The organism is Pseudovibrio sp. SCP20, from assembly GCF_057774105.1.
On sequence record NZ_JBYMDH010000001.1, the window covers coordinates 57,526 to 113,563 of the forward strand.

Consider the following 56,038-nt stretch of genomic DNA (forward strand, 5'->3'; position numbering starts at 1 on the left):
CATGTCTATCAGGGGTGGTACACCAACTTTCTGGTCCGCTTGCTGGGAGGAGGGCTGGGAGCACAAGGCTCTGATGGCCTCCAGATGGACCCACGCGTCACAGCAAAGCCGGATCTGGATATTGAAAAGTCCAAGAGCGATGCCTTTGGCGAGCCGGAACTCTCAGTATTTCTGAAGGCCCATCAGGTTGATCATTTGATCCTCACCGGTCTGGACGGCAACGCCTGCGTGAAGAACACAAGCATTGGCGCACTCAACAGAGGTTACCGTGTAGAACTCTGCGATCCAGCAATCCTCGCCTACAATCAGAAAGCCTGGGAGCTGCAGAAAGAAGCACTGCAGGAAATGGGTGCAGCTGTCTCCCACGACATCGCTGAAAACGCCGCAGATGCTGGAGCTGAGAAAGATCCAGCCTAGTCGATCAGATTACCGTTCTTGTCAAAGAACGGGTGTCGCCCACCAAAGTCACCGATAAAGCTCAGGTGATTGATCAGCTCGCCTCCGGTCCAGCGGAAGATCCGTACCGCTGGCGGGTCCATCACAAAGCTTGGTTCTCCATCTGGCTCCAGATCAAGCGTCACCTGATGACCTGAGGCAGGGCAAATGCTCACCGGTATGCCGTTTTTGAACACCTCAATTGCCCGATGAACGTGCCCACAAGCAATCTGCAGGATTTGTGATTGTCCGGTGACAACAGGCCAGAAGTCTTCCTCAGCACGCATCAGCATGATGTCATCCATGTGTTCAATGCCGGTTCTGAAGGGAGGATGATGCATGAACACGAGTGTAGGCTGATCTTTGTGCGCTGCTAGCTCTGCGCGCAGCCAGGCCTGCTTATCTGCATCAAAATGCCCGTCATGTTTGCCCGGAATGGTCGTGTCCAATCCGATGATCCGCAGACCATCCTTCTCAATAGAGAACTGCAGTGCGCCTTCATTGGTCAGGTAGTCATGATCTGCAAAAGCTTCGCGCATCGCATCCCGATGATCATGGTTGCCGGGGATCACATAAAACGGCATCTCCAGCTGATCGATCTCCTGCCGAAACAGCTCATACTCATCTGCATTGCCCAGATCCACGAGATCGCCACTGATCACCACAAAGTCCAGCCGGGGTCGAAACGCGTTCAGATGTGCCACGGCTTCGCAAAGATGAGAGAGCGTATCAACGCAGTTGTAGGCGAACTTTCCGCCAGCTTTGATGTGAATGTCGGTGAGCTGCGCGAAAATCATAGATGCTACTCCAAAGAGATAATCGGAATGATCGGTAAAACCAAAACAACGGCAAGGCCGCCTTCAAGAAATTGGGCTGCTGACTAATCTTTATTGCCTCAAACAACAAGTGAACTTTTCATGACAGGCGGAAGGTTGCAAGGCGTCAATAAGAACAATTAGGAGGAGAGGTTGATCTGTTCCTCTGTCAGGACGAGGCGTTGCACGTATATGAGCATCTGCTTGATTTGCTCATTTTCGCCGGTTTTGAGCAATAAAATCGCCTAACTGCGGGTTTTGACGCATTGAAAGGATTTTTAAAACATATCACAGTACACCCCTGAAATATGAGAGGCGAATTTTCGGGAGATGTTCGACTCCAGATAGTTTCGAGCCGTAGCGGAGGAGGAACCGCGAGCGGTTCATTGGGAGAAGGGCGTGCTATGGGGATAGCACGCCCTTATTTTTTAAAAAGTGCCTCTCAAAAAGCCTAAATGATTAGGCTTCTCAAGGCATAAGAGACCACCGTCACGGAAGCGACGCCTGCAATCCAAAGGGCTGCAAACCATAGCAAACGCTTCCAGAGGGGGAGCTCGACTTCACCAGTCTTGTCAGAGGTCATCAGTGGTAACCCTCCGTTGATTTAATCTTGCCGCGGAACACGTAGTACGCATAAGCCGTATAAGCGAGGATCATCGGAATTAGGATGACCGCCCCCACAAGCAGGAACTTCAGACTGCTGTCAGGTGCAGCTGCTTCCCAAAGCGTGTAAACGTGTGGCACCACATAGGGGAAGATGTTGATCCCCAATCCCACATATGTGAGCAGGAACAGCACCAGTGAGGCGAGGAACGGCGTGTAATCCGCATCGCTCATCAGTGCACGCCATAAGATCAGCGTAGTGATCGCAACAAGAAGCGGAACAGGGAATGTGTAAAGCAGATATGGGAAGCTGAACCACTTCTCCATAATGCTCTCATTGATGAACGGCATCCAGATGCTCACCAGTAAAAGGAAAGCGATCAGTAGCAGAGCTGCGTACTTTGACACGCGGCGGAAATGCGCTTGCGGCACACCTTCCAGCTTCATAACCAGCCAGGTTGATCCCAGTAGGGCGTAACCGGAAACAACCGCAAAACCAGTCATGACGGAAAATGGCGTCAGCCAATCCCACCAGCCACCGGCATAGGTGCGGTCTACCACTTCAATGCCTTGCACCAAGGTACCAAGCACCAGACCCTGACAGAACGCCGCCACGATGGACCCTGCAAAGAAAGACAGATCCCAGAACGGCCTGCGTTCAACAGAGGATTTGAAGCGAAACTCAAAGGCCACACCACGGAAGATCAAGCCGATCAACATGCCGATAATCGGTGCATACACCGCAGGCATGATGACCGAGTAGGCCAGCGGAAACACCGCAAACAGGCCGCCTCCACCAAGGATGAGCCAGGTCTCGTTACCATCCCATACAGGGGCAACACTGTTCATCATCAAAGTGCGTTCATCTGCATCTTTGGTGGTTGGATACAAAATCCCGATACCAAGATCGAAGCCATCCAGCACAACATAAGCGAAGATCGCAACGGCTATGAGAAAACCCCAGATAAGCGGATAATCAAGCATCATGAGAACGATCTCCCTCATTTGGTTGAAGGGCTTGGGCAGGTGTAATGCCCGCAGTTCTGACTGGAACGCCTTCTTCGACGCCCAGGCTTGCGTCCGGTGACTTCGCCATGGCTCGGAAGATGTAGAAGATGCCTACACCAAAGACGATGAAGTACACCGCGACAAACACCACAAGCGAGGCCCAAACAGCGGGCGCTTCAACAGGCGAGACCGAGTCCGCCGTTCGGAGCAGTCCGTAGACCGTATAAGGCTGACGTCCAACCTCCGTTGTTGTCCAGCCCGCTATCACCGCGATGAAGCCCGCAGGACCCATCACCATGGATGCGCGCTGTAACCACTCACTCTCGTAAAGCCGACCACGCACGCGGGACCATAGACCCCACAAGCCGACCAGCAACATCAGAACACCAATGCCAACCATGATACGGAAAGACACAAACACGATCGCTGCAGGTGGCCAGTCTTCCCGAGGAAACTCATTCAGACCCGGCACAACACCATCAAGGCTGTGGGTCAGAATGATGCTGGAAAGATACGGAATTTCCACCTTGAACTTGGTCTCGCCAGCTCCCTCATCCGGCCAACCAAACAGGATCAGCGGAGCAGGGCCTTGCGAGTCAAAGTGGCCTTCCATGGCAGCCACCTTGGCAGGCTGATGCTCCAGAGTGTTCAGGCCATGATAATCACCGGCAATCATCTGGATTGGGGTCACCACCACGATCATCCACATGGCCATGGAAAACATCACCTGTGCGGACTCATTAAAGCGATTGCGCAATAGGTGATAGGCGCCCACCGCACCAACCACAAAGGCAGTGGTCAGATAAGCAGCCAGTACCATATGCACGAGCCGGTATGGGAAGGAGGGGTTGAAGATAATTTCCCACCAATCCGCAGGTACAAACTGGCCAACGTCATTCATGGCGTAGCCAGCAGGTGTCTGCATCCAGCTGTTCACGGAAAGGATCCAGAAAGCGGAAAGGGCAGTACCGATGGCAACAACCACGGTGGCGAAGAAGTGGAGCTTCTTGCCAACCCGGTTCATACCAAACAGCATGATGCCGAGGAAACCGGCTTCTAGGAAGAACGCCGTGAGCACCTCATAACCCATGAGCGGCCCGATGACCGATCCGGTTTTGTCTGCAAAAGCAGACCAGTTGGTGCCGAATTGATACGCCATGACGATGCCGGAAACGACACCCATAGCGAAAGAAAGGGCGAAGATTACGATCCAGAACTTGAAGACCCGTAAGTATACATCACGTCCTGTCCATAGCCATAAGCCTTCAAGCACAGCAAGAAAACTTGCCAGACCTATAGTAAAGGCAGGGAAAATGATATGGAACGCGATTGTAAAAGCAAATTGGAATCGAGCTAGATCAACTGCTAAACTGTCCATGTGACCACCTGTCGATGGGATGTGCTGATTTCAAATCATGGAATTCCGTAGCGGAACACTGTTAATAATTATGTTTTTTCCGCGATCCATGACCAGTGCACCCCAAAAGATAGGGCACTTGTCTTTGCTGTAGTAACTGTTTCCTTGAAAAAGTGAGTTGCATTCCGACCTATGCGCTATGCAAAGTGTCGCATAATTTTTGCTTATGCCCGATCCAACGCGGCACTATCCAGTTTTTATTAATTCTAATTCTAATATCTGGTTTTGCCTTGGTATGAAGGCTGCACAAACCAATAAAGCAGCAGCAACTCTCCGAGAATCGGTATGAAAGCGATCAGTAACCAGAACCCGGATCGGTTGCTGTCATGCAGTCGCCGCACAGCCACCGCCAATGAGGGCAGGAAGAATGCGATCGTCAGAATGGAGCTGAGCGGAGCACCATCCTGAACGCTACCAGCGGGCAACCCCAGCGTGGGAGCAATGACGAAATTATCGATCAGATGGGCTGCGATCATCACAATGAGAACGAACAGGACCCACCACCAATACTCTGAGCGAGGCGCCCGCCCAGTGAACTGCACATACTTCTTGAAACAGGTTCTGATGGCGCGTTCAAAAGTCATCCTGTCCTCACACCGTTATTTGTCTGTTTGCGTGACTCAGCATCTGGGTGCCTAAAAGCAGGTTCAGCAACAATCACTGAGATGCTGCACGGCTACTGATATTTGACCTGCACAGTTTGTCGGGATGGTAAGACGTGCAGATAAAACAAAAACGCCCAACCAATAATTGGCAAGAACCAGAGAAACAGCCAGAAGCCTGAATAGTTCACGTCATGAAGGCGGCGAACGCCCACAGCCAGACCGGGAAGTAGAAGAGCTGCTGAAACAATCATGCCAATCGGGCCGGATGAATGTTTATTATCTGGTGGGATCTGCTCAAAAACGGACTCCAGTATTAAGGCATCAAAGCCGGCGGCAAGAAGGCTCATCACAACACTGAAGAGAACCCACCACCAGAACTCTGCACGTGTAGCCCGGCCATAGAAGTGAGCGTATTTTTTGAAACAGGTTTTGATGGCGTCTTGAAAGCTAACCACAACACCCTCCTTTTTGCAGGAAAGGCTAGAGCGGGCTTTCTCACCAGAAAGTTGAAGGCATAGGCCAAATGCAAAACAGGAGAGCAAAGAACGTGTCCTTACTCTCCTGTTTGTGATTGTTTGCTTAAGCAGAGCTTATTGCTTTAGTTGGTACTGAACCGTTGGCGCAAAGCTGCACCCCCCGCAGGAGCTGCCACAGCTGCTGGAGGAAGCACTGGAAGAACAGCCCACTTCCTCGATCCGCCCGAGGGCCTTCAACTGAGAGACCATAGCCATGGCAAAGTCACTTGGGATATTCATATCCTGAGCGATCTCGCCAACAGTGGCACCGCCTCGTTTTGCCAAAACACCTTCGATCCGCTGCAACATTTTATTCTGCTGCCTCCAGTGCCGCGCGCTGTGCAACAGTGCTTCCTGCCTTTTGGCGCATGAAAACAAGGACACCTACGACGGCAGCTAACACTACGACAATCCAAATTGCAGAGGATGTTGGATGACGCGCAAAAGTACCGATCTGGTAAGCCAGAGAAGCGCCGGAGTAGGCGAGCAGGGTGGTCCAACCGGCTGCAAACAGCGCCCAGTTACGGCCAACTTCACGCCAGATGGTTGCCAAAGCTGCAGTACAAGGAATGTAAAGCAGAACTGCAATCATATAGGCAAACGCGCCAACCTTGCCATCAAAGTGCGCAGCAAGTGCGGTGAACAAGCCAACTTCAACTTCCTGCTCTTCAGCAGCAATAGAGTAGCTGGAGGTATCACCAATATCGATCCCGAGCGGATCAAGCATCTGAGAAGTCAGATCTACAATGCTGGTGGCGAAGGTGTTGATCGCGTCCTGAGCGGTCTCCAATGGTGCGGGAGTGCCGCCTTCCTCATCTGTGGTGACATAAAGCGTCTGCAAGGTGCCAACCACGGCTTCTTTTGCAAAGATGCCAGTCACCAGACCAACAGTTGCTGGCCAGTCATCTTCACTCAGCCCCATTGGTGAGAAGATCGGCGTGACCTGTTTGGAAACAACAGCAAGCACAGAGTTGCCATTGGCTTCATTGCCAACGTTTCCTTTGAAGTCCACGGAGTTCAGGATCGTCAGCACAGCCACCACAGTCACAATGATCTTACCAGCACCAAACAGGAAGATCTTCAGGCGTGTCCAGACCAGCTTCATCACCTGCACAAACTGCGGCATCTGATAGGTTGGCAGCTCAATAGCAAGGCTGGTGGACTGGCCTTTATAGAAGGAGTTGGACAGCGCCCAGCCTGTAAAGATCGCAACGCCCACACCCAGCAGATACAGCGCAAATACGATGTTCTGACCGTTGACCGGGAAGAAAGCAGCCGCAAACAGAGCATAAACCGGCAAGCGAGCGCCACAGGACATGAACGGCGCCATCATGGAGGTCACAACACGCTCACGTTCTGTTTCCAGCGTACGGGTCGCCACAACCGCTGGCACGGTACAGCCAAAGCCCAGAATAAGCGGCAGGAAGGCGCGGCCAGGCAAACCAATCCGGCGCATCAGCCCATCGGCAACCACTGCTGCACGAGCCATATAGCCGCTTTGCTCAAGGAAAATCTGGCAGAGGAATAGTATACCGACGATAGGGGCGAACGTACCGACGGTTTGTAAACCTCCGCCAATTGCTGTGATCAGCATTTCCAGCGCACCACCTTCAAGCCCAACTGCGTAAAGCAGGCTCAGTGGTGTCTGGATAAACAAGGCGTCTCCCAATCCATCAAACAGGTCAATGAAGTAGGAGGAAACATTAATCGCGATGAAGAACATCGCATACATCGCACCAAGGAACACAAATGGGCCAGCCCATTTAGAAAGCACAAAACGGTCAATCTTGTCCGAGAAGCCGCGTACATCCTGCGGCTCAGGCAGTTCCATCAGCTGTGAAAGCGAGTAGGCGCGGTTGAAGTAGCTCGTCGCCATCACCAGTTCGGTTGGGTCTTGCAGACGGAGCTCACACTTTCTGGAAACATCCAGTGCCTTTTCCAGAACTGCTTCCGGAACCATCTGACGGGCCAGCTTGTCACCTTCCATCAGGCGATGAGCCAAAGGCATGGACTGGGATGACAGCTCAGGAGCCAGCTTCACGATCTCTTCCGCAAGCTCTTTGACAGGCTTGATCAGATCAAACGGATCCGTCAGCAGGCGAGAAGGAGCCTCAGGGGAGCGAACCGCCGTAGACAGCTCATCACGCAGACCTGCCAGAGAATGCTCGTCATGAACTGAAGTTGCGATAACAGGCATGGCCAGCGCAGCAGAAAGGCGATCCGCAGCGGCCTGTAAAACACCAGCAGGCCACAAATCTGCTTTGGTCAGCACTGCAACAATTGGCACATCAAATGCTAGTGCCTGAAGCAGAATGGCAAGAGAGCGTTCCAGCGCAATTGGATCAAGCACAACAGCCAGAGCGGCTGGGCGATCAGACAAAAGCGCCTGACGGGTAATACGCTCGTCAATGCGGTCATCTTCAGGAGAGGAAAGGGTGGCCACACCTGGCAAGTCCAAAAGGGCCAGATCGATACTCTGTGTTTCACAAATGCCGGTTTTACGATCAACCGTAACACCCGGCCAGTTGCCGATGACCTGACTACGGCCTGTCAGCTTATTGAACAGGCTGGATTTACCGGAGTTGGCTGTGCCGAGCAGATGGACTTGAGGCTTGTCATCGCAGCGACAAGAGGCGGTATCGTGACAGCTCATTGGCTGACCTCTTCCACCAAAATGGTGTCAGCCAGATCAACACCAACAGCAACGCGCTGCGAACCAATGGAAAGGATACGAGCCCGTGAGCCGCTGCCTTCAAAAATGGTAAGCGAACGATCACTGGTCAGACCAAGCGAGCGCAGTTTTAGGGCATCCGCCCGATCTCTTCCAAGGCGAACGACTTTCAGCTCAACACCAGCACGCGCTTCGGTCAGCGGCTTAGCCTGCACAGGTGGAACGAACGTTTCGCGGTAGGGTGCGAAGACTTCTTTGTGGGGTGCTTGCTCGAATGTTTCTCTGGCTAGCAAAGACATCTACGTCTCCAAAAATCTTAGTTCTTGAAGACATGGAACTGCAATTGCGAATGACTTGCATTGACAGCAATCAATTTTGCAAGCGTCGTCGTTAACTGAAAAGCTCAGCTATCACTTTGTAATTCCTGTAAAAAATGGAATATCAGAGAGCCGGTTCCAGTCCGGTCACGCTACACGCTTGTTCTAAAACAGCTTCTTTGGATTTGCTGCTGTCCAGCTTGGCCCAGTGAATCTCGCCTAAGTCGTAGGTCTGCTGCAAGCGCACCACCTCTGCATCCGCGTCCGATGCGTCGCCGTGTCGCGCATCAACGCGGTTGATAAGCGTCTCAACGTCAGCTTCCAGCCAGATCCCGATAAACTCAGCATTGGTTTTCTTGGCAAGTTGCTCAATTGAGTCTCTCTCAGCGGGCTTGCCATAAACCCCATCAATGATCACCGAGTGCCCGGCGGCCAAAACCATCTCGGCCCGTCGCAGCAGTTCAGCATAAACCTTCGCGGAAAACTCTGGTGTGTAGGTCTCCTTGCTGGCCTTATCCGCTTCACCAATCTCCAGCATCTCTTTTCGGATAACATCTGTCCGCAAATGCACCGCACCGGGCATACGCCCCAGCTTAGGCGCCAGTCCCTGCGCAAGTGTCGTCTTACCTGTTCCAGACAATCCACCAATCACGCAAAGAACCGGAGGTGTAGGTGCCAGGGCTCTCTGGCAGATCCTGAAGTACTCCTGCGCCTGCCCCTCAGTCTTCAGGCGCGTTGCACCTTCCTGGTGCAACGAAGCAGCCGCACCGATTTTGGCGCGGATAGCAGCACGCATCATCAGATAGAACCGCAATACGCGTATGTCTTCCAGATGTTTGAGTTCGTGTGTCTGCTGTAGGTAAGCATTGAGCACCACATTCGCCGCTTCAGGCTCTTTCCGCTCACAAAGATCCAGCAGCAGAAACGCCAGATCGTACAGCACATCGCCAGTCGCGATCGCATCATCAAACTCAACAGCATCAAACAGCAGCGGCTTTCCATCATGCATTACGATGTTGGCCAGATGTGCATCCCCATGGTTGAGCCGCACAAGCCCATGTTCGCCGCGCTTCAGTATAATGCTCTCAATGAACGTGTGTTCTTCTCGCGCTGCTTTATCGAGCGCGATCACCTGATCTGCTGGAAAGAACTGAGGGAACTCCTGAAACGCATCAAGGTTCTGATTTGTATACGCCAACAGATCATCAATCCACGGCTGCGCTTCCCGCTGTGTTGTCCGGCTGTGGGCATCTACCATCAACTTGGCAAGATCAAGAGCCAACTCCCGGCTGATCCCCTTTTCCTCAGCAACTCGGTCTAGCCCAAGGTGCTCGTTGAAGCGGTTCATGTGAACCACCCACTCCACAACGTCCCCATGACCGGCAAGTTCCAGAGAACCATCCCGCTCCAATGTAATGGGCAGGGTGCTGCGGTAGATCTGTGGTGCGTACTGGCTGTTGAGTCGGATCTCCGCTTCACACGCGCTTTTGCGTTTTTCAAGACTGGAGTAATCGAGGAACGGGAACTTCACATCCCGCTTCATCTTGTAGGCGTCATTCCCAACAAGAAAAGCAATGTTTGCATGCGTATCGATGCGTTTGACCTCTTGCCCCCTGTGCGCATCGGGGGAAGTGAAGAAGCCAATGATATCGCTTTGGGTCAGGGTATCCACGTCAAAACTATCAGCGGTCATGGGTCCATCCATCGAAACTGCGCAAATCTATAGGTGTTGTGCACCTTCAGGCTGCAATTGCCAATCTATCAATCGGGCTTAGGAGGTATTCTAGGGCTATGGATCTTTTGTGAAAGTGAAAAGCAAGGGTAACTCAATAAACTACTCAATCTGTCATGCAGGCTTCATCATTCTCACTGGGATTTGCCCAGTTCATTCCGTCTCGGAATAATAAAGAGAAATACTGCAGATTTTCACGAGCGCATATTCCGCGTATCTTCGCCCCCAATCAAATTACGACTGGAGTGAGGGATGAGCCAGACAAAGCGGACCGGTGGTCAGTTAATCGTAGATGCGCTGGAAGATCAGGGCGCAGAGCGTGTCTTCTGTGTGCCGGGTGAGAGTTATCTTGCAGTTCTGGATGCGCTGTACGATGCCTCCATTCCAGTAACCCTGTGCCGTCAGGAAGGCGGCGCGGCCATGATGGCTGAGGCTTGGGGCAAAATGACCGGTAAGCCGGGTATCTGCATGGTGACCCGTGGTCCGGGTGCTACCAACGCCTCTGCGGGTGTCCACGTGGCACAGCAAGACTCCACACCGATGATCCTATTTGTGGGGCAGATCGCACGTGATATGAGAGAGCGTGATGCCTTTCAGGAGGTCAACTACCGCCAGATGTTTGGCAGTATAGCCAAATGGGTTGCCGAGATTGATCAGCCAGACCGTATTCCGGAAATGATCTCTCGTGCCTACCACGTCGCCACGTCTGGCCGTCCGGGCCCTGTGGTCCTGGCTTTGCCGGAAGATATGCTGATAGAACTGGCTGAAGCGCAAAGCGTTCCAGCTATGGGCCCAATCGAAACTCACCCATCGCAACATCAGATGGAAGAGTTCCGCGAGCTGCTGGAAGGTGCCGAACGCCCATTCTTCATTCTCGGTGGCTCCCGCTGGTCAGAAGAAACCTGCGATACTTTCAGAGCCTTTGCTGAGAAGAACAGCCTGCCTGTCGGCGCATCCTTCCGCCGTCAGATGCTGTTTGATAATGGACACGCATGTTATGCGGGTGATGTTGGCATTGGCATCAACCCAAAGCTCAAAGCTCGCATCGAAAACTCTGACCTTATCGTGTTGCTCGGAGACATCCTCTCCGAAATGCCAAGCCAGTCCTACTCCATGCTGAACATTCCTGTTCCTGCTCAAAAGGTGGTGCACATCCATCCGGGTGCAGAAGAACTTGGCCGCATGTACCTGCCAACGCTAGGCATCAATGCAAGTCCGGCTGGCTTCTGTGAAGCTCTGTCTAAGATGGATATGAAACAGCAGGCGGGCTGGCAAGCACAGGTTGAAGAGGCTCATGCAGATTATCTTGCATGGTCAGGTGCTCGCCCGAAAGTGACCGGTGATCTGCAGATGGCTGAAGTTATGGAGTGGATTGAGAACAACCTCGACGACACCACCATCTTCGCCAACGGTGCAGGCAACTACGCCACATGGGTGCACCGCTTCCATCGCTTCCGCAAATACAACACCCAGCTCGCACCAACTTGCGGTTCCATGGGCTATGGTTTGCCAGCCGCTGTCGCAGCTAAGCTGAAGTTCCCCGAGCGTGATGTTGTTTGCTTCGCAGGTGATGGCTGTTTGCAGATGACCATTCAGGAGCTGGCAACCGCAGCGCAGGAAGGGGCCAACATCATAGTTGTTGTCGTTGATAACGGCATCTACGGCACCATCCGCATGCATCAGGAACGTGAATACCCGGGCCGCATCAGCGCAACTACTCTGCAAAATCCAAACTTCGCTGATGTGGCAAAGGCCTATGGCTACCACTCTAGCACAGTGAAAACAGCAGATGAGTTCGGCCCTGCATTCGAAGCTGCAAAAGCAAGCGGCAAGCCAGCCCTGCTGCACCTGCATCTGGATCCGGAAGCAATCACGCCAATCCGCTCGCTGACAGAAATCCGCGAAGCTTCAATGGCGACGAGTTAAGCCGAATATTGCGGAGGCGATGGTTTACTGCGCATCTCCGAAAAGTGGGAACCGGTTTTCGGATAAAGATACGCAATTTTAAAAGCGAAAGCTGTTCACATTTCAGCTTTAGCTCATCGTCTCCCGATCAAGGGCGGTCACATCCAGAATAACGTCTGAAAGTGCATCATCATCCAGAGAACGCTTCACGCGAAAGCCGAGGCTGCGGCACATATCTAGCATGGTGGTGTTCTCGCGCAGCACTTCCCCTTTCACTGTCTGGATACCATCCACCTTCGCATAGCGAATAATCAGCTTCATCAGTACCCAGCCGAGGCCCATACCTTTCAGGTTGGACTGAACCATCACCGCATACTCACCTTCGGTGTGGTCTGGGTTGGCATGCAATCGAACCACGCCCAAAATATTGCCAGTCTCCGGATCAATCGCCGCAAACGCCATCGCGCGCGCATAGTCCAGCTGAACAAGGCGGGCGAGGAATGTATGTGAGAACTCCTTAACTGGAGCAAAGAAGCGCAAACGCAGATCTTCTACGGAAACCTTCTCAAAGAAGCTCTTCAGCTTGCCCTGATCTTCAGGCCGGATTGGTCGGATAAGAACAGTCTTGCCATCTTTAAGCTTGTGCGTGTGCTCCCACTCAACAGGGTAGGGCACAATGGAAAGGCGGGAAGCCCCCTGCCGTCCCGGGCGTTTTGCCGGAGAGCTGATTGCCACGCGGGCATCCAGAACCACGATGCCGTTCTCATCAACAACAACTGGATTGAGATCCAGCTCACGAACCTCTGGGAAATCAACTGCGATCTGAGAGAGCTTCACCAAAAGGTGCTCCACTTCAGACACATTGGCTGACGGCCTGTTGCGGAAACCTTTCAGCAGTTTGGAGGTGCTGGTGCGAGAAACCATCGCCTTGGCAAGGTTGAGATCAATCGGCACCAGATCAATGGCACGGTCGCCCACCACTTCAACGGAAGTTCCACCCTTACCAAAAACAACCACAGGCCCAAATACCGGATCATCTGCAAGGCCAGCATAGGTCTCCAGACCAAACCGACGGGTCACCATCGGCTGGATTTCGACACCTGTGATCTCGGCCTCAGGATAAGAGTGCTTCACATTGCCAAGGATCTTCTCAAAGGTTGCTTTTACCCCTTCAACACTATCTACGCCAAGATGAACTCCACCCACATCGGATTTGAAGGTCAGATCAGGGCTGCTGACTTTCAGCACAAGCTGGTTGTGCTTATCAAACAGAACCTCAGCCACCTTGGCGGCTTCCTCTACGGTCTTGACCAGATGCAGTTCTACCTGATTGACGGAGTAGGCCCGCAGCAACTCGCGCGTTTGCAGCGGGGTAAGCCACTTCTGGCCATTCTCCAGCGCCACGCGGATCGTCTCTTTCGCAAGCCTTAAGTTCGGCTTGTAGTCGCTGGGCAGACTGTCCGGCACGGCTGAAAGGTGATCTTTCGCCTCTTTGTAGCGAACAAGGTGCATGAAGGACCGGATTGCGCCGGATGGGCTCGGATAACACGGCACCCGTGCTTCATCCAGAACCTGACGCGGAATGTTCGCACCGCCAGCCAGCGTCGTCACAAAGGCCTGGTGTTTACCAAGCCTCTTGCGATCTTCCTTGCCTGCTTCTGCCAGTGCTTTCGCGATTTCAGTAAAGTCTTCAAACGCAGTCGGTGCAGCAATGGCAAGAACACCATCGGAGTTCGGGTCTTTCAGCAAAGCACTGATGCCCTCTTTAAACTCTTCAGGACTTGCAGCCTCTTGCAAAACCATCGGGTTGTCCGCGCGCGCATCTGTACGGGTAAGCGAGACCAGCTTCTCTTTGGTCTCTTCGCTGATCGGCGCCAGCTTACCACCCACTTTGGCAAGACGGTCAGCGGCCAGCGTTGCCAGACTTCGGCCATTCGCGATGATGGAAAGACGTCGTCCAGCAGACGGAGCGACACGGGTAATTGTCTCCGCAGCCTCAAACATCTCATCAAGATCATAAACACGCAGCACGCCTGCACGCTGCAATGCTGCATCATAAACGGAATCGCGCGTTGCCAAGCGGCTGGAATGTGCTGTGCCGGAGATATGCTGGTCACGGCTCGCACCACTACGGATCACAATCACAGGCTTGGAACGAGCCGCTGCGCGAGCTGCAGACATGAACTTGCGCGGGTTCGCAATCGTCTCCAAATGCACAAGGATTGCCTTGGTCCGATAATCCTGAGCATACCAATCCAGCAGATCCGAGACGTCGACATCCAAACGGCGCCCAAGAGAAACCACACCGGAAAACCCGATGGAGTTGGCCTTGGCCCAGGCAAGCGTTGTGTTGAAGATGGTGCCGGAACGGGAAATCAGCGCCAGCTCCCCCTTCAGGGCCTGTTCGCTGGTCAACAATGTTGAGAGCTTGGAGTGCGGGGAGGCAATCCCAAGGCTACCCGGCCCAAGAATGCGAATATTGAATGGGTGTGCCGCTTTCAAAAGCGCATCAAGATGTTCATCCCGCCAGCTGTCAAACCCACTTGCCGGAATAACAACTGCTCGCGTGCCTTGCTCTCCAAGCTGCTTGATGTCCTCTGCCGCTGTTGTGTGATCGCCAAGTAAAATTGCCAGATCAGCTTTGTTCTCGACCTCTGCAATTGAAGCAACGTTTTTGAAGCCGTCTGCTGATGCATCTGGCAGTCCCACAAACGTTTTGGGTCCACTAAAACCACTGCTCACTATGCTGTCGATAAGACGTTGCAGGATCACCTCCTGCTTGCTGTTCGGGCCAACAATGGCAATGGAGCGTGGAGAGGTCAGGCCCTCAAGATTGCAGATCGTCATAGCGCACTTCCCGTCAAACTCACTCGAGTTTTAAAGCGTACTCCCGAAAAGTGGGCACCGGTTTTCGGGTAGAATACGCGGCAAAAACAAAAGCCAAAGCAGTCTGAGCGATCCAGACATTTACAAACTGCTTAGGGTGCTGTTTCCGTTGGTTTCATTGAGGCTGATTCCCGTTCACAGTTAGTGAACTGAAAGCATCATCCCCAAAATAGAAGAGAGGTGCGACAGCAAGGCGACACCTCTCTCCGTTTCATAAGGCAAGGATCAGGAGGCGTAATGGGAACATAGCCTCCCAATAAAATTAGTGAGCCATCAGAACTGGAATGGTCATGGAATGGAGAATGTCGCGGGTTGCTCCACCTACGAGATACTCACGCATACGGCTGTGGCCGTAACCACCCATCACCAGCAGATCAACAGCGTTTTCAGAGACGTAGTTGAGAAGCGCATCACCAACACCGATTGGTGGGTTGTTGATCACATCAACATTGATCTCCAGATCATGGCGTGCAAGGTACGTTGCAATGTCAGAACCTGGCTCACCTTCAAGTGGCAAACCTTTGTTCACGATCACGATTGTCACCTGCTCAGCCATTTCCAGAATTGGAAGCGCTGCATGCACTGCGCGTGCTGCTGTTGCACTACCATCCCATGCAACGACGACTTTCTTAGGAGTGAAGTCACCTTTGGAGATGAATGGCACGATCAGCGTAGGCACGCCGGATTCGAACAGCAGACCTTCGATCAGCATTTCGCGCATTGGTTCTGGTGCTTCAGGATTGTCCTGACCAATCACAACCATGTCGCTCAAGCGGCAATGACCCATAATGGATTCGAGGCTGCCACCGGTCACGATCTCTTCCACGCGGGTTTCAGTAGAGATACCAGCGAGTTCTGCGTAACCTTTGAACTTCTCAGTAGAAGTCTTAGCAGCATCGATGGCCTGGTTTTTAGCAACCTGCAAATAGTCGGTTGGCATTGGTGCAGCCAAGAAGCCCGGTACGATTGGCTCAAATGCCAGCGCAAGCCCCGTCGCATGTGCGCCAGCCTGACGTGCGAACTCTACAGCAACCTTAGAAGCTGTTTGATCGCCGTTCAGATCAGTAATGGTAAGAATGTCCTTGATTGCCATAAGCCTGTCTCCTTGCCCTCTATTTCTTAGCGGTACGGGAGGTTGTCCCTCGCCTGAAATATTAGGTCAGCATTGCAGTCTCTGCTTTGATCCTTGTCAACCTTAAACATTGGGATAAGGTTTTGAAAAATAATGCAGTTTCACTATTATTGAAAGTAAGGGAGTGTAAGGTAGCGCAGTTTCGACCCTAATAGGTATACTTAAAGTCTTTATACTTTAGGCAAAGAAGAACTGACAGGCTGCATAAAAAGCAGATATTTTATACACTTGCGCCCTGCAAAGATAAATTGAAGAACCGAACCTAGGGGCATGTGAATATTCACTAAACCTTCGAACTACTAAGGTTTATTACTGAGAAAATTGTGATATTTCTATATCCGACGGAATTTAGGGAGGGGCTGAAATTGCGTGTTTTGCAAGGACGGCCGAAAATAATTTTCGGGAGTTGATAAATGAAAAATCTTAAGGTTGCGACCGCTGCACTCGCCGCAACAATGGGCTCCGCATTCGTGGGCGAAGCTCTGGCTGCTGATGTGACTTGGAATGTATCTTTGTGGGGCAAGCGCCGCGCATTCACCGAGCACGTCGAGAAGCTGTCTGAAGAAGTAGCTGCACGCACAAACGGCAAGTTCGAAATCAAACTGCACTACGGTGGTGCACTGTCAAAGTCTCGCGAAAACCTCGACGGTATCTCCATCGGTGCGTTTGAGATGGCTCAGTTCTGCGCATCCTACCATGCAGACAAAAACCCAACTCTGACCACCACTGACCTGCCATTCCTTGGTGTGCCTGATCTGGAAACTCAGGTGAAGGTAGACTTCGCGCTCTACAATCACCCAGCAGTTCAGAAAGACCTGGGTCGCTGGAACGCAAAGCTGCTGATGCCATCTCCAATGCCGCAGTACAACCTGCTGGGTAAGGGCGATGCACCTGCAAAGCTGGCTGACTTCGAAGGCATGCGTGTGCGTGCTCTTGGTGGTGTTGGCAACGCGATGAAGACCATCGGCGCTGTTCCAACAACTGTGACAGCTTCTGAAGCGTATCAGGCAATCGATTCTGGCACTGTTCAGGCCGTTGCTTTTGCTCCACACGCGCACTTGGCATTCAAAACCATTGAAGCTGGCAGCTGGTGGACCAATAACCTCAACCCAGGCACTGTGAGCTGCCCGGTTGTTGTCAGCACCGACGCCTATGACATGCTCTCACCAGAGTTCCAGAAGGCACTTGACGAAAGTGTTGCACCAGCTGTTCAGCATTACCTGGACACCTACGCAAAGGTCTACGACAAGTTCTACCCAGCTCTGGAAGCAAATGGCGTAAAGCAGATCTCTTTCTCTGAGGAAGAGCTTGAAGGCTTCAAGGCTGTTGCTGGTAAGCCAATCTGGGACAAGTGGGTTGAAGACATGTCTGCAAAGGGTCTACCAGCTGCAGAACTGCTCGCACTTGTACAGAACACAATCGCTGGCAAGTAATTGCTTTTGCAAAGGCGCATCTCATTCAGATGCGCCTTTCTTTATTCCGATAGGCATCGCTTGTCGGAGGTTTGCTTAAGAGCCTGCTCAAACGTACCGCTTCAGAGCAGGGCGCAACATTTCTCTTAAAGTCGGGCTGATAACATGTCCAAACCAAACGGCCCCACATATCCAGCATCGGATATGGCCTATCTCCGCTTTAATGGTGCGCTGGGAAAAATCGAGAACCTGTTCAACCTCATTGCAGCTACATCTATCCTCATCTTGATGTTGCTGGCAGTTGTTCAGGTCGTTGGACGTAACCTGTTCAACCAGCCCGTGCCCGGTTTTATTGATATTACTGAACAAGCCATGGCCGTGTTCGCGTTCATGGGCATCGCATACTGCCAACGCGTTGGTGGCCATATCCGTATGGAGCTGGTAATCGGCGTGTTCAAAGGCCGTGCCCAATGGATCGCTGAGTTCCTAGGTGTCTTTGCCATCCTTCTTGTGATTTCCGTGCTGATTTATGGCTCATATCTGCACTTCGATCGTGCTTGGACCTTCGGCGACAGCACCATGGATATCTCCATTCCAACGTGGCCATCCAAACTTGCGGTGCCTGTTGCACTCTCATTGCTTTGGCTGCGCCTCGTTCTGCAGCTCTTCGGGTATAGCCGCCTGATCATCAATCCAACTGCGTCCGTGCTGGATCTGCCGCATGTGATGGATGCCGCTGCTCATGCGCAGGCTGAAATTGAAGAAACCTTCCACTCCGCAGAAAATGGGGAAGAAGCGCCTGAAATGCGAACGCCTGCTCCGGGAGGTGCGTCATGACCCCATTTGATATCGGCCTCATCATGACCGGGGTGCTTCTACTCCTCGTCATCATCGGCGTTCGTGTTGCCTTCGCAGCGGCCTTCGTCGGCATCGTTGGCATGATTGCGATTTTCTCTATGCGTTTGGGCTTTGAACGTGGTGTGATGACCGCCGCCAAAATGGCCGGCACAATCCCACATTCCAAATCAGTCACCTACGCCTTGTCCGTGCTGCCAACCTTCATCCTGATCGGCTTCCTTGCATATTATGCGGGCCTGACGAAACACCTGTTCGAGGCATCCAAACGCTGGCTTGGCTGGCTTCCTGGTGGCATGGCGATCGGCACAGTTTTCGCAACAGCAGGTTTCGCAGCTGTATCTGGTGCCTCAACAGCGACTTCCGCAGTGTTTGCCCGCGTAGCAATTCCGGAAATGCTGGCCGCAGGTTACTCCAAACGCCTCTCAGCCGCTGTTGTTGCGGCGGGTGGCACGTTGGCTTCTCTTATTCCACCGAGCGCAATCCTTGTGATCTACGCCATTTTGGTGGAAGAGAGCGTCGGCAAGCTTCTTATGGCTGGCTTCTTGCCGGGTGTTGTTTCCGTTCTTATCTACGCCGCGATCATCTACGTCATCGCAGCTTGGCAGGGCGGTGCTCCAGCCATTGGTGGTTACAGCTGGAAAGAGCGTTTTGAATCCGTACCGGGAACTTTCCCGATCATCGGCGTGATCCTCATTATCTTCTGCAGCCTCTACTTCGGATTTGCCACGCCAACAGAAGCTGGTGCTTGTGGTGCGTTTGTTGTGCTGCTGACAGCCTTCTACAAAGGCATGCGAACCAAGCAGCTTTTCCTGGCTCTTCATGAAACAGCCAAGCTGACAGTGATGATCTTCACTCTCATCTGGGGTGTGCTGGTCTACGTGCGTTTCCTTGGTTTCGCGGGCCTGCCAGATGCGTTCCGTGAGTTTATTGTCTCGCTGGATTACCCACCAATGATGATCATCGTCTGCATTCTGCTTGGGTATGCAGTGCTCGGCATGTTCATGGATGCGATTGGTATGCTGGTGTTGACCCTGCCAGTGGTCTTCCCAGCGATTATGGCACTCAATGGTGGGCTCGATGTCAGCGCCGCAGAAAGTACGCTCGGCATGTCCGGTGCAGCATGTGCGATCTGGTTCGGCATCATTGTAGTGAAAATGGCGGAGCTTTGTCTGATCACACCGCCCATTGGCTTGAACTGCTTCGTGGTCTCCGGTGTTCGTCCGGACATCCCAGTTCAGGAAGTTTTCCGCGGAGCAACTCCTTTCTTTGTAGCTGATGTCCTGACTGTGGCCGTGCTGGTCGCCTTCCCAGCAATCATCACGTTCCTGCCATCCTTGATGTAAAACCTATGATCAGTTGAGATAATGGAAAACCCCGGTCAGTGGACTGGGGTTTTTTACTGCGCCATACTTCGTGGTTTCCAACAAAGAGCATTGCCATGAAAATCGAAAAATTATCCAACGAACACAAAGAGGCTATCTGGCAGTTCCTTATGAACCACGCCTACAGCTCCATGTTTCTGCTCAACAACATCGATAAGACAGGCTTGAACTATTCAGGTGAACTTTTCTCGGGAGAGTATTTGGCTGCTTTCGATGATAAGGGTGAAGTCAAAGGCGTTATTGCACATTTCTGGAACGGAAATCTGATGGTGCAGGCGCCTGAACAGGATGCGCTGGCTGCGCTTACAACGTATTTCCTGAAAAATGCCAATCGCCCAATTGCTGGAATGGTGGGAGATGGCGAGCAGACACTCTATGTATTGGGCGAGCTTGGCCTTCCAAACGAAGCCTTTAATACCAATCGCAGCGAAGGCCTCTATCAGCTGGCTTTGGAAGACCTTCAGCTGCCAGAAAAAGCACTCGCTGAGCAACTTAAGCTCATCCCAACATCAGCAGCGGACACTCAGCTCCTGTTCGATTGGCTCAAAGCCTACGAGCTTGAGGCATTCGGCGGTGAGCCGAGTGCGGAACATGATGAGCATATCCGAAATCGTGTCAGCCAAATGCAGGAAGGCGACTTTGCATGGATACTGTTGAATGATGGCGATCCAGTCTCTCTCAGCGGTTTCAACGCAACATTGCCTGAAATCGTTCAGGTCGGTCCGGTTTGGACACCGCCAGAACACCGCAACAACGGCTACGCCCGCATCACAGTTGCCCTCACACTTAACGCTGCCAGAGCTCGTGGAGCGCAAAAGTCGGTCTTGTTCACGGATCACCCGGCAGCCGCAAAAGCATATGAAGCTATTGGTTTCAAGGAAAACGGCAGTTTCCATATCGCCTTGCTGAAAGACGCGGTTGAGATGCGCAAGGAGCCTACCTCTGCTTAGAAACTTAGACCCCAAGTCTCTCGGATAGAGATTTCTGCCACGGATCGATAGCATCCATAAACCCACCTTCCTTGCAAAGCAGCAGCGTGAGCCAGTCCACGCAATCGGAGAAGTTAGGCACTCCGATCGTAGCAATGCCTGGTGAAGGAGGTGGTAGATGGATGAAGCTTGAACTCAGGTTCAAAATAGAAAAAGCACGGAACAGACTGGTCCTCTGGTTCCGTGCAATCTTGAAATAATCCATCGAGAAAGGGAGCAATAGCTCCCTTTCTCTCCTCAGTAATATAATCTTGATCTCTTAACTGCGCAATAATGAGGATTGGCTTAGGTAGAACATCCCATCTAAGTAAGACAATGCCTTAAAAAATATCGCTTTTTTCACTTTGATTTCATTGATAAATTTCTGGCAAGTTATTTGATTTCATACTATTGGAAAATACTTTTCTATTTCTTTATTTACTTGATATTGTGCAACTACACGGTAGTGATATGACTACAAAATTATCAAAGTCATACTTTTATGTGCCAGAAGGAAGAGCAATTTCTGAAGGCATTCCTGACGATGAGTACGGGTTTGTTTTAGCTCCGCCAAAATGTGATCCAGCATTGAGTCAAGACGATATTATTCTTTATTTTGCAAATACATATGATGCAAAGGCGAGGATAAAGGATACCTTTGATGAAGCTGATCTAGCACCTGTGGAACTGTATTTCCTTGATGATGATTTTGTTTCTTATTTGGGAAATGAAATTAGGAATGTCTGGGGTGTTTCAGTGCAGGGAAACGGTAGCTTTGAGGTGATTGGCGGGTTGCCGGTTTCTAGACTAAAAGAAGTTGTAGACAGTTTCATTGAAGCATTTTCATTCTCGCGACTTGAGCTCCTACATTACTCAGAAAATCATGAATTTACCCACCTGTATGATACAAGTACTTCGGTCGATAGATTGAAAAAAGCGCTTGATACTGGTTTTGTTTTCAGTAGTGGCGCGATTGAGGAAATGCCTCCAGAAATCGCAGCACAATACAAGCTGGAAGATGCAATGCCTGCTTGACCCAAGTGGTATAAGCATTGCTTCGAGTAGGTTGTTGGACGAGATAACAGGCGACCGTTTCTAGCCAAAGATATCTAAAACAAGCTGCCCTGCGCATCTGGATCGATTAGATTTTTCTTCTTGCGTGCTGGTTTCTTGGCCTGCTTCGCTTTTGTCTGAGCCATATGCTCCTCTAAACTCTTTGGAGGTGAGGTCGGCGCTGAAGGCTCAGCAGCTTCTGTTGGTGTAGGGACTGCTACTCGCGGAGGTGTTGGCGTAACGCCGCCACCATCAGCAACGGCACCCACTGTTCCACCTTTCATCTCCAGCTTTAAAGCTTGACCCGCTTGCACAGCTTGTGCACTTGCCAGCGGAACACCGTTTTCATCACGAACCACCGCATAGCCGCGCTCAATCACGCGCTCATAACTCAAAGAACCGAGCAGCCCAGCTGAGTTGCTGAGACGAAGACGTTGCCGCTGAACCTGGTTGGAGAAGGCAGTCGCTGCACGAGCTTTCAACACTTGCAACCGTTCACGGCCCTGAGCAACCTGACGTTCCAGCGTAATCGGACGCAAACCGGAAGAAACAGCCGTCAGAGAGTTACGATGGATCTGCGTGTTCATCTTCAGCCCGTGCTCAAGACGGCCAGCCACCATATCAAAGCGTTGACGAGGCAGTGCAAGTAGATCGCGTGGAGCTGGCAACGCAGCACTGGCGGCCCGCAGCTCTGTCCGGCGCGACTGTACCAATCTCAGCAGGCCAGTTGAAAGGCGGCGCGAAAGGTCATCCACCTGAGCCGTCATCTCAGCCTTCACTGGTACTGCAAATTCAGCAGCACCCGTCGGAGTTGGCGCACGCACATCGGCAGCCAGATCAATCAGTGTCCAGTCAGTTTCGTGGCCTACAGCTGAGATCAATGGGATCTGCGAGTCTGCCGCTGCCCGAACCACAGCTTCGTCATTGAAGCCCCAAAGGTCTTCAATCGAACCACCACCGCGGGCAACGATCAAAACATCAGGGCGTGGGATAGCGCCACCAGCTTCCAGCGCATTAAATCCGCGAATGCCAGCAGCTACTTCAGCACCGCAGGTCTCGCCCTGAACACGTACCGGCCATACCAGCACATGCAGTGGGAAACGGTCGCTGATACGGTGTAGAATATCGCGAATGACGGCGCCGGTTGGTGAAGTAACAACGCCAATCACACGCGGCATACGTGGCAGTGCCACTTTGCGTTCTTCTGCAAATAAGCCTTCTGCAGCCAGCTTGCGCTTACGTTCCTCAAGCAAAGCCATCAGTGCACCGGCACCAGCAGGCTCAAGGCTATCAATTACCATCTGATACTTGGACTGACCGGGAAAGGTGGTGATCTTACCAGTTGCAATTACCTCAAGGCCTTGCTCGGGCTGCACCTTGAGACGTGAAGCATTGCCACGCCAGATAATGCCAGAAAGGACAGCCTTGTCGTCTTTCACATCCAGATAGATATGTCCGGAAGCCGGCCTGCTCACACGGCCCAGCTCGCCTCGCACACGGATATAACCAAACTTGTCCTCAAGCTCGCGTTTGATATTACCGGAAATCTCGGAGACGGTATACTCAGCAATGTTGGAGCGTTCAGACAAGGTCAGGCTTCTTTCATATGCGGAAAAATTAATCCATTCCCTCTTAGTGTAGACCGCGACAATTGCAAAGGGGAACCGTGAGAACCGCTTCCATCTGTTGAGACATTAAGTTCTCACCAGCAAATCTTTAAGCGCAACGTGGTATCTATGGTGAGCTTGGCATATGGTGCCCCCATGTCACGCTATGAGTTTCGCATGCAACGCTTATTTGTCGATCAAGAACTTCGCGCGGGCCTTCATTTGGAGGCAGATCGCGCACAGGCTAACTATCTCCTAAATGTTCTGCGCATGAAGGAGGGCGGTGAGGTGCTCGTCTTCAACGGCAAGCATGGTGAGTGGCGTGCTCAGATCCTGCCAACCGGCCGTAAGTCATGCGAACTGATCGTCACGGAGCAACTACGCGAGCAAACGCCGACACCCGATCTCGACTACTTGTTTGCACCGCTGAAGTTGGCGCGGCTGGACTACATGGTTCAGAAAGCAGTTGAAATGGGGGTAGGGCGCTTGCGTCCAGTGATCACCCAGTTCACCCAAAACCCAAAGATCAAACTGGAGCGTATGGAGTCCAACGCGCTCGAAGCTTGCGAACAGTGTGGTGTGCTTTCTGTGCCATCCGTGATGGAACCAGTTCAGATCAAGAGACTGCTCTCTACATGGGAACAAGAAGAAGGCGATCGCCAGATCATCTTCTGCGATGAAGGGCACGGCACTCATAATCCTCTGGAAGCTCTGAAGGATGTCCCGAAAGCACCTCTGGCTGTGCTGATTGGGCCGGAAGGCGGGTTCTCAGAGGAAGAGCGGGCGTTGCTCCATAGCAAACCCTTCGTGCATGCTATTCCACTCGGCCCCCGAATTTTGAGGGCAGATACAGCTGCCGTCGCGGCTTTGGCCGTTGTTCAGGCAAAATTGGGAGATTGGTTCTAAGCTACCTCCAAACGGAGGCCTGCATGGACCTGAACAACAAGACTGCTGACGCTCAAAAGCAGCCCCAAACAGAACGCTCTACAAAAAAGAGCAAGAAAAGATGGCGCCTGTCTATCTCCGCTGTTTTCAGCATAGGTGCAGCCATGCTGCTGGCATTAATCGGCGGCTCCATGCTCTTGTATGTATCGGATGCAACCAACAAGCAGACGACCGCGATTATGCGTGAAACTGGCGCGCTGATTGTGGAGCGTGGTCTTGAGGTGGTGGAAGATTTTTTCCGCAACGAAGAGCGTATGGGGTTACTGGCAGCGGAAGTCTTGTCTGATCCGTTGATTTATGACGCACCAATGGCCTTGCGGGAACAGTTGATCTCCATCCTATCTCGCCAGACCAACATCAAGCGGATTTCCTATACCTTCCCAACAGGTCGCCGGATTACGGTACAACTGGATCATGCGAACCAACCTGTTCGTGAGAAAATGGTCATACCTCCCAGTGAGCAGGATATGGAAGTCGGCCATCATCGGTGGGCCCCTCCATATTATGATGAGAGCCTTGGTGAAACTTTCATGCAGTTCGCCATCTACATTCGAAACCCGGTAGATAACACGATCTCCAAGCTCACACTGGACTACCCGACGGCATTACTCGGGCAACTGATGGCGCGCATAAAGTGGCGAGCATCTCAGGTCCCTTTTATTCTCTATGGACGAGATCAGGTTCTGGCGAGCTCAGAAGAAGCGTTTTTGGAGTTCAAACCAAGCGTGGCCAAGCCCATACCGCTGATATCAGATCTGCGTAACACGCCGCTCAGCGATATTTGGGGGCACAATGCAAAGCGCAGGTCCCTCAATACGACCTATGAAGCGCACATCGACACCAATATGCATGGCACTTACCTTTATCTCTATGACGACCTTAGAAATGGGAACCGCTTTCCAATCATCATCGGCAGTTACGTGTTGGCCTCTGAGTTCAGCGTACCCTTCGATAACTTGCATAAGATCTTTGTAGCTGCCACGGCTTTCCTGGCTGTCGGGGTCTTGTTGATGTTCTTAATTGGCCGCAAGCTTGCAAGCCCGTTTGTAGCCCTCGGTGCGCAAGCAAACGCCATTCGTAAACTGCATATGGAAGGTCTCAGTGCCTTGCCGCGATCTCGCTTGAAGGAGGTTGACCAAGCCAACCAAGCCTTCAACTCTGCTGGTGTTGCGCTCAGTGCGTTCTCTCGATATGTGCCGAAAGATCTTGTGCGAGTATTACTGGAACGAGAGTTTGAAGGCCTCAACAGTACTGAACTGCGTGAGATGACCATACTCTTCTCTGACATTGCTGGCTTTACAGGTGTTGCATCCAAGTTGACAGCGGAAGAGACTACCTCCCTGCTCAATACGCATTTTCAGGAGTTGGCAGACTGCATCAGTCACACTCACGGGACGATTGACAAGTACATTGGCGATGGCTGTATGGCCTTCTGGGGCGCCCCGGAAACAATGGAGAACCATGCTCAGGCAGCAATCGATGCAGTGCGCCTCATTGCTCAGAGGCTTGAAAAAGAGCTTGAGAATGAAGAAGGAGCCACCGAGAAGCCGAGACTTCGCATTGGCGTTCATACCGGCACGGTTGTCGTAGGTAACATTGGAGCTATCGAACGGATGAACTACACAGTGGTTGGGGATGCAGTGAACGTGGCAGCTCGCCTCCAGGAGCTAGGTAAACAGGTAGATCCGGAAGCCCGTGTGATTGCGCTGGCCAGCAATGCCACTGTGGAGCATCTCACAGACAAATTTCATACCGTGCACTTAGGAGATTATCAGCTACGCGGTCGCGAAGCTGCGGTTGATGTCTACCGGATTGTTTAGGGCAGGCATCACTATTGAACCCAATTCAATCAAATTTCGTCTCTTAGACATAATATTTGCAGAATACTACATCCAAAATTAGGGAACTGACGTTACGTCTGTTGGGTGATTAAATAGCCTTGAGAAGCTTGCGAGGGGAAAACCTCATGTTACAACAGTCCAATAACAATATGTTTTCCCTTATGGAAATGCTCAGTCAGAACTACGCAAAGTCTTATAAAGACTATTGCGAAACAAGCCACGGCTTCATGCCTTTTATGCAGCCAGAGAGGAAGACCTCCGAAAAGTCGGGAGCCAAATCATCTGGTGAAGCTGAACTTCCATTCATGAATTGGGCTGATCCGAGTAAATGGCAGGGGATGACTGCCATGCCGCAGCAGGCGATGCTCTCAGAGTTCATGAGCATGTTCGCAAGTGATAAGAACATGGCCTCGGCCATGCAGCGTCACTTTAAGCGTAAAGATGCCATGAACATGGAGAGTTGGATGGAGCTGATGCCCATCCTGATGATGCTCTCTCAAGGAAATATGCTGAAGAACTATCTTGTTGGCCCGCAACGCACCATGATGGAAGCATTCCTGCAAGGCTTTGCAAAGGGGTGCCCGGAACTACATCAGGATACCGAAGCAGCTCGCAATCCAATTCTGGATGCCCGCGAAGCCTTCTGGTCTCAAATGATGCCCTTTGAAAATCCGATGATGGATCTATGGAGCAAAGCTCTTCAGGGCACCGTTCCTGAACCGCCAAAGCCGAGTATTGATCCCGAAAAAACTACTCCCAAAAAAGCACAGGCAAAGAAAACAGCAGAGCCTTCGTCACGGGCAAATGGAGCTCGCCAGCAGACTCCACGCCAGTCGATGAAGAAGGAATCGCATATGCCAACCCTATCAGAGGGATTGGCCAAGATGCAGCAGGCTCAGGGAGAGGCATGGCAGCAATATTGCAGTGTTTTCTGGCCGACACTGTCTCATAGGTAACAATATCTCACAGATATCTGAGGATAACTTTTTGTGATGAAAATCACGAATTGAGGAAGTTGTTTGCTGCAATTATCTCCGTTTCCGTTCCGACCAAGAGTTCAGAGTTAGCCTAATCGTCCACCTGATCATCACTTTGCATGAATAGATCTAGCATAACCCTCCATTTTTATGAGAATTACTAGCCGAATTATATGGCAGGACTCTATTCGCGCTTTTCTTCCTAGTTTTTTATTTGAACTGTTGGATTCTTTCGAGAGTCTAATCCAATATAAGTGCCAATTTCATTATATTAGTTATTGTGATGAATTGCTAAGAATACCAGAAAAGCGCGAAAAGACTGCGAAAATAAAGTATTATATTCCTGTTCTAGGTTTTCTTTCCTCCATAATTCTGTATATTCATATCAAATTGTTATGGATTGGGGACATGACAGCACTACTAGACTTAGATTCTCTGCGAACTCTGGTTATGATTGCGGATACTGGGAGTTTCACAAGAGCAGCAGAAGAACTCGATAAAACGCAATCAGCAATTTCCATGCAGATGCGCCGCATGGAAGACAAGCTTGAACGCACCATCTTCCGACGGGAAGGGCGGCATTCAAAACTGACTGAGGATGGCGAGCTGTTGCTGCGCCACGCACGTCAGATGCTTCGCTTGAATGACGAGACACTAGCGATGTTCTCGGAACGGGAAGTGACCGGTAAAGTTCGTCTCGGCCTTGCGGAAGGCATTGACGAAACCAGAACCGCGAAAATCATCTTTGAGTTTTCGAAAAACAACCCGAAAGCGGAAGCATCCATCGTCTGTGCACCGGCAGCAGATCTGCGCAAAGCTCTCGAAGCTGGCGAATTGGATCTCGCAATCATTGGCAGTCTTGCCGATGAAGCCGAAAACGGTGAGGGAAGTGTTCTTTCCAGTGAACGTCTTGTTTGGGCTGCTGGCAGCAACTTCAAACTGGCCAGCGAAAAGGAACTGCCTCTGGCAGTGGGACTGGAGCAGTGCCGGATTCGCAAAGCAGCTGTAGAGGCGCTTGAAGATGACGATCGCGCATTCCGTATTCAGTACAGCTCAAGCAATCCCGGTCTTGTTGAGATGACAGCAGCAAGTGGCATGGCAATCACCATCCAGCCGCGCTCATCTCTGGTCAGCTCCGATGCTGGTTTGCTGGAACTGGAAGGTCTGCCGAAACTGCCAAACTATGTTGTGAAGCTGGTGCGCGGCAAGGAAAGCCATTTCAAAGCGGCAAATGCACTGAGCGATCATCTGGCAAAGTCATTTGAAAAGACTGCAGCATCTGCCTGACGCAGTTTTCTGAACTCACATGCTGAAGAATAAAAAAGAGGGCCTGCGCAATGCAGGCCCTTTTGATATGTGGGTGATGATTTTTTAGCGGTTCAAATAGGGGTAGAACCGCCAATAGAGGCTCCCACAATTTCAAAGCATGTTCCCGAAGGTAGTCGCGGGTTATCGGAAAAGAACATGCTCAGAAGAAACAAAGGCAGTTGGAGATGTCCTGCTTAAGGACAAACTGCCTTATGCGCGTTGGCGGCGCTTTTCAATTTCAGCGCAGCGGCGTTCACTTGCACGGATGCGCAGGTGAAAACTAGGATCTTTGCCATCGCCAGCAGCAAGCGCGCTGTAAACGTCGTCCCGAGTGATGCCGATATCATCCAGCATACGATCTTCAAGACGTGTCAGCTCAATCATGGCACGGCGGTCTTGGTAGTGCTTCCATAGCTTCATAGGAAGGGCTGCCAGCACATGCAGAGTGTGCGCAAGCGTTAGCGGTTCAAAGGTGCCTGCATTAGCGCGATTTGGGTTGCGATATTCAGAAGGGGTAGGGAATGCAAGCGTCATGATACTACTCTCCCGTTTGGATAAGCTGCTCTGGCTATCCATTGGAATTGGTATAGGGGGTTATAAACTCAGGGAACTGTGTCGTTCGATGCGTCAAATATCACCGAAAAGTTGTAACTCGACAAGAGAATGTTTTCGATTGAAATCCATTCAAGATCGTGATTGATTGATCGGGATCAAGTGGGAGGGAGCCCATGCCTTATTCGATCGATGTCGATCAGCTAAGAACATTTCTCGCCGTTGCAGAGTTGGGAAGCTTTACCAAAGCCGGTGATGCTGTTCACAAAACCCAGTCCGCTGTTTCCATGCAAATGAAGAAGCTTGAGGAACGTATTGGACAACCAATATTTGTGAAAGACGGACGTAACTCTAGGATAACTGAACACGGAAGACGTCTCGTCGAATATGCAAGGCGCATGGTTGCTTTGAATGACGAAACGCTCTCTGCGTTCCATGAACCGGAGATCGCCGGACGCATTCGACTCGGACTGCCCGATGACTACGCAGAAAGACTGTTGCCACAAGTACTTGCTGCATTTAACCGGTTGAACCCTTGTATCAATCTTGATGTGGAATGTTCAAGTTCCAATGAGATTGGCCGACGAATCCAAAAGGGTGAACTGGACGTGGGAATCGTCACCAGTGGCGACTGCACCAGCGTGCCGGGACAGATCGTGCGCCGAGAGCCCCTGCAATGGGTCGGATCACGCGAACACATCGTTTATGATCAGCGCCCGCTGCGCCTTGCCGTCGGCCCGACGACCTGTTCATGGAGACAGGCTGGTGTCGCCGCGTTGGATCACCTGAACATCCAGCATCAGGTCGTTTACACCAGTGCCAGCGCCGCAGCTCTGGCAGGCGCGGTGAATGCTGGACTGGCAATTGCAATCTTGCCAGCCAGTGCTTTGCGTCAAGGGCAGCGTATTTTGGGAGAGAAAGAAGGGCTTCCGCCACTTCCTCCTTGTGACATCACCATCATCAGATCGCAAATGGCCATTGAGCCGGTACACGATGCTCTGTGTCACCACATCGTTGCGTCTATCGGCAATGTTACGATGGAATACAATGGGATGGATGCAGAAGCCGCCGAATAAGCGGCTTCGAGCGAAACAGCTTCCGGCCCGGTGCGTCGTGCACTGGGCTTATTTTTTGGTGGAACGGCTCAACACGATCCAGTTGCCACCCAGAGCAAACAGCAGGCCGAGAATGGATGTGATCGTCCAAGTGTAACCTTCCATTGCAGTGGAGACACCAAGAGCCACAATCGGGAACATCACAGTGGCGTAGCCTGCGCGGGCAGAACCAATACGGCCCAGTAGCGTCAGGTAAGCACCAAACGCCACGATTGAGCCGATGACCACCATATAAAGGAAGCTCCAGATAAACTCTGGCGTAAAGGGAACGTCAAAGCTGGCACCCTGCATCAGTCCATTCGCACCCAGCAAAATGGTACCGTAGACCATCCCCCAGGCACTTGCTGAGATGACAGAGATCTTCTGTGCGGTGGCGCGGGCTGAAACGATGTTACCAAAACAGAAACTCAGTGTTCCTAGGGCACAAAGCCCAAGCCCGCCAAGAGCTGCTAGGTTCCAGGTGCTTCCAGCAATCTCTTGATAGAACATCAGGCAGATACCGGAGAAACCAAGAACAGCCCCGACAACAAGGGCCCGGCTGACTTTCTGCCTGAACAGGACAAACCCGAGCACAATGTTGAACACGGAGGCGAGTGAGAATACCACAGAGAGCAATCCGGACGGCAGCTCACGAGAGCCGTGGTAAAACAGCAGGAAGTTGGTTGAGAACAACAGCAAGCCAAGCGCTGCAAAGCTGAGGTGAGCGCGAAGCGGGAACATCAGCTTATGTCCACCCAGCTTGGCCCAGCCCCACATCAAGAACGTTGCAAACAGAAATCGCCAGAACAATGCAATTTCTGGAGTGATCACAGCCTGCAACTTCAGGGCGTACCAACTAAATCCCCACGCAAACACGGTTGTTCCGTATAGGAAGAAATCAAACATGCTAAGTGATTGAGGCTGTTGTGAAATTACAGTGCCTACATCGATATCGCTCGCACTCGTCATGAAATATTCCTGCTCATCTAAAGTATTCCAAGCAACTTCCTGCATGAAATGACGAAATGAAACAAATGAATAAACGTCATCAAATCATTTGAAAAACGAATGGGTACTACGCCTATCTGTCAGGATTACGTATTAAACGCACCCCACTTCGGTGCGTATCCATCCTTCAGGATCTTGATGATCTGAGGCGGTGTCACCAGCGTTACTTGATCAGGCAATGGACTAGCGACAGGCGTGTAACCTTCAAAGCTCCAACTCCACCATGTGCCTTCTTTCAGTGCCAGAAACGCATCTTCCACCTGAACCACTGTTCCGTCGGACCAGCTCTCATGAGGATTGATAACTGGCAGTGAAGCGGGAGACTTTTTGTGTCCGCAGCGTTGCGCGTGCAGAACCTTGTCCATCTCATCTGAGCTGGGTAGTTTTTCTAGCCCTTCACAGCGCATCCAATGATCAGCAAAACGCTTGGCATCTTCTTTCCGGCAAAAGAAGCAGGGCCTGTGCCCCGCAGCCAGTGCAGTCACCTCATCGAAGAAAAACAGCTCCGTATAAAACTTACCTCAGACATCCCGGTGCCAGTCCTTATAGGTCGTGGAACAGCACAGCCACCGACGGGAGGCATGCGTTCGCCCTGTCAGCTTTTGCGTCTCTGGATCATGAATACGGCCCCCTCGATTGCCCATGAACATGCCACGGGCAGAGACAGCACACAGCTCTCCATTGGGAGCAACACGGTTTTGCAAAGGCATGGGCACACCCAATCACGCAAGCTGAGAGCGGCGAGCAAAAAAATAGGAAACAGGCCGCGACAGGGAAGAAAGTAGTAGCCTATCTGCTCAATAGGAAAATGCCAAGGGCAGGGACCAGAAAGAAGATGCCAACAACGTAGCTGGCCGCGACCACAAACCGACGCGCGCCAAGATCCCCCACGAACTCAGCAAGCTGAACAGGCAGATATCGCATAAACGGCACGCAGTAGATCAGCAGCACACCGAGCACGTTGTAAACCAGATGCACAATAGCAATCTCAAACGCCAGCTCGCGCTGCCCTGTGACTGCAAAGGCCGCCAGAATAGCCGTCAAACAGGTGCCAATGTTCGCACCAAGTGTAAACGGGTAAACCTGTCTGGTGGTCAAAACGCCAGAGCCAGCAAGTGGCACGACCAGGCTTGTAGTGGCTGACGAAGACTGCAGCAACAGGGTTGCCACAAGGCCTGTGAAGATCCCGGAAGATGGTGCAGCAGACGTCATCTTTTCTGCAAGACGGCGAGCATGGCCAGCAAGTAGAAGCTTCAGCAACTGGCTCACAAAGGTGATGCTGATGATGATCATCACAAAGCCAATCGCCGCAGTAACCAGCCCGTTCCAAGGCTGGGACAGACCAGAGGCCAGTCCTTCTATCTCTTGGATGAGTGGGCCTGTGAGGTAGTTGATGAAGTTGAAGTTGGCTGTGATCAGATTATCTGCTGGGTCAAGCGCTGTAAAGAAGTCTCCCACCCACATAGCGATGGTCTGCAAGAAGCCAAAGGCAATCTCCAGCGGCAGAAAGATCAGCAGGCAGATCAGATTGAACGCATCATGCACCGTCGCAGCACTAAAGGCGCGCCGGAAATCCACACGATCGCGAGCATATCCCAGGCTTACAAATGTGTTGGTGAGCGTGGTTCCGAAGTTGGCCCCGATCACAATCGGCACAGCAATCGAAATCGGCAATCCTGCTGCAACCAGACCAACCAAGATGGATGTGGTGACGGAAGAGCTTTGAACCAGCGATGTGGTGAGGATACCGACTAAGACGCCTGCAATCGGATTGGTTGCATAGGAGAAGATCTGCTCTGCGGTCTGGTGCCCAATGGCAATAAAGCCTGCTTCAATGAGGCCCACAGCGCAAAGAAGAAAATAAATCAGGAATCCGACAGAGATCCAGTTGAGCAAACTTATGCCCAACGGCATGTGATGCTCATCCTCAAGATAGGGCTCGTCGTTGTTCAGGGGATCTTTTTGCACCGACATATCCGTCTATAAAAGTTCACCACGACATTTAGCCGTATCTTCTAACATCAAATCGCTCAGCCTAGGAAATCACCAAGGCTTTCGTTGACCACCTCTGCATTTGCAGAGTAAATAATCAAGCCAACTACGGCATTTTACAGGTCAATCACCCGCATCCTATTGCTCACAGATCGGCTAGCTGTCAACATCCGCCGGGTGTGATTCTGCCAGATTTTTCTACGTGGTGGCCAGATTTTCCTTGGAGGGGACATACCCGATGATGAAGAAACTTAAACTAGCAATCGCAACCCTTGCTCTTTCTGTCGGCTTTGGAGCTGCAGCTTCCGCAGCGGATCTACCAGATCTGAAGGGCCGCACCGTTGTTGCTGTGACCGAGAATGCGTATACACCTTTGAACTTTGCAGACCCAAAAACCGGTGAGGGCATCGGTTGGGAATATGATGCTTTCAACGAAATCGCAAAGCGCCTCAATATGAAGGTGGACTGGCGTCTGGCCTCCTGGGACAGCATGATTGAAGCTGTACGTCAGGGGCAGTTTGATGTGGGCATGGATGGCATCACCATCAACGAAGAACGTGAAAAACAGATCGACTTCTCCGATCCTTACATGACCTCTGAGATGTTCATGTTGGTGCGTGCTGATGAAGACCGCTTCGACAATCCAAAAGCATTCGCGGATGACCCAGGCTTGTTGGTTGGCGCACAGCCGGGCACCACAAACTTCTACACCGCCGTGTACTCAGTGCTTGATGGTGATGAAAACAACAAGCGCATCCAGCTGTTTGAAACCTTTGGCGCGTCTGTTCAGGCACTGCGTGCGGAAGACGTAGACATGGTGCTGATGGATGCAACTGCCGCCGCTGGCTACATGGGCGCATCTCCAGACAGCTTCAAAGTGGTTGGTGGCCCAATCGGTTCTGAGGACTTCGGCTTCATTCTGACACCAGGTTCTGACCTGCGAGAGCCAATCAACGCGGCGCTCAGCTCCATGCGTGAAGACGGCACCATTGATGCCTTGAACCAGAAATGGTTCTTTGACTATAAGTCCAAGAACTAACAAGAGTTTAGTTGGTTTGGCGGGTGCAAGGTGCCCGCCATTTCATTTTGTGGCTTATCCCAAAAGCAGGAAACTGGGTTTCGGATAGGCCAGATAAGCAGCCCTCAGGGCGTCATTCAAGGTTTCTGCTCCTCATCAGGAAACCCAAACAGATTTGAAGGAAACGCGATGGGCAAGCGTTCTGCCACAACATCCCGGTTGGACAAGCTTCCTTGGTGGTTGCTCGCATCTTTTGTACTTGCTGTTTTCTTCCTCTGGCTCATCGCTGCAAACGGTGATTATCGCCAGATCTTCATGACCCTTTTCAAAGGCGTTGGCATCACGCTCTTTGTAACGTTCGTTTCTTTCTTCATCGCCAGCATTTTCGGGCTTTTCATTGCCATAGGGCGTGGCTCTAAGCATCGCATCATCCGCGAGATGTGCTCGTTTTATACGGAGATCATGCGCGGTGTTCCTATGTTGGTGCTGTTGTTCTACATCGCCTTTGTCGGCGCACCGCAGATGGTAGTTGCCTACAACTGGATCATGACACCGCTGATCGAGCTGGAAATCATCGACAAACTCCGAGTCCGTGATCTTTCCATGATGTGGCGTGCGATCATCGCGCTCTCTCTTGGTTATTCCGCATTCATTGCGGAGATTTTCCGCGCTGGCATCGAGAGCGTGGATGAGGGACAGCTGGAAGCTGGCCGTGCACTTGGCCTGTCCAGATGGCACACTTTCCGCTTCATCATCTGGCCACAAGCGTTCAAGAACATCCTTCCGCCACTTGGTAATGACTTCATCGCCCTCATCAAGGAAAGTGCGCTGGTCTCTGTTCTGGGTGTGCAGGATATCACCCAACTTGGTAAGATCTATTCGGCCTCCACGTTCCAGTTCTTCGAAACCTACAACGTGGTTGCCTACCTCTACCTCATCATGACAGTCTCACTGTCTCTGGTGGTCCGCGGTCTCGAAAGGCGCATGAAGCGGGCCTTTGAATACGAAGCTTAGATCTGCTCCTAAAAAAGATCGGGATCAGATTTCATAAATAACGATAATTGCAGCACGCTAAACCCAACAGCGCAGCTGCACATAACAGGGATTTGGAATGACAGTTCTCGTTATTGAAAACTGCGAAAACGTAACGCTTGGCCTGCTTGGTCAGGCTCTGGATGAAGCAAAGATGCCGATTGATCTGCGTGTCATGGCAGAAAATGATCCGCTTCCTTCAGATATCTCTAAGTTCAGCGGTCTGGTTGTTCTGGGCGGCTTGCAGCACGCGAGAGCTGATGATGAGTTCCCGTTCCTGAAAGATGTCTGCGACACCATTCTGGCATTCCACGAAGCCGATAAGCCTGTAATGGGCATCTGCCTTGGCAGCCAGCTCATTGCGCGCGCATTTGGGGGAGAGAACATCCTCGGTAATCCGGTCGAAGCAGGCTGGTTGCCTCTACAGATTTCAGAGGCAGGCCAGCAGGATCCGGTCATCTCCGCTTTTGAGGATGACGACCACATCTTCATCCTGCACACAGACACGTACACTCTGCCGGAAGGTGCAATACATTTGGCATCCAGCGAAATGACGCCAAATCAGGCCTTCAAAATGGGCAGCGCCACCTACGCTATTCAGTTCCACTTTGAGTGTTCGGTTGATCAGGTCAACCACTGGAACGGCTGCTTCCATGGCCCAATCAATGAGCTGGTGCCACACTGGAAGGAAATTCTGGAAGAGCAGGGCCCAAAACACGGTCCGAAAGCAGACGCCCTTGGCCTGGAAATCTCCCGCCGCTGGATTAATCTGCTGTAGCTCTATCACCTATTATTCTTCATAAACCTGAATGGTCATCTCACAGGCCTCATCGCGCAGTGGGATGATCTTCTTGTAGGCCTCGGAGGTATAAAAATCTTCGAGGCTCTGAAGGTCTTTGTAGCGAAACACAGCTGCAATGTGCGGCAACAACTCATCACCCCGTTTGGTTTGTGAGAATTTGCCGCGCACAATAACCTCTACGCCAGCCTCTTCCATCAGTGCCGCAGCAGCCTGCACATACTGCTGAAACTGGCCCATATCTTTGATCGTGGCGTAAGAAAAATTCAAAACAGACATTGAGAGAAATCCTTTCAAGTACACCGTGAGTGTGTGCCCAGCTCACTCTGCTTACAAGTGAGCCGTTCGCAGGATTTCTTGTGTCAAGTTATCGCCGCCCACCAAACTGTCTCAGCATTCTCGTAATGAGCCTGATCACCCAGTTAGGCACCTTCAAAAAATGAGATTGAATGCCAGTCTTGTAGGCCTCTCGCGCTTCTATCCGAGCTATCCAATCATTCACCCGTGGCAGAGAATTGAAGGAGTAGCCCAACTGGCGAAGAATGATCGTGTTTGGGAACCACGCAATATCTGCCAGTGAATACTAGTCGCCGACCAGCCACTCCTGCGTCTCAAGCAAACGCTCTAATTCAAAAAACTGCTCAAAAACGATCTGCTTCGCTCTCTCTGGATCATTGGCAGTTCTGCCCGCAAGCCTGTTCGCATGAAACTCAGCTCGATGGGGGACATGGTCTTTGTAAAACTGAGCGTCGCGTGGGGTTGGCAATCGCCCATAACCGCAGGAGTAAACATAGTTCACCACCATGCTCATATGCGAAGCCTCAGCACTGGCCAGCAAAGCCTCCATCTGAGCTTTCTGAGCGGGATCTGAAGGCGTGAAAGAGGGAGTCGGATACAGTTCCTCCAGATATCGGAGAATATCGATGGACTCGTTCATTGCGACGCCATCATGCACCAGAGCAGGCACAGCTGCGTCCGGATTGATGGTGTGATACTCTGGCGTCAGCTGCTCACTTCGCATCAGGTCGACAAAATGCATCTCAGCTTCGATACCTTTTTCCGCCAGCAGCAACATCACACGCTGTGCGCAGTTGGAATAGGGATTGTAGAAAAGGTGAAGACCGCGCAAGTCTTTGGGATCAATGGCTTTCATGGCATTTCTCAGGCTAACCGGGTTAAAGCAAAACGGCGTTTGGGTAAGTGAACGTGCACGCGCCCAGCCACTTGGGTATCGCGAGCGAGAATCCAGCGGTTCTCATCCTCCCCAGCCAACTCGCCATGCGTTGCTTGTGTTGCGTAGTCCGTAGGGCCGACCGCAACAGTGGCCCCAATCAGTGCACTGCGTTTCATCTCCTCAGAGATCTTGCGAGGATCTGCATGAGCGGCGATCTGAAGCGCGTCTTCAGTGGTTATGTCCGTTCGGTGGCCATGCCCTATGGCAACCATCCGATGAAACCAGTTCCTGAGCAGGCGACGCCCTTTGAACACCTGCCGCCGATCCATCTTTTCACGGAACCAAACCATATGAACCGCACTGAAATCAGCGATGCCCGGCGTATAACCATGCAGGAAATCGGAGGTTAACTGGTTCTCCAACTGATCCAGAAACCGCTGCCACGTGGCCTTTGCATCTTCTCGTGACGGCTGAAGAAGATGCGTGTCAGTCATCAGCTTCTTTTTATCCTGCAGGTATCCCGGAATAGCCCGCAACGGCACCTGTTGGAGCAAAGCCTTGATCACACCGAAAACGGGTATGGAAGCCACGCAGGCAAAGAAAACATCCGTCTCCAGTTCCTGAAGAAATGCGCTGAGATCTTCACTCTGCCCATAAGGAGACACTTGCGGGTTCTCTGATAGCCGGGCAATCTCTTCTGCAATCAAAATGGTATCGCAGAACACATCTGCACCCTTCTGAGCCACTGGTATACGTCGATATCCGCCCACCAATGGATCAATGGAAGGACGCGGAGGCGTCAGGGGGGCTTGCACGGAGGACCAGCTGATCCCGGTGTAACCCAGCATAAGCCGGATCTTCTCCGAGTAAGGAGAAACGTCTTTGTGATGGAAAATCATGAGAAACCCGCTGATCAGGAGGCAAACGGACGGAAATCACCATTCTTGGCAAGTGCTGTCTTGTATGCCGGACGCGAACGCATCCGCTTCAGATAAGCAGTGATCTTCGGGTACTCGCCCCCAAACCCGACCCGAACTTCGGCCACCTCAAGACAGTATCCCATCACGATGTCAGCAGCCGTCAGGTTCTCACCGGCCAGCCAGATTGAACGCCCCAACTCTTCCTCGATATAAGAAAGCATACGCGTAATCCGCGGAGTCAGATAAACACCCCGGACCTTGCCAACCACAGCAGACATGACCGGCCGCAAGAAGAACGGCACCTTAGAAACCATCCGCTTGAAGATCAGGCTATCCAGCAGCAGCGGCATCAAGCTGCCCTGCGTGGCGTGAAACCAGAACAGATATCGCGCCCGCTCAGCAGAACCCGGTTCAGGTCGCAAAACCGCATTAGGGTGCTTGTCCAGAATGTAGTCGACAATCGCATTGGTTTCCGGCAGCACAACATCGCCGTCAGAGATTGTTGGCGAAGTGCCGATCCGGTGCAGCTGCTTGTAGTCCGCTGGCGCGAGGTCCGTAGTCGCATCCCGCTTGTACTGCTTGATCTCATAGGGAACGCCAAGTTCTTCCATCAGCCACAGGATACGAATGCTCTGCGAGTTTTCCAGATTATGAACGGTAATCATGCCAATCCCTTTGCGTGGTGCAAAAGGGGCAGGCCTTATAGCTTCAGCAGTAGCTCGTAGAGCTTCTCGTAATCGTCCTTTGAAAGAGAGGAGGGCCCCATCTTCAACAGTTCCTGATCAGCTGCGTGGTGGGCTGCTCGCCCATCCTCAGTAATGCTGATAAAAACCGTCCTCTGGTCCTCTTCGCTACGCTCTTTGGTGATATACCCCTGAGCTACCAGCTTGTTCAAAGTACGCGAGACGTTGGGACTGTCATCAATCATGATCGACTTGAGCTGACCCACGGTCATGACGCCCGTCGGTGATTTATCAAGCCCGTGCAGAATGGTGAGCTGCAAGAGAGAAAGGTTCTGCCCGCTGATCAGGCGTTCCATCTCGGCCTTGCGTTCCTGAGCTGCGCACATGAGCAGAGCCATGGCTTTGTGCTCAATCTCCATATCTGAATTGATGATGATGTCCTTGTTGGCCAACCGCATCTCCTTGTCTGATGGAATGCAATTTCGCACAGAACTTCATGGTGTTGCAAGTTGTTGAGATGGCGAATGACCCACTGCAAAGAACTTTGGCCTGTCTCCCTGTTGTCTTGATTTCAAAAGGGATCAGTGAAACCGGCGAAACCCGCCGTTCAGCCTCTTGATGTTGGGGGCAAGTGCTTGGTTGTCCCACTGATCTCCCGCAAAGGAGTAGCTCTGAGTAAATTAAGTGTCAAGGAATATAAATCCATGGATGTTAAATTGCGACAGTTTGAAGCGAGTGGGAGAAGGGGTCGGCGAAATGAAAAAGCCCCCGCAGAAGACTGCGAGGGCTGAAGGGGAATGTGGTTACTCAGCAGGCCACTTCATCTCACCCATCACCACTTTGGCGCCAAGAGCAAGATCGTCGGTTCTGCGCTCTTCCAAAGCCGGAAACTCAGCTTTCATCAGGGCCACCAAATCCTCTGATGTTTTGGCAAGCGCTGCATTCTTCTCAACGGCAGCAACATAAGCCTTGGTAAAGGCGATGGAGCCCACTGTTTGGCTGTTGGTCTCACCCATAAAGTGCCCAGGGATCACACGCTTAGGGTTGAGAGCCAGAAGATCATCAAGGCTCTTCTGCCAGTCATCACGCTTCTTGGTTGTTGGGTTATCAGCCTGCCAGATATGGGAGTTGTCATAGACCAGCACACCACCAACCACCGTGCGCTCTGATGGGACCCAAAGGCTGGTGTGAGTAGGGTCGTGCCCTTCAAGGCCAATAATCTCAATCGGAGTTCCATCCACCTCAAGACTGTCGCCACCAATGGCATCTGGAACAATTAGCTCCTGTGGCGCATCTTCTTTCAGGATTGGTCCCCAAAAAGTAAACTTGCCTTCAATAGTGGCTTTGATCTTCTCTACGGTTGGCTGTGTCGCAACGATCTTTGCATCTGGAAAGGCAGCGTGAAGCGCGTCCAGACCGAAGTAGTAATCTGGATCGCCATGACTGATGTAAATGGATGTCAGCGTCTTCCCGCTTTCTTTGATGAGCGAGATCAGATTTTCAGCATCGCTGCGCTGAAACTGCGCGTCCACCAGTACAGCTTCGGTTGGCCCTTCAATCAAAGTAGAAGTGACGGGAAACAGACCTTTCTCGCCCGGGTTATAAACCTCGAAGGTCAGTGCAGCAGTATCCTGAGCATAGGTTGCAACAGGCGCAAGAGTAGCGGTTGCTGCAAGGCCTGCAGCAAGAGCAAGTGACTTAATCATTTGTTTTCCTTGGGGTTAAGCGGCAGGGCTGACCTGCTGAAAGGTTGCGGAGAAACCCTTGAGGTTCTCTGCAAATTGCTCCTGAGAGCTGTAAAGAAGCGTGGAAGGCATAAGCATCCGTTCACCCTGAGTGTCAGCCACCAGAATTGGAACACCACTGGCATTCATCTGGTTCAAAACCATCTTTCCGTGCGCAATATGTCTGGTCGTTTCTGCTTTAATAGAAGTCATATGTCCTTGAAGCAACACAGCAGCATCTGCAAAGCCATTACCGGAGAGCAAACTTACCAGAACACGAAGATCGGTGATGTCCTCACCGCCCACATATCGCGCCTCCTGAATGAGCTTCAAAGCCTCCGGTCCTTTATCCGGTTCAACGATGGAACAGGCCGTCATAGCGAGCGTGGCAAACGTGGAATCCAGTAGTTGCCCATCTCCATTCAGAATCTGACTGCGATAAGTGGAGGAGAAGGTCTGCCCAGTCAGTTTGGCAATCCGCTGATCTGATGTCCAGGCATAAGAAGCGAATGAACGGTCCAATGGACGGGCACCAGCCCCTGCAAACAGGCCAGCCGGGACCATCTCCACCTCAAAGCTCTTGGCAAGATCTGCCAGCCGAGGGGCTGAGCCATAACACCATCCGCAGAGCGGGTCATAAATGTAGAGGAACGAGTGCGTCATTGGTTTCTCCTAACTGCGAAGAAACCTAGGGCAACTTGACTATCTGTAGAATACGGATAATCTCTACACACTGTCTGTAAAATAAAGACAATAAGATGAGTCTCTACAATCTCAATCGTCTCCGCCATTTTGTTGAAGTTGTCGAAAGCGGTTCCTTCACCGCCGCCGCGAAAAAACTCGGCCTCGGCAAAGCTATCGTCAGCCATCAGGTCGCAAAGCTGGAGGAAGAGCTCGGCGCAGCTTTGCTTGTACGAACAACTCGTTCTCTCCAGGTGACGGAAGCTGGACAGCGGTTCTATGAAAGCGCTGCCGAAATTCTGGAACAAGCAGAACGAGCCGCACAAGAACTGCAACAGGAGCAAGAAGTTCCCAGCGGTTTGCTTACGGTGACAGCGCCGGAGGACTATGGTCGATACGTCGTCGCCAAGGCTCTTATGCGCTTGCGCCAGAAACATCCCAAAATTCAGGTCAATGCAGTCTTCACGGATGAAAAACTGGACCAGCTCAAGGAGAAAATTGACGTCTCCATCCGTGTCGGCTGGTTAGAAGACAGCTCCGCAATCGCGCGCAAAATCGGTACGTTTCAGCAATATACAGTGGCCTCGCCAAGCGTGGTTGAAGCTCTGGGGCCGGTTGAAACACCATTGGACCTACAAGGCAAACCATGGATCTATCACCGCAAACTTCCTTCAGATATGACGTGGAGATCTGAAGACGGAGAGGAGGCACACTTTACACTTCAAACCCCGGAGGTCACAGTCTGGAACACGCTCACCTCCCATGCCTGTGCACTTGGGGATGGTGGCATCTGTATTCTGCCATCCTTCCAGATCCACGATGACTTAGCCTCAGGTCGACTGCAACGCATCTTGCCAAACTGGCATCAGAAAGAGGGGGGCATCTACGCGCTCTTCCCAAACAGCCGCTTCCGCCCCGCCAAAACTAAGGCATTCGTGGAAGAGCTGATCAAGGCCCATAAAGAAGTGCGGGATGTGTTTGAAGAGGACGTGTAAGTCTACACCCAAGTCTTCTGGTGCAGCTGACACATACGATTAATCAACCACTTACAGGCCGGAGCCTGCGATTGCTGCTTGCCCCAGACAAGGGAGACCTTATTGAGGATGGCATTCTGCTGAAAGTCATAGGAAAGCTCCTTCAGCTCACCAGCCTTCACCTCGTCATCCACCATCTGCGCTGGCAGTTCCGCCCAGCCAACACTGCCATGCACCATGTTATGCGCCACACGAGGGTTATCCGTAATCAGTAGATGTGGCCCTTTCTGACGGGAAAATTCCGGTGAGTGTCGGTCAATCTCTGTCTCGGAGATGATCTGCCGGTAGCCACGCAAGTCCACCAGCCGCACCTCCTCCAGCTCTGCCAGTGGATGATCCTTGTGGCACACCGCTATGCGGCGCTCAAACCCAAGCCCACGGAAGTGAAAACCTTCCTTGTAGGGATGGCGCTCAATGATAATCCCCAGTTGAGCGCTTTCATCTGCAAGACGGGAAAAAACATCCCCGAAAGAGGTGGTCTGTACATGCAGCTCCACCTTTGGAAACTGTTTGTCGAAGTCATGGAAAACTTCATTAATCGCAGAGACATAGGTGCCATACTCAAACACCACTTTCAGGCTGCCTTCTGCCCCTTCACTCAACGCACCAGCCTTCACCAAAAGGTCCTGCCTGCTCTGCAAAATGGATTTTGCATAATCCAGCAAAGAAACGCCCGAGACCGTCAGTTCAGCCCGGTAACTGCTGCGGTCAAACAGATCAGATCCAAGATCAATCTCCAGATTGGAAATCGCAGCACTTACAGCAGATTGCGCCTTTCCAAGACGCCGGGCAGCAGCAGAAAACGAGCCCAACTCTGCGGCAGTTACAAACGCTTCCAACTGGTCAACACTGGGCATCCAACCTCAACACGATCTGAAATTCTGATGGAGTTCAACTTTACTGCATAGGTCAAACCGATCTTTATGTCACTCAAATTTGCGAATTGAGAGGAATGACCATGCGAAAAATAATCGGGCTGGCAACCGCAACAATGATTGGCTCACTCATGACTGCTGGTCTTGCAATGGCAGAAACATCGCCATGCAAAACCACGTTGCCAATCGATATCCCATCCAACTGCGATGCCATCAAGGTGGTCAAACCAATCGAAAACCTGGAGAACTTTCGGGCACTCACCACGCCGCAAAATGGTCCGGCTCTGAAACCGCAAATGGTCTTCCGTTCCGATCAGTTGGACAGCCTGACGGAAGCTGATCAGGAGAAGCTCAGTGCGCTGGGCATCGAAACCATCGTGGATCTGCGCGCACAGGATGAGTTGGGCAAGCACCCGAACAAACACATCTCCTCAGTCGACTTCAACATCAACCTGCCAATCGGATCTGACCCTGCTGACATCGCCAAGATCATGCCGTTGGAAGTCGCCTCTCAAATCCGCCCGCTATGGTTCAGCGGCAAGTTTGATCAGATCGATCAGCTGCTGAAAGACCACAGTGTAGACATCTACCATACCCGCATTGACCGCTATAAGGACTTCGCCCGCAAGTTCACGCCGCAAATCTCCCGCTTCATGCACCTGCTTTTGGAAGAACAAAACTACCCGCTGGTGTTCCATTGCGCAGGTGGCAAGGACCGAACTGGTTATGTGGCAGCGGTGCTGATGCTTTCATTAGGTTTCTCAGAGGAAGATGTGATGCGCGATTACCTCACCACCAATCTCTACACCTTTGAGGAACTGAGCAAACTGGTGGGAAGCGGCCCGCATTCCCTGCGCCCGGCATTTGGTGCACACAAAGAGCAAATCTCAGCAGCTCTGGATGCAGTTAAAGAAGACTACGGCAGCTTTGAAAACTACCGCCGTGATGCACTGGGCATCTCTGATGAGGAACTCGCCCGCATCAAAAAGAACCTGCTGGTAGACCCGAGTTAAGGCCTCCCAGCACCCCTCGTGCTGCCTTTCCCCAACGTTGGTAGCACGAGGTTCCTCAAGCAAGTTCCACCAGAGGCCCATTTGCGCCTGAAGGCAAATCTAGCCTAGACTTCCCTTATGTTTTAGGGGAATTTCATGACTGTATTATCTTCAGCAATTGAACGCGGATATCTGGGATTTGCCTTCCACGAAGCCAAAGACAACTCACCTATTTATGAAGATGGGCGTTTCATGTAGCCGGCTCGCCAATCTTCCACGATTTCCTGATGGCATTGCCAGAGGCCAAACAGCAACCCAACCTCCTTTTTGCGGCGATCAGATGGGTCACGGGGCGCGTTCCTGAAGTGGCAGAGCTGGATGAGACATTGCAACGACATAACAGAGCAATCAAACAAGAGATGATGAACCGCAGCACGCAGACCAACGAATCCGGACGCTGCGCAACGCTCCTCCCATTGCTCGCTCGCCTCCCACAACCACTTTCATTGATTGAAGTAGGTGCCTCCGCTGGTCTTTGCCTGCTGCCGGACCACTACGCCTACGATTACAACAACGGCGCACACACATTAGCGCCTGAAACGAACACACCCGATACACCAGTGTTGCACTGTAAGGTGACTGGCAATGTCCCACTGCCAACCAAGCTGCCAGAAGTTGTCTGGCGTACAGGGCTGGATCTGATCCCGCTGAACCTTCAGGATGAAGACACCGTGGTATGGCTCCAAACGCTGGTCTGGCCGGGGCAGGAGGACCGCTTACACCGCCTGCAAAAAGCAATTGCAGTGGCGAAGCAGCGGAAAATCCAACTGGTTAAAGGAAACCTTCTCGAAGATCTGCCAGCCTTGCTGGAACAAGTCCCAACAGGTACCACACCCGTGGTCTTCCACAGTGCTGTTCTTGTCTACACCCGAGACATGAGCAAGCGCGAAGCTTTCGCAGATCTGATGCTAAACTCCAACGCCCACTGGATCTCCAACGAAGCCTCCGGCGTCTTCCCACAATTCGCCGAAAAGGTTGCCGAGCCGCACCCAACCGGCAAGTTCCTCCTCTGCGAAAACGGAGAGCCCCGTGCCTGGACCGGTCCACACGGCCAGTCGATTGATTGGATTGGGTAGAGGCCTGCTGAAAGCTTCCACGTATCAACACAGCATTTAGCTCCAGTTTGAGGGAAAATACGTAAATTCCGGAAAGCATTCATTTGAGAGGGCGTAGTACTTTGCAGAAAGCATGAGAGAGACAGGTGCTTGCTTCATTTAATCGATGGTGGAGGGCAGGCGCTTATGTTTTGGAGACGATCTATGCCCCTGCAATCATTGAGCAAAGAAGAGCACAAATGGGCGAACGATATGGCTCGCCAATTAAACCTGAGCTTTTCTGAAGAAGATGGCGAGCAAGCCGGTGCTCAACAACAACCTGAAGCCGCTCCCGTCGATCCGTGGCAGGAACTTGATGCCATGGAGAAAACTGCAGAAACATTGCTCGCGAATATGGAGCTCGTCAAAAAGCAAAGTGCTGTCTTTTCTCCTTTCAAGAAAGCAGGCCAATCAGCCCGAACTGGAGTTGCTGGCGCGCGGAAAGATCTGAAAGCTCATAAAGAGCAAAATGCACAGGCAAAGATCGCTAAGATTAAAGAAAACATCGCATCCATGGAACAGCTCATCGCCATGGCCAAATCCAACCACACTGCGTTGAGCGGACAGATCCCGTGGATCAGGGAGGATTACCAGCGCTTGGCTGCTGATGTTCCAATCGTAGAAAGCCTTGCGATTGCAAAGAAAATCCCAAGTAAAAAGTACAAGAAGTTCATGAGTATCGATCAGGAAGCAAGCCGCTTAATCAACGATGCGGAAGCGCTCTGTGAGAACCAGGAAGTCGATGCAGCCAATAAGCTGATCAAAACCCTCCATAAGACACTCCAGAACTATCAGAAGGAAGTTGACTGGCTCCAGACACTTCCCGCAGTGAGTGGCGTTGGAGCGACTGATAAAACATATACATCAAAGCGCGAAAAGATCGCTGCTGCTTTCCATCGTAAACAGGATGATGTCCCAGATCTTGAGCAGGTTACGCCTGAAGTTCCAGAGAAAACAAAGGTCTTTATTGAATCTTGGAAGCGAGACAACTTTACCGATCCTGCAAAACGGAAAGACCTGCAAAAACGCGGTGGAGCCTCAGCCCCATTCAAATTTGTCGTTCACACAGGATCCATGGAGAACCTGATCAACCAGACAGGCTGTTTCGCACCTGATGCAAACGATGCCATGAAGGGGTGGGATACCATTTGTACATCTGTAGTGACAGATGAGAAGTGCTTTGCGTACGGCGCGTTCGGCGTCATTCTGGATGTTCCTCCTCAAAATGTTCTGGTCTCTAGTCCAGATGACATCATGAGTGATCTGAATATTGGCCGGAAAGATCGTAAAGAACACATGGTCAACGTCACGCAGGAGCAGAATGAAAAGCTCCTCGATGTGCCTGATCATGTCCGCAATGGTTACCTAAAGAACCATCTCGGCAAGTTTGATTATGACAAGCGGCAACAACCTGTCGATCAGTTGATGGAAAACACATACCATCAGCACAACGAGGTGATCATCTCAACCAAGGAAGGCGTTCAGCATAAGGAAGGTGTTGGCGCAACAGCCCCGATCAAAATTCAGGGCATCTTCATGATCGACTCTGAACCTTCGCCAGACACGATCGCCGTTCAGAAGTTTAACGGCAAAGAAGCTTTGTCCAAGGAAGAGAAGTACCAGCTCTTCATGCAGCATGCTGAAAAAGTTGCCAAGAGCCTCGGTGTGCCGATCTTATTCCTGGATGGTGAAAGCACGACCGCCTAACTCCCACAAAAAAGCCCGGCACTTCCGTACCGGGTTTTTCAAACTCATAAAGGCTGATCAGCTTACTGGCAGAGGCTCTTGCCGACGCAGTTCAGGTCTTCGCAAGCTTCTTTCAGGCGCTCGATGATGCCCAGCTCACCTTCACGCAGCCATTTGCGTGGGTCGTAAAGCTTTTTGGTTGGGGCGCCGCTCTCTGGATCGATCTGGTATTTGAAAGCATTGGCGTTTGCTTCCACATACGCACCAACTTTTTCAGAGAATGCGAACTGAGTGTCGGTGTCGATGTTCATTTTGAACACACCGTAGTTCAGGCTCTCTGTAATCTTGGACTTCTCAGAACCAGAACCGCCGTGGAATACCAGTGCCAGTGGGTTCTCACCCAGATTGTGCGTTTCGCTCACCAGCTTCTGGCTTTCGCGCAGAATTTCAGGGCGCAGCTTCACGTTGCCTGGCTTGTAAACGCCGTGCACGTTTCCGAAGGACGCTGCCACGGAGAAGTGACCCAGTGGGTTCAGGCGATCATATGCCTGCAGCACGTCTTCTGGCTGGGTGTAAAGCTTCGGGTTGTCTGCTCCGATGTCTTCATCAGAACCGATACCGTCTTCTTCACCACCAGTAACGCCCAGCTCAATCTCAAGGCTCATTTCCAGCGGAGCCATCATCTTCAGCAGACGCTCGCTTTCAGACAGGTTGAACTCGATGTCTTCTGCAGAAAGATCCAGCATGTGAGAGGTGAACAGCGGCTTGCCGTGGGTTTTGTAGAACTCTTCGCCGTGCTTGATGAGTTCTTCCAGCCAAGGGATCAGGCTCTTGTCCGCGTGGTCGGTGTGCAGCACAACGCCAACACCGTAATGCTCTGCCAGCAGGTGCACGTGCTTAGCAGCAGAAACTGCGCCAAGCACTTTCGCCTGGAAGCTGTCCTTGATGCCTTTACCGGCATAGAACTGCGCACCACCGTTGGAGAGCTGAATGATAATGTCTGTGTTGTTTGCAGCTGCTGCTTCAAGAACTGCGTTGATGGAGTCCGTTCCAACAACGTTCACCGCAGGCAAGGCGTATTTGCCTGTCCGGCATGCTTCAATCAGGGTTTTATAGTCTTCACCAAAGATGACGCCCGGCTTGAGCTTTCCCATGTTTATAGGCTCCTGTGTAACAGCAGAGAGGGGAGGCAAAGTGCCTCGCACTGTGAACTGGCAACAAAGCCGGACCATGGCCTTGGCCAGTTGCCGCGCACACTACTCAGCAATACGCAGAACTACAACATTTCTAAGGGCGTTCTGAGGAATTTAATGGATTTAAGAGGCAAATCACTGGCCTTAAGCCGTAATTCCCTTCATGCAGTTTTCGTGTTTTTCACAAGTAGCAACAAGAACCACAACTTCTACGCAAGTTTCGCAGTCGACCTAGGGGAATCAGAGGACGGACTGTCCTGACATCACACGGGCGCTGATGCCAATTGGCATGGACTGCGTATCCCCCGCCAGAACCTCCAGTACAGGCCGCAACTCAATCGCGGACCCATACTTGCGCAGATGCGTCGAAAGCTCCATCAGCAAAGCCAGATCAGTGGACACCAGTGTGCCAGCACCGCATGAGCGAACCGCATGCAGCAGTCCGCTCAGATCCCCTTGTCCAAGCTCTGGCGAGATTGTGCCATCAGGCGCACCCTTCACCTGAGACGCGCAGATTTGCGGCAGATCGACAACGGAAACTTGCTCCATCTGCCCAAGCAGAGCACGGGAAGCAACTTGACTGCCAAACAGATTCGGCGCATCAGAAACATCCAGAAACGCAACCTTGCCTGCAAACCCACGCAAACTCTGCGCTAAGTCTGGTGCCGCAAGCAGCAGGTCAGATACCTCAAAACACTTGCGCGTAAACTTCGCAGTGATCTTGGCAAGCTCCTCAGATTGCTCGGAGAGTAGTGGCATATATGCCCGTTCAAACACCTTGGCGCAAAACGGCGACAGCACAGCCACAAAATCATAATGGCCAAACTGCGAAATCACTTCCTTGGCCAGATCCCGTGCATCATCAAGCTCATTGGAGCGCAAGGAAACGAGCCCACAGCAGCTTTGAATACTGGGCGCTTCCACCTCATAGCCAGCCTTCTCCAGCAGGTGCACAGCAGCTTTGATAAGAGAAGGGCGGAAGAGATTTGTGGTGCAGGAAACAAACAGGCCGACCCGGGCATCCTTCTTGTATTTTGGGCGTCGTTGTCTGGCCATAACAGCTGGAAGTCCTGCAATCTTTTGAGCAATGCATAAATCAAATCATTCAAAGACTGCCTGCCACACTTTCCGGACCATCGCAATGATTTATCAGGGAGGCGTTATACAGCACCCACGGTATACAAACTGTGCCTATGTGTATTTTTTGTGCGTACTTGTCCAATGAAAACCAGGTGCTATCTATCACACAGAACACGACTTAAAACAATAAATCGGAAATTTGGAATGAACTTGAAAGACGTCGCACTGAGCCGCTATTCCACCAAGGAATTTGACCCAACCAAGCAGATCTCTGCTGAGCAGTTTGACCACATCAAATCCCTGCTGCGCTTTAGCCCATCCAGCGTAAACTCTCAGCCTTGGCACTTCATCATCGCAGATACGCCAGAAGGGCGTGAGCGCGTTTCCAAGGGCACCCAGGGTATGTTCTCCTTCAACAATGGCAAGGTGCTCAACTCCTCACACGTCATCGTATTTTGCGTGAAGACTGACATCTCCGACGAGTATCTGGAGCGTCTGCTGAAGGCGGAAGAAGACGATAAGCGTTTTGCTGATCCTGCAGTCAAAGAAACTGTCAAAGCAGGCCGTGCGACCTTCGTTGGCATTCACCGTGACCAGCTGAAAGATGCTGACCACTGGATGGAAAAGCAGGTCTACCTGAACATGGGAACCATCCTCCTCGGCGCAGGTGCGCTCGGCATTGATGCTGTGCCGATTGAAGGTGTGGATGTAAAGGCGCTGAACGAAGAGTTCGGCCTTCAGGAAAAAGGCTACCGCGCCGTAGCTCTGATCGCTCTCGGCCACCGCCACGAAAACGACTTCAACGCCGCCCTCCCAAAATCCCGCCTCCCAGAAGCCGAAATCTTCACCGAACTGGCTTAAGCGGCTCCATAACCAACTCAAAAAAGGGATGCCCTGTGCATCCCTTTTTTATTTGTGAAACAAAGCCTTATTTCCACCAAGGTCCGCAGGCACGTTGCAATCAGCAGATGAAATTACTCTGTAATGTTGCAACCAATATCGTTTTCTGAAGACACCCTCTATGACCATCAGACCCTACCGTGAAACTGACTTCGCTGATGTCGTGAGCATCTACGCTGCGAGTAAGTTGGATGAGTTGGTTTATGAGGATCGAAGCTTCCAATTGTTGCCGTTGGATCAGGATCCAAAGCGGTTGGAAGGATTTCTGGCCTCGCAAGTGTTTGTCTATGAGCAGGACGGTGTGAAGGCGTATGGCGCGCGGAACCACTCTGAGATCACGGCTCTGTTTGTGCATCCGCAAGGGCGGGGAACTGGTCTTGGTAAAAGATTACTGCAGTTTCTGTTGGATGGGATTGAAGGAGAGGCCGTGCTTTATGTGGCCAAGACCAACCACCCAGCCAAGCAGCTTTATGAGCGCCACGGCTTCAGCGTGACCAGTGAGTTCCTCACCGAGTACAACGGCACGCCCGTGCTGGCGAACAAGATGGTGCGCAAGGCGCAAGGCGTAAGCCACTCACCAACATACTGGCAATAAAAAAGGGCCGCAGAACTGCGACCCCCGATCTTTAGGATCTCTGGAATCCAATTATTTCTTGGAACCGTCTTTGTTGAACTGAGCGAGGTACGCGATAACGTCCTGACGCTGCTGTTCTTTCTTAAGACCAGCGAAAGCCATCTTACCTTTAGGGATAACTTTCTTAGGTTTGGTGAGGTAAGCGTCAAGAGTAGCTTCGTCCCAAGACTTGCCTTCTTCTTTACCTGCCAGAAGAGGTTTGGAGTACTTGTAGCCTTCGACTTCACCCCAGCCTGCACCAACGATACCGTTGAGCTGTGGACCTACCTTGTTCTTGGCTTTTTCACCAACAGCATGACAAGCCTTACATTTTTTGAAAACTTTAGAGCCCTTAGCAACATCGCCTTCCGCGAATGCCGCACCTGTGCTCACCAGCAATGCAAGCGCTGCAACGACGCCAAACTGCTTCATGTTTAAATCCTTCCCACTATATCCTAGAGATAACCGCGAATAGAGAACAACATAGTCTAACTCATGGGGCAGTTCCCATAGATTCGACGTTACCTTCGTATATATTGTTACGGCATATTGTCGCGGACGGAATTGATCATAAGCATAAATGCCTGAAATTAACTTGCTTTGAGTCAAACTCACGAAAATCTGAAGCCGTTGTTTTACGGGCCACAATAGACTTAATGCGCCTTTCTTCTTTGCATAAATTATGAGAGTCTCAGCCCCTGTATTTGGAAAATGCGGTTGAGTTCGTGGTTTGGAAATAAAGTTTCAAACCACGGTGCAGGAGGGAGGCCTGATGGCAGCGATTGCGATGCCAAAACCGTCGCAGGAGACATTAAACAAGCGCTCCAGGATCGTGGCTGATTTGCAAAAAATCGTGCCAGGAGAAGGCGTTATCTGCGATGAGATTGAGATGCGCCCTTATGAGACGGATGCCTTTACAGCGTATCGTCAGCTTCCGCTTGTGGTGGTCCTGCCGGAGACCGTGGATCAGGTCTCACGTGTCCTGAAGTACTGTTACGATAATGATGTGAAGGTGGTGCCGCGCGGTGCCGGAACGTCCCTGTCTGGAGGTGCATTACCGCTCGAAGATGGCGTTCTGCTCTCCATGATGAAGTTCAACCGCATTTTGGAAATCGATTTGCAAAATCGGGCGGTTGTGACCCAGCCGGGTGTGACCAATCTGGGGATTACCAAGGCCGTGGAGGCTGATGGCTTCTATTATGCGCCCGATCCTTCCTCACAGATTGCCTGCTCCATCGGCGGCAACATTGCAGAAAACTCAGGTGGCGTGCACTCGCTGAAATACGGTTTGACCACCAACAACCTGCTTGGCCTGGAGATCGTGCTTATCACCGGAGAGGTGATCCGTTTAGGCGGTAAGCATCTGGACTCTGAGGCTTACGACTTGCTGGCTCTGCTCACAGGCTCAGAAGGCCTGCTCGCTGTCGTCACAGAAGTCACCGTCCGTGTTCTGCAAAAGCCGGAAACCGCGCGAGCTGCGCTGATCGGCTTCCCAACTTCTGAGCAAGCCGGCAAATGCGTTGCTGATATCATCGGCGCGGGTATCATTCCCGGCGGCATGGAGTTGATGGATAAGCTCGCCATCGATGCCGCTGAAGACTTCGTACATGCGGGCTATCCGCTGGATGTGGATGCGCTGTTGATCGTGGAGCTGGACGGCCCGGAAGCGGAAGTCGATGATTTGCTTGAGCGTGTCAGCACTATTGCAGAAAAGAACGGCTCCTCGTACCTGCGCGTGTCCCAGTCGGAGGACGAACGCAACACGTTCTGGGCTGGACGCAAAGCGGCATTCCCTGCAGTTGGCCGTATCTCGCCGGACTATTTGTGCATGGATGGCACCATTCCACGCGCAGCACTGCCACAAGTTCTGCAGGAGATGCAGGAACTGAGCGAAAAGCACGGATTACGCGTCGCCAACGTGTTTCACGCTGGTGATGGAAACCTGCATCCACTCATTCTCTATGATGCGAACCAGCCGGGAGAGCTGGCCGCAGCAGAAGAGTTTGGGGCAGACATTCTGCGCCTCTGCGTGAAAGTGGGCGGCGTACTGACCGGAGAACATGGCGTCGGCATCGAGAAACGCGATCTCATGCCGGAGATGTACTCAGAAGACGATCTCAAGCAACAGCAGCGTGTGAAGTGTGCGTTTGATGAAAAGCAGCTTCTCAATCCGGGCAAGATGTTCCCGGTTCTGCATCGCTGCGCAGAGCTCGGCTTCATGCACGTGCATCAGGGCCAACTGCCATTCCCGGATATTCCGCGTTTTTAGATAAAACGCGAGACGAAAAGACAGAACAGGACGAAACCATGGGAGAGGGTTTCCACCCAACCACAGCTGAGGAGCTGGAAGCGGTTGTCAAATGGGCTGCCGCTGAACGAACCCCACTGGAAGTGATCGGCAGCGGCTCCAAACGCAACTGGGGCAGGGCGGTGCAGTCCGCGCATACTCTGCGCGTTGATGGCATCACCGGCGTTGTCGACTACGAACCAGCTGAACTGGTACTCACCGTCAAGGCTGGCACGCCTCTGCAAGAGGTTGAGGCTCTGCTGAAGGAACACAATCAGGAACTACCGTTTGAGCCTGCCAATCTCAGCGCGGTATTAGGCGCACCAGCGCAGTCAGGCACCATCGGTGGTGTTTTCGCAACAAACCTGTCCGGCCCCCGCCGCCTCAAAGCAGGCGCTGCACGCGATCATGTGCTTGGTCTGGAAGCGGTCTCTGGCCGTGGGGAGATTTTCAAGGCTGGTGGCCGCGTCGTAAAAAACGTGACGGGCTATGACCTCTCCCGCGGTTACTGCTCCTCATGGGGTACGCTGGCGGTCGCTACGAGCTTCTCCATTAAAGTGCTGCCCCGAGCAGCCAAAGAATGCACCTTTGTTCTGCTGGGCCTTACACCGCAGGAAGCTGCACAGGCCATGTCTGAGGCGATGGGCTCCTCTGCTGAGGTCTCCTCCGCAGCTCACTTGCCTCACGGCTTCTGCCCACTCTCGCAGGAGCATTCCATCACTCTGCTCAGGTTGGAAGGCATTCCCGTCTCCATCGACTACCGATTGGATAAGCTCCGCAGCATCCTGAAACGCTTCCCGTCGCAGGAGCTGATCGAAGGGCAGGCCTCCCGCAAAACATGGGGTGATCTGCGAGATCTCATCCCGTTTGCCGGCAGCAGTAAACCGCTCTGGAAAATCTCGGTGAGTCCGACAGCTGGACACAAAGTGATTGCTGAGCTGGAAAAGCGCTTCGCCATCCGCTGGATGATGGACTGGGCAGGCGGCCTTGTCTGGGTGGAAATGCAGGGCGATGAACCGCATGATGTGCCGCTCCGTCGTCTCATTGCTGAAAATGGAGGCGGTCACGCCACACTGTTGCGCGCAAGTGCAGAACTGCGTGCGGATGTCGATGTGTTCCAGCCTCAGCCGGAAACATTGATGGGGCTTTCCAAACGCCTGAAAGCCCAGTTCGATCCGCATAACATCCTCAACCCGGGCCGTATGTACGCGGGGATCTAGTTCATGCAAACCAACTTCACGCCAGAACAACTCAAAGACAGTGCAACTGCCGTCTCCGAACAGATCCTGCGCAAGTGTGTGCACTGCGGGTTTTGTACCGCAACCTGCCCAACCTTCGCGCTGCTGGGGGATGAGCTGGACAGCCCCCGTGGTCGTATCTACCTCATCAAGGAAATGCTGGAAAATGATCGCCCGGCTGACGCCAAAACCGTCAAGCATCTCGATCGCTGCCTGTCGTGCCTTTCCTGCATGACCACCTGTCCATCAGGTGTGAACTACATGCATCTGGTGGATCATGCCCGCATCCACATTGAGCGAACCTACAAGCGTCCGCTGCAGGACCGGCTGCTCAGATCTGTCCTACAAGCCATCCTGCCCAAACCGGGCCGCTTCCGTCTGGCAATTGCAGCAGCTTTTTATGGCCGCCCGTTTGCTGGCCTCATGAAGAAATGCGGTGGTACCCTCGCAAAACTGGGCGCAATGCTGGCTCTCGCGCCAACCAAATCACCTATGCCCTCCCAGTTTGTCGGGCAGGAGAGCGTTGCCCCTAAAGTGCAGAAAAAGGGCCGTGTCGCGATCCTGAAGGGCTGTGCCCAAAGCGTACTCGCGCCGTCCATCAACGATGCAGCCACACGCTTGTTGACCCGCATCGGCTATGAAGTCGTGTTCCCAAAGGGAGAAGGCTGCTGCGGTGCTCTGGTGCATCATATGGGCAAGGAAGAAGCTTCCAACGAGCAGGCCAAAACCAACATCGATGCATGGATGAGAGAGATGGAAGGTGAGGGGCTTAATGCTGTCATCATCACCGCGTCCGGCTGCGGCACGACCATCAAGGATTACGGCTTCATGCTGCGTGATGATCCGGAATATGCAGAGAAGGCGCAAAAGATCTCTGAGATGTCGAAGGATATCGTGGAGTTTCTGATTGAACAGGATCTGGGCGAAACCCAGCTTCAGGAGGAACTAACCGTTGCCTACCACTCTGCCTGCTCCATGCAGCATGGTCAGAAGATCACGTGGCAACCGAAAAAGCTGCTCCAGAATGCGGGCTTTACCGTAAAGGAACCGCTGGAAGGACACCTCTGCTGTGGTTCAGCGGGCACCTACAACATCATGCAGCCCAAAATCGCAACAGCTCTGCGAGATCGAAAGGTCGGCAATCTGGAAGCCACACACCCAGATCTTGTCGCCACCGGCAACATCGGCTGCATCACCCAAATCTCCAGCGGTACCCAAATCCCTGTCATCCATAGCATCGAGCTTCTGGACTGGGCCTATGGCGGCCCTAAGCCGGTGCAATTGGGTAAGATGTAAGCATGCTAATCTAAATCCCTCTCAAGTAGGCTTGAGAGGGATTTGCGGATCAGACACCACCACCCCGACGTAAAACGTTCTCCTGATGAGCCTTTTCTGCTTCTTCATACTCTTTCCGGATATGTGAAAGATCGCCGGCAGGGGTATTAGGATTTGCTGGATTTATTGGCTTGAGCTCAACGAGAACCGGGTTCGGTTTGTGATTCAGCATCGCGCCGGTATATGCGTCCACGCCTACGCCAATCACACCTCCAATCAGCGCATTGCCTGCCATGGCTGCTGCACCGCTTCCCGCAACTTCCGTGGTGACATGCACTTTCTGCGTTTTGTAACCTTCTTTGGAAACAGTAACGTTGAATTTTTCTTTGCGTGAAACCTTGAGTGTGCAAGGCGAGGAACTACAGGTCATTCCAATGTCCGTTGAGATCTCTGCATCCTCTGGAGAGGCATAGATTTTGACTTTTTCACTCATACCACGTGTGACACTGGCGCATCCTGAAAGGACAAGACCTGCTGTAAGAAATGATGCAATCAAGAAAGTCGTCTTCATCTCAATATTCCCGCCTTAGAAAATTGAACCGATACCTTTGGCATCGTGGGGGACATGCAAACCTAAGAAAT

At 52.0% G+C, this 56,038-nt stretch carries 54 protein-coding genes (1 of these 54 cut by a window edge); 24 read left to right on the plus strand and 30 right to left on the minus strand.

Annotation, left to right across the window (positions count from 1 at the left end; translation table 11 throughout):
- Positions 1-417: the 3' portion of a cysteine hydrolase family protein gene (locus AC3CB2_RS00260; RefSeq protein ID WP_352931649.1), read on the plus strand. It extends 282 nt beyond the left edge of the window; 417 of the gene's 699 nt are visible here — the last part of the coding sequence; its start codon lies off the left edge, out of view; it ends in the stop codon at positions 415-417.
- Here the strand turns inward: AC3CB2_RS00260 and AC3CB2_RS00265 are convergent.
- From AC3CB2_RS00265 to AC3CB2_RS00310, 10 genes are all read right to left on the minus strand, one after another.
- The gene (locus tag AC3CB2_RS00265; protein WP_352931647.1) at positions 414-1,232 is read right to left on the minus strand and encodes a phosphodiesterase; all 819 of its coding nucleotides are present in this window, start codon (positions 1,230-1,232) and stop codon (positions 414-416) included. The two genes, AC3CB2_RS00260 and AC3CB2_RS00265, sit on opposite strands and share 4 nt — an antisense overlap.
- A 469-nt stretch (positions 1,233-1,701) precedes the next feature.
- Positions 1,702-1,833, minus strand: coding sequence for a DUF2474 family protein (locus AC3CB2_RS00270; protein WP_014284191.1), 132 nt, complete (start codon positions 1,831-1,833; stop codon positions 1,702-1,704).
- On the minus strand, positions 1,833-2,840 hold the full coding sequence (cydB, locus tag AC3CB2_RS00275) for a cytochrome d ubiquinol oxidase subunit II (protein WP_041768084.1): 1,008 nt from the start codon (positions 2,838-2,840) through the stop codon (positions 1,833-1,835). Before cydB ends, AC3CB2_RS00270 begins: the two co-directional genes overlap by 1 nt.
- A complete protein-coding gene (locus tag AC3CB2_RS00280) occupies positions 2,830-4,239 on the minus strand; it encodes a cytochrome ubiquinol oxidase subunit I (protein ID WP_352931645.1) in 1,410 nt (469 codons plus the stop codon). Before AC3CB2_RS00280 ends, cydB begins: the two co-directional genes overlap by 11 nt.
- A gap of 251 nt (positions 4,240-4,490) precedes the next feature.
- Positions 4,491-4,862: a DUF805 domain-containing protein gene (locus AC3CB2_RS00285; protein ID WP_075700240.1), complete on the minus strand. Its 372-nt coding sequence runs from the start codon at positions 4,860-4,862 to the stop codon at positions 4,491-4,493.
- A gap of 92 nt (positions 4,863-4,954) precedes the next feature.
- Complete coding sequence (locus AC3CB2_RS00290; protein WP_208609032.1) at positions 4,955-5,338, minus strand: DUF805 domain-containing protein; 384 nt, start codon at positions 5,336-5,338, stop codon at positions 4,955-4,957.
- Positions 5,339-5,473: 135 nt separating this feature from the next.
- Positions 5,474-5,707 (minus strand): FeoC-like transcriptional regulator, encoded by a 234-nt coding sequence (locus AC3CB2_RS00295; protein ID WP_054785251.1) that lies wholly within the window; start codon positions 5,705-5,707, stop codon positions 5,474-5,476.
- 1 nt (position 5,708) lies between these two features.
- Positions 5,709-8,051, minus strand: a complete 2,343-nt coding sequence (feoB, locus tag AC3CB2_RS00300; RefSeq protein WP_352931642.1) for a ferrous iron transport protein B — start codon at positions 8,049-8,051, stop codon at positions 5,709-5,711.
- Positions 8,048-8,368 (minus strand): FeoA family protein, encoded by a 321-nt coding sequence (locus AC3CB2_RS00305; protein ID WP_083417033.1) that lies wholly within the window; start codon positions 8,366-8,368, stop codon positions 8,048-8,050. Before AC3CB2_RS00305 ends, feoB begins: the two co-directional genes overlap by 4 nt.
- Positions 8,369-8,510: 142 nt before the next feature.
- Positions 8,511-10,079, minus strand: a complete 1,569-nt coding sequence (locus AC3CB2_RS00310) for a bifunctional aminoglycoside phosphotransferase/ATP-binding protein (protein ID WP_352931640.1) — start codon at positions 10,077-10,079, stop codon at positions 8,511-8,513.
- A 291-nt stretch (positions 10,080-10,370) separates the two neighbouring features.
- Here AC3CB2_RS00310 and AC3CB2_RS00315 point away from each other — a divergent pair, with 291 nt between their 5' ends.
- Complete coding sequence (locus tag AC3CB2_RS00315) at positions 10,371-12,044, plus strand: thiamine pyrophosphate-binding protein (RefSeq protein ID WP_352931638.1); 1,674 nt, start codon at positions 10,371-10,373, stop codon at positions 12,042-12,044.
- Positions 12,045-12,152: 108 nt separating this feature from the next.
- Here AC3CB2_RS00315 and AC3CB2_RS00320 read toward each other — a convergent pair whose 3' ends face one another.
- Together AC3CB2_RS00320 and AC3CB2_RS00325 are read right to left on the minus strand one after the other, a co-directional pair.
- Complete coding sequence (locus AC3CB2_RS00320; RefSeq protein WP_352931636.1) at positions 12,153-14,870, minus strand: bifunctional acetate--CoA ligase family protein/GNAT family N-acetyltransferase; 2,718 nt, start codon at positions 14,868-14,870, stop codon at positions 12,153-12,155.
- A gap of 301 nt (positions 14,871-15,171) precedes the next feature.
- Positions 15,172-16,002 carry a universal stress protein gene (locus AC3CB2_RS00325; protein ID WP_008552141.1) on the minus strand — a complete coding sequence of 277 codons (831 nt, stop codon included), beginning with the start codon at positions 16,000-16,002 and terminating at the stop codon, positions 15,172-15,174.
- A gap of 452 nt (positions 16,003-16,454) precedes the next feature.
- Between AC3CB2_RS00325 and AC3CB2_RS00330 the strand changes: the two genes are divergently transcribed.
- The 5 genes from AC3CB2_RS00330 to AC3CB2_RS00350 all read left to right on the plus strand — a co-directional run bounded on the left by AC3CB2_RS00330 (position 16,455) and on the right by AC3CB2_RS00350 (position 21,696).
- Positions 16,455-17,474, plus strand: coding sequence for a C4-dicarboxylate TRAP transporter substrate-binding protein (locus AC3CB2_RS00330; RefSeq protein ID WP_352931634.1), 1,020 nt, complete (start codon positions 16,455-16,457; stop codon positions 17,472-17,474).
- 144 nt (positions 17,475-17,618) lie between these two features.
- A complete protein-coding gene (locus AC3CB2_RS00335; RefSeq protein WP_352931632.1) occupies positions 17,619-18,290 on the plus strand; it encodes a TRAP transporter small permease subunit in 672 nt (223 codons plus the stop codon).
- A complete protein-coding gene (locus tag AC3CB2_RS00340; RefSeq protein WP_008552138.1) occupies positions 18,287-19,654 on the plus strand; it encodes a TRAP transporter large permease in 1,368 nt (455 codons plus the stop codon). Before AC3CB2_RS00335 ends, AC3CB2_RS00340 begins: the two co-directional genes overlap by 4 nt.
- A 95-nt stretch (positions 19,655-19,749) precedes the next feature.
- Positions 19,750-20,643, plus strand: coding sequence for a GNAT family N-acetyltransferase (locus AC3CB2_RS00345; RefSeq protein ID WP_352931630.1), 894 nt, complete (start codon positions 19,750-19,752; stop codon positions 20,641-20,643).
- A 429-nt stretch (positions 20,644-21,072) separates the two neighbouring features.
- The gene (locus tag AC3CB2_RS00350) at positions 21,073-21,696 is read left to right on the plus strand and encodes a hypothetical protein (RefSeq protein ID WP_352931629.1); all 624 of its coding nucleotides are present in this window, start codon (positions 21,073-21,075) and stop codon (positions 21,694-21,696) included.
- Positions 21,697-21,770: 74 nt separating this feature from the next.
- Here AC3CB2_RS00350 and xseA read toward each other — a convergent pair whose 3' ends face one another.
- A complete protein-coding gene (gene xseA, locus AC3CB2_RS00355) occupies positions 21,771-23,303 on the minus strand; it encodes an exodeoxyribonuclease VII large subunit (protein ID WP_352931627.1) in 1,533 nt (510 codons plus the stop codon).
- 195 nt (positions 23,304-23,498) lie between these two features.
- Between xseA and AC3CB2_RS00360 the strand changes: the two genes are divergently transcribed.
- The 4 genes from AC3CB2_RS00360 (at position 23,499) to AC3CB2_RS00375 (ending at position 28,371) form a co-directional block, all read left to right on the plus strand.
- Positions 23,499-24,227, plus strand: a complete 729-nt coding sequence (locus AC3CB2_RS00360) for a 16S rRNA (uracil(1498)-N(3))-methyltransferase (protein ID WP_352931625.1) — start codon at positions 23,499-23,501, stop codon at positions 24,225-24,227.
- A 23-nt stretch (positions 24,228-24,250) separates the two neighbouring features.
- On the plus strand, positions 24,251-26,086 hold the full coding sequence (locus AC3CB2_RS00365) for an adenylate/guanylate cyclase domain-containing protein (protein WP_352931623.1): 1,836 nt from the start codon (positions 24,251-24,253) through the stop codon (positions 26,084-26,086).
- A gap of 146 nt (positions 26,087-26,232) precedes the next feature.
- Positions 26,233-27,063: a hypothetical protein gene (locus AC3CB2_RS00370; protein ID WP_352931621.1), complete on the plus strand. Its 831-nt coding sequence runs from the start codon at positions 26,233-26,235 to the stop codon at positions 27,061-27,063.
- Positions 27,064-27,492: 429 nt separating this feature from the next.
- Positions 27,493-28,371: a LysR family transcriptional regulator gene (locus tag AC3CB2_RS00375; protein WP_075700254.1), complete on the plus strand. Its 879-nt coding sequence runs from the start codon at positions 27,493-27,495 to the stop codon at positions 28,369-28,371.
- Positions 28,372-28,602: 231 nt separating this feature from the next.
- Here the strand turns inward: AC3CB2_RS00375 and AC3CB2_RS00380 are convergent, their stop codons facing one another.
- Entirely contained in the window at positions 28,603-28,926 is a 324-nt protein-coding gene (locus tag AC3CB2_RS00380) for a DUF1127 domain-containing protein (RefSeq protein WP_008552145.1), read from the minus strand.
- 194 nt (positions 28,927-29,120) lie between these two features.
- Here AC3CB2_RS00380 and AC3CB2_RS00385 point away from each other — a divergent pair, with 194 nt between their 5' ends.
- Complete coding sequence (locus AC3CB2_RS00385; protein ID WP_008552162.1) at positions 29,121-30,020, plus strand: LysR substrate-binding domain-containing protein; 900 nt, start codon at positions 29,121-29,123, stop codon at positions 30,018-30,020.
- Between the two features lie 48 nt (positions 30,021-30,068).
- Here AC3CB2_RS00385 and AC3CB2_RS00390 read toward each other — a convergent pair whose 3' ends face one another.
- From AC3CB2_RS00390 to AC3CB2_RS00405, 4 genes are all read right to left on the minus strand, one after another.
- Positions 30,069-31,007, minus strand: a complete 939-nt coding sequence (locus AC3CB2_RS00390; protein WP_352931619.1) for a DMT family transporter — start codon at positions 31,005-31,007, stop codon at positions 30,069-30,071.
- A 125-nt stretch (positions 31,008-31,132) separates the two neighbouring features.
- A complete protein-coding gene (locus AC3CB2_RS00395) occupies positions 31,133-31,411 on the minus strand; it encodes a hypothetical protein (protein WP_352931617.1) in 279 nt (92 codons plus the stop codon).
- Positions 31,412-31,567: 156 nt separating this feature from the next.
- On the minus strand, positions 31,568-31,756 hold the full coding sequence (locus AC3CB2_RS00400) for a hypothetical protein (protein ID WP_352931616.1): 189 nt from the start codon (positions 31,754-31,756) through the stop codon (positions 31,568-31,570).
- A gap of 79 nt (positions 31,757-31,835) precedes the next feature.
- Entirely contained in the window at positions 31,836-33,020 is a 1,185-nt protein-coding gene (locus AC3CB2_RS00405) for a Na/Pi symporter (RefSeq protein WP_352931614.1), read from the minus strand.
- Between the two features lie 259 nt (positions 33,021-33,279).
- On the opposite strand from AC3CB2_RS00405, the gene AC3CB2_RS00410 reads away from it, so the two are divergent.
- The 3 genes from AC3CB2_RS00410 to AC3CB2_RS00420 all read left to right on the plus strand — a co-directional run bounded on the left by AC3CB2_RS00410 (position 33,280) and on the right by AC3CB2_RS00420 (position 35,866).
- Positions 33,280-34,077 (plus strand): transporter substrate-binding domain-containing protein, encoded by a 798-nt coding sequence (locus AC3CB2_RS00410; RefSeq protein WP_352931789.1) that lies wholly within the window; start codon positions 33,280-33,282, stop codon positions 34,075-34,077.
- Positions 34,078-34,245: 168 nt separating this feature from the next.
- Positions 34,246-35,070 (plus strand): amino acid ABC transporter permease, encoded by an 825-nt coding sequence (locus AC3CB2_RS00415; protein WP_352931612.1) that lies wholly within the window; start codon positions 34,246-34,248, stop codon positions 35,068-35,070.
- A 97-nt stretch (positions 35,071-35,167) separates the two neighbouring features.
- Positions 35,168-35,866 (plus strand): type 1 glutamine amidotransferase, encoded by a 699-nt coding sequence (locus AC3CB2_RS00420; protein WP_352931610.1) that lies wholly within the window; start codon positions 35,168-35,170, stop codon positions 35,864-35,866.
- 12 nt (positions 35,867-35,878) lie between these two features.
- Here AC3CB2_RS00420 and AC3CB2_RS00425 read toward each other — a convergent pair whose 3' ends face one another.
- From AC3CB2_RS00425 to AC3CB2_RS00455, 7 genes are all read right to left on the minus strand, one after another.
- Positions 35,879-36,166, minus strand: a complete 288-nt coding sequence (locus AC3CB2_RS00425) for a DUF1330 domain-containing protein (RefSeq protein WP_352931608.1) — start codon at positions 36,164-36,166, stop codon at positions 35,879-35,881.
- Positions 36,167-36,470: 304 nt separating this feature from the next.
- Positions 36,471-37,040, minus strand: a complete 570-nt coding sequence (locus AC3CB2_RS00430; RefSeq protein WP_352931607.1) for a glutathione S-transferase family protein — start codon at positions 37,038-37,040, stop codon at positions 36,471-36,473.
- An 8-nt stretch (positions 37,041-37,048) separates the two neighbouring features.
- Entirely contained in the window at positions 37,049-37,960 is a 912-nt protein-coding gene (locus AC3CB2_RS00435; RefSeq protein WP_352931605.1) for a glutathione S-transferase family protein, read from the minus strand.
- 14 nt (positions 37,961-37,974) lie between these two features.
- Entirely contained in the window at positions 37,975-38,646 is a 672-nt protein-coding gene (locus AC3CB2_RS00440) for a glutathione S-transferase family protein (protein ID WP_352931603.1), read from the minus strand.
- Between the two features lie 35 nt (positions 38,647-38,681).
- Positions 38,682-39,122, minus strand: coding sequence for a MarR family winged helix-turn-helix transcriptional regulator (locus AC3CB2_RS00445; RefSeq protein WP_352931601.1), 441 nt, complete (start codon positions 39,120-39,122; stop codon positions 38,682-38,684).
- Between the two features lie 345 nt (positions 39,123-39,467).
- A complete protein-coding gene (locus AC3CB2_RS00450; protein ID WP_352931599.1) occupies positions 39,468-40,370 on the minus strand; it encodes an MBL fold metallo-hydrolase in 903 nt (300 codons plus the stop codon).
- A gap of 15 nt (positions 40,371-40,385) precedes the next feature.
- Positions 40,386-41,051: a DsbA family protein gene (locus AC3CB2_RS00455; RefSeq protein ID WP_352931598.1), complete on the minus strand. Its 666-nt coding sequence runs from the start codon at positions 41,049-41,051 to the stop codon at positions 40,386-40,388.
- A gap of 95 nt (positions 41,052-41,146) precedes the next feature.
- Here AC3CB2_RS00455 and AC3CB2_RS00460 point away from each other — a divergent pair, with 95 nt between their 5' ends.
- Complete coding sequence (locus tag AC3CB2_RS00460; protein WP_352931596.1) at positions 41,147-42,064, plus strand: LysR family transcriptional regulator; 918 nt, start codon at positions 41,147-41,149, stop codon at positions 42,062-42,064.
- Positions 42,065-42,066: 2 nt separating this feature from the next.
- Here the strand turns inward: AC3CB2_RS00460 and AC3CB2_RS00465 are convergent, their stop codons facing one another.
- Positions 42,067-42,960, minus strand: a complete 894-nt coding sequence (locus tag AC3CB2_RS00465) for a LysR family transcriptional regulator (protein WP_352931594.1) — start codon at positions 42,958-42,960, stop codon at positions 42,067-42,069.
- A 101-nt stretch (positions 42,961-43,061) separates the two neighbouring features.
- Here AC3CB2_RS00465 and AC3CB2_RS00470 point away from each other — a divergent pair, with 101 nt between their 5' ends.
- The 3 genes from AC3CB2_RS00470 (at position 43,062) to AC3CB2_RS00480 (ending at position 46,831) form a co-directional block, all read left to right on the plus strand.
- Positions 43,062-43,991: a tyrosine-protein phosphatase gene (locus AC3CB2_RS00470; protein ID WP_352931592.1), complete on the plus strand. Its 930-nt coding sequence runs from the start codon at positions 43,062-43,064 to the stop codon at positions 43,989-43,991.
- Between the two features lie 266 nt (positions 43,992-44,257).
- Complete coding sequence (locus tag AC3CB2_RS00475) at positions 44,258-45,106, plus strand: DUF2332 domain-containing protein (RefSeq protein ID WP_352931590.1); 849 nt, start codon at positions 44,258-44,260, stop codon at positions 45,104-45,106.
- Positions 45,107-45,289: 183 nt separating this feature from the next.
- Positions 45,290-46,831, plus strand: coding sequence for a hypothetical protein (locus tag AC3CB2_RS00480; RefSeq protein ID WP_352931588.1), 1,542 nt, complete (start codon positions 45,290-45,292; stop codon positions 46,829-46,831).
- Between the two features lie 62 nt (positions 46,832-46,893).
- Here AC3CB2_RS00480 and fbaA read toward each other — a convergent pair whose 3' ends face one another.
- Both fbaA and AC3CB2_RS00490 read right to left on the minus strand, forming a co-directional pair.
- A complete protein-coding gene (fbaA, locus tag AC3CB2_RS00485) occupies positions 46,894-47,964 on the minus strand; it encodes a class II fructose-bisphosphate aldolase (protein ID WP_352931587.1) in 1,071 nt (356 codons plus the stop codon).
- A 279-nt stretch (positions 47,965-48,243) separates the two neighbouring features.
- Positions 48,244-49,059, minus strand: coding sequence for a heterodisulfide reductase-related iron-sulfur binding cluster (locus AC3CB2_RS00490; protein ID WP_352931585.1), 816 nt, complete (start codon positions 49,057-49,059; stop codon positions 48,244-48,246).
- A gap of 228 nt (positions 49,060-49,287) precedes the next feature.
- Here AC3CB2_RS00490 and nfsB point away from each other — a divergent pair, with 228 nt between their 5' ends.
- Positions 49,288-49,944, plus strand: coding sequence for an oxygen-insensitive NAD(P)H nitroreductase (gene nfsB / locus AC3CB2_RS00495; protein ID WP_352931583.1), 657 nt, complete (start codon positions 49,288-49,290; stop codon positions 49,942-49,944).
- A 160-nt stretch (positions 49,945-50,104) separates the two neighbouring features.
- Positions 50,105-50,578: a GNAT family N-acetyltransferase gene (locus AC3CB2_RS00500; RefSeq protein WP_352931581.1), complete on the plus strand. Its 474-nt coding sequence runs from the start codon at positions 50,105-50,107 to the stop codon at positions 50,576-50,578.
- Positions 50,579-50,629: 51 nt separating this feature from the next.
- Here the strand turns inward: AC3CB2_RS00500 and AC3CB2_RS00505 are convergent, their stop codons facing one another.
- A complete protein-coding gene (locus AC3CB2_RS00505; RefSeq protein ID WP_008552097.1) occupies positions 50,630-51,028 on the minus strand; it encodes a c-type cytochrome in 399 nt (132 codons plus the stop codon).
- A gap of 340 nt (positions 51,029-51,368) precedes the next feature.
- Here AC3CB2_RS00505 and AC3CB2_RS00510 point away from each other — a divergent pair, with 340 nt between their 5' ends.
- Genes AC3CB2_RS00510 through glcF form a run of 3 tightly spaced genes read left to right on the plus strand, consistent with a single transcriptional unit; the run spans position 51,369 to position 55,417 of the window.
- A complete protein-coding gene (locus tag AC3CB2_RS00510) occupies positions 51,369-52,865 on the plus strand; it encodes an FAD-linked oxidase C-terminal domain-containing protein (protein WP_352931579.1) in 1,497 nt (498 codons plus the stop codon).
- Positions 52,866-52,903: 38 nt separating this feature from the next.
- Positions 52,904-54,103 (plus strand): glycolate oxidase subunit GlcE, encoded by a 1,200-nt coding sequence (glcE, locus tag AC3CB2_RS00515; RefSeq protein ID WP_352931577.1) that lies wholly within the window; start codon positions 52,904-52,906, stop codon positions 54,101-54,103.
- Positions 54,104-54,106: 3 nt separating this feature from the next.
- Positions 54,107-55,417, plus strand: a complete 1,311-nt coding sequence (glcF, locus tag AC3CB2_RS00520) for a glycolate oxidase subunit GlcF (RefSeq protein ID WP_352931575.1) — start codon at positions 54,107-54,109, stop codon at positions 55,415-55,417.
- Positions 55,418-55,466: 49 nt separating this feature from the next.
- Here glcF and AC3CB2_RS00525 read toward each other — a convergent pair whose 3' ends face one another.
- Positions 55,467-55,967, minus strand: a complete 501-nt coding sequence (locus tag AC3CB2_RS00525) for a PEGA domain-containing protein (RefSeq protein WP_008552225.1) — start codon at positions 55,965-55,967, stop codon at positions 55,467-55,469.
- Positions 55,968-56,038: the final 71 nt, after the last annotated feature.

What these genes read in the sequence shown, in the direction of transcription:
- feoB (WP_352931642.1), bottom strand. Translation starts at nt 8,051, where the DNA reads ATGAGCTGTCACGATACCGCCTCTTGTCGCTGCGATGACAAGCCTCAA.
- AC3CB2_RS00430 (WP_352931607.1), bottom strand. Translation starts at nt 37,040, where the DNA reads ATGAAAGCCATTGATCCCAAAGACTTGCGCGGTCTTCACCTTTTCTAC.
- AC3CB2_RS00340 (WP_008552138.1), top strand. Translation starts at nt 18,287, where the DNA reads ATGACCCCATTTGATATCGGCCTCATCATGACCGGGGTGCTTCTACTC.
- AC3CB2_RS00365 (WP_352931623.1), top strand. Translation starts at nt 24,251, where the DNA reads ATGGACCTGAACAACAAGACTGCTGACGCTCAAAAGCAGCCCCAAACA.
- AC3CB2_RS00345 (WP_352931630.1), top strand. Translation starts at nt 19,750, where the DNA reads ATGAAAATCGAAAAATTATCCAACGAACACAAAGAGGCTATCTGGCAG.
- AC3CB2_RS00470 (WP_352931592.1), top strand. Translation starts at nt 43,062, where the DNA reads ATGCGAAAAATAATCGGGCTGGCAACCGCAACAATGATTGGCTCACTC.
- AC3CB2_RS00420 (WP_352931610.1), top strand. Translation starts at nt 35,168, where the DNA reads ATGACAGTTCTCGTTATTGAAAACTGCGAAAACGTAACGCTTGGCCTG.
- AC3CB2_RS00510 (WP_352931579.1), top strand. Translation starts at nt 51,369, where the DNA reads ATGGCAGCGATTGCGATGCCAAAACCGTCGCAGGAGACATTAAACAAG.
- glcE (WP_352931577.1), top strand. Translation starts at nt 52,904, where the DNA reads ATGGGAGAGGGTTTCCACCCAACCACAGCTGAGGAGCTGGAAGCGGTT.
- AC3CB2_RS00410 (WP_352931789.1), top strand. Translation starts at nt 33,280, where the DNA reads ATGAAGAAACTTAAACTAGCAATCGCAACCCTTGCTCTTTCTGTCGGC.
- AC3CB2_RS00450 (WP_352931599.1), bottom strand. Translation starts at nt 40,370, where the DNA reads ATGATTAAGTCACTTGCTCTTGCTGCAGGCCTTGCAGCAACCGCTACT.
- AC3CB2_RS00525 (WP_008552225.1), bottom strand. Translation starts at nt 55,967, where the DNA reads ATGAAGACGACTTTCTTGATTGCATCATTTCTTACAGCAGGTCTTGTC.
- AC3CB2_RS00455 (WP_352931598.1), bottom strand. Translation starts at nt 41,051, where the DNA reads ATGACGCACTCGTTCCTCTACATTTATGACCCGCTCTGCGGATGGTGT.
- AC3CB2_RS00465 (WP_352931594.1), bottom strand. Translation starts at nt 42,960, where the DNA reads ATGCCCAGTGTTGACCAGTTGGAAGCGTTTGTAACTGCCGCAGAGTTG.
- AC3CB2_RS00395 (WP_352931617.1), bottom strand. Translation starts at nt 31,411, where the DNA reads ATGGACAAGGTTCTGCACGCGCAACGCTGCGGACACAAAAAGTCTCCC.
- AC3CB2_RS00370 (WP_352931621.1), top strand. Translation starts at nt 26,233, where the DNA reads ATGTTACAACAGTCCAATAACAATATGTTTTCCCTTATGGAAATGCTC.
- cydB (WP_041768084.1), bottom strand. Translation starts at nt 2,840, where the DNA reads ATGATGCTTGATTATCCGCTTATCTGGGGTTTTCTCATAGCCGTTGCG.
- AC3CB2_RS00310 (WP_352931640.1), bottom strand. Translation starts at nt 10,079, where the DNA reads ATGACCGCTGATAGTTTTGACGTGGATACCCTGACCCAAAGCGATATC.
- AC3CB2_RS00315 (WP_352931638.1), top strand. Translation starts at nt 10,371, where the DNA reads ATGAGCCAGACAAAGCGGACCGGTGGTCAGTTAATCGTAGATGCGCTG.
- AC3CB2_RS00440 (WP_352931603.1), bottom strand. Translation starts at nt 38,646, where the DNA reads ATGATTACCGTTCATAATCTGGAAAACTCGCAGAGCATTCGTATCCTG.
- AC3CB2_RS00295 (WP_054785251.1), bottom strand. Translation starts at nt 5,707, where the DNA reads ATGTTGCAGCGGATCGAAGGTGTTTTGGCAAAACGAGGCGGTGCCACT.
- AC3CB2_RS00505 (WP_008552097.1), bottom strand. Translation starts at nt 51,028, where the DNA reads ATGAAGCAGTTTGGCGTCGTTGCAGCGCTTGCATTGCTGGTGAGCACA.
- AC3CB2_RS00475 (WP_352931590.1), top strand. Translation starts at nt 44,258, where the DNA reads ATGGCATTGCCAGAGGCCAAACAGCAACCCAACCTCCTTTTTGCGGCG.
- AC3CB2_RS00360 (WP_352931625.1), top strand. Translation starts at nt 23,499, where the DNA reads ATGCAACGCTTATTTGTCGATCAAGAACTTCGCGCGGGCCTTCATTTG.
- AC3CB2_RS00280 (WP_352931645.1), bottom strand. Translation starts at nt 4,239, where the DNA reads ATGGACAGTTTAGCAGTTGATCTAGCTCGATTCCAATTTGCTTTTACA.
- AC3CB2_RS00335 (WP_352931632.1), top strand. Translation starts at nt 17,619, where the DNA reads ATGTCCAAACCAAACGGCCCCACATATCCAGCATCGGATATGGCCTAT.
- AC3CB2_RS00390 (WP_352931619.1), bottom strand. Translation starts at nt 31,007, where the DNA reads ATGACGAGTGCGAGCGATATCGATGTAGGCACTGTAATTTCACAACAG.
- AC3CB2_RS00265 (WP_352931647.1), bottom strand. Translation starts at nt 1,232, where the DNA reads ATGATTTTCGCGCAGCTCACCGACATTCACATCAAAGCTGGCGGAAAG.
- AC3CB2_RS00425 (WP_352931608.1), bottom strand. Translation starts at nt 36,166, where the DNA reads ATGTCTGTTTTGAATTTTTCTTACGCCACGATCAAAGATATGGGCCAG.
- AC3CB2_RS00445 (WP_352931601.1), bottom strand. Translation starts at nt 39,122, where the DNA reads ATGCGGTTGGCCAACAAGGACATCATCATCAATTCAGATATGGAGATT.
- AC3CB2_RS00385 (WP_008552162.1), top strand. Translation starts at nt 29,121, where the DNA reads ATGCCTTATTCGATCGATGTCGATCAGCTAAGAACATTTCTCGCCGTT.
- AC3CB2_RS00480 (WP_352931588.1), top strand. Translation starts at nt 45,290, where the DNA reads ATGCCCCTGCAATCATTGAGCAAAGAAGAGCACAAATGGGCGAACGAT.
- AC3CB2_RS00405 (WP_352931614.1), bottom strand. Translation starts at nt 33,020, where the DNA reads ATGTCGGTGCAAAAAGATCCCCTGAACAACGACGAGCCCTATCTTGAG.
- AC3CB2_RS00400 (WP_352931616.1), bottom strand. Translation starts at nt 31,756, where the DNA reads ATGCCTTTGCAAAACCGTGTTGCTCCCAATGGAGAGCTGTGTGCTGTC.
- glcF (WP_352931575.1), top strand. Translation starts at nt 54,107, where the DNA reads ATGCAAACCAACTTCACGCCAGAACAACTCAAAGACAGTGCAACTGCC.
- AC3CB2_RS00500 (WP_352931581.1), top strand. Translation starts at nt 50,105, where the DNA reads ATGACCATCAGACCCTACCGTGAAACTGACTTCGCTGATGTCGTGAGC.
- AC3CB2_RS00330 (WP_352931634.1), top strand. Translation starts at nt 16,455, where the DNA reads ATGAAAAATCTTAAGGTTGCGACCGCTGCACTCGCCGCAACAATGGGC.
- AC3CB2_RS00285 (WP_075700240.1), bottom strand. Translation starts at nt 4,862, where the DNA reads ATGACTTTTGAACGCGCCATCAGAACCTGTTTCAAGAAGTATGTGCAG.
- AC3CB2_RS00380 (WP_008552145.1), bottom strand. Translation starts at nt 28,926, where the DNA reads ATGACGCTTGCATTCCCTACCCCTTCTGAATATCGCAACCCAAATCGC.
- nfsB (WP_352931583.1), top strand. Translation starts at nt 49,288, where the DNA reads ATGAACTTGAAAGACGTCGCACTGAGCCGCTATTCCACCAAGGAATTT.
- AC3CB2_RS00460 (WP_352931596.1), top strand. Translation starts at nt 41,147, where the DNA reads ATGAGTCTCTACAATCTCAATCGTCTCCGCCATTTTGTTGAAGTTGTC.
- AC3CB2_RS00305 (WP_083417033.1), bottom strand. Translation starts at nt 8,368, where the DNA reads ATGTCTTTGCTAGCCAGAGAAACATTCGAGCAAGCACCCCACAAAGAA.
- AC3CB2_RS00270 (WP_014284191.1), bottom strand. Translation starts at nt 1,833, where the DNA reads ATGACCTCTGACAAGACTGGTGAAGTCGAGCTCCCCCTCTGGAAGCGT.
- AC3CB2_RS00325 (WP_008552141.1), bottom strand. Translation starts at nt 16,002, where the DNA reads ATGGCAATCAAGGACATTCTTACCATTACTGATCTGAACGGCGATCAA.
- AC3CB2_RS00490 (WP_352931585.1), bottom strand. Translation starts at nt 49,059, where the DNA reads ATGGCCAGACAACGACGCCCAAAATACAAGAAGGATGCCCGGGTCGGC.
- AC3CB2_RS00435 (WP_352931605.1), bottom strand. Translation starts at nt 37,960, where the DNA reads ATGATTTTCCATCACAAAGACGTTTCTCCTTACTCGGAGAAGATCCGG.
- AC3CB2_RS00320 (WP_352931636.1), bottom strand. Translation starts at nt 14,870, where the DNA reads ATGACGATCTGCAATCTTGAGGGCCTGACCTCTCCACGCTCCATTGCC.
- AC3CB2_RS00415 (WP_352931612.1), top strand. Translation starts at nt 34,246, where the DNA reads ATGGGCAAGCGTTCTGCCACAACATCCCGGTTGGACAAGCTTCCTTGG.
- AC3CB2_RS00375 (WP_075700254.1), top strand. Translation starts at nt 27,493, where the DNA reads ATGACAGCACTACTAGACTTAGATTCTCTGCGAACTCTGGTTATGATT.
- fbaA (WP_352931587.1), bottom strand. Translation starts at nt 47,964, where the DNA reads ATGGGAAAGCTCAAGCCGGGCGTCATCTTTGGTGAAGACTATAAAACC.